Source organism: Streptomyces sp. NPDC032091 (assembly GCF_055580265.1).
On the sequence record NZ_JBVILR010000001.1, the window covers coordinates 57158 to 113581 of the forward strand.

The window sequence follows — 56424 nt, forward strand, 5'->3', positions numbered from 1 at the left end:
AACAGCGACTCGCTGTACGCCATGGACTGCACGATCCCCACCGGCAGCGCCGCCCACAGCGCCACCGCCAGCACCCCGGCCCGCCGCCCGCGGAGCAGATCGGTGACGGCGAAGATCCCCCAGGCCGCGGCGAGCCCCCCCACAGCCGACAGCACCAGGCCCGCCGAGCCGTACGAGAGCCCGGTCGGCGCCGCCACCAGCCGCTCCAGCCAGGGCAGCAGCGGAAAGAACGCCAGGTTGGAATGGACGGCCCCGTTCGGCAGGACCACCTCGTACCCGTACCCCTCGGCGGCGATCCGGGCGTACCAGAGGGAGTCCCAGCGCGCCGACAACAGGGTGTGCGGGCTGCTCCCGGCCGCCGCGGACCACACCGCGAGCACGGCCAGCCCGAGCAGCCGCACGCCGGCGAAGGCGGCGAGCGCGGGCGCGGCCCGGCGCAGGCCGGGGCCGGGGTCCTTGGGGGGAGCGTCGAAGACGGGCACAGTGGTCACGGCAACGAGTATCGACGGCGCCGCCACCGGGCACGGAACCAGAACCACGGGCCGTCACCGGGCGTGTACGCGGGGGGAGGGAGGAACGGGGGCGAGTGGCGCACACCACAGCGGGGCCGCCGCCGGGATGAGAGCTTGACCACGTGGCGGTCACACGAACTCGCGTACGCTGACCCTTCACTCGCGTGTCGATGCCGGACCCCGTAGGACGCCGCACAGGGCACCACCCCGCGGCGCCACACGACGCTGGTCCGCCGAGTGCGAGGGATCACCTGGGAGGTACATGGATGTCGGGGACGAACACGGCCGGCGACAGGAAGCCCTCCCTGCGGCAGCGGATCACCGAGGCCTCCGGCGGCGCCAACCGCTGGGTCGTCCTCGCGGTCCTCTGCGTCAGCCTGGTGCTCGTCGCGCTGGACGCGACGATCCTGCACGTCGCCGTCCCCTCCGTCACCGAGGACCTGCGGCCCGGCTCGCAGGAACTGCTGTGGATCGTCGACGCCTACCCGCTGGTGTGCGCCGCGCTGCTGATCCTCTTCGGCACCCTCGGCGACCGGGTCGGCCGCCGCCGGATCCTGCTCCTCGGCTACACCCTCTTCGGCGTGGCGTCGGCGATCGCCGCCCTGGCCGGTGACGCCCAGGTACTGATCGCCGCCCGCGCCCTGCTCGGCGTCGGCGGGGCCATGATCATGCCCGCCACGCTGTCGATCCTGCGCCAGGTCTTCCCCGACCGGCGCGAGCGGGCCCTGGCCATCGGCATCTGGACCGCCGTCGCCGCGATCGGCGCCGCCGGCGGACCGGTCCTGGGCGGGTTCCTCGTCCAGCACTTCTGGTGGGGGTCCGTCTTCCTCATCAACATCCCGCTCATGGCGCTGATCCTGCCGCTGGGCCGCTGGCTGCTGCCCGAGTCGCGGGGGGCCGCTGACGGGCCCTGGGACGTGCTGGGCGCGCTGACGGCCGCCGGCGGTGTGCTCGGCGTGGTCCTCGGGGTCAAGCGGATCGGCGCCGAGCGCCACCTCGCCGACCCGAAGGCGCTGGTCCCGCTGCTCCTCGGCGCGGCGCTGCTCGTCCTGTTCGTCCGCCGCCAGAAGCGCCGCGAGCACCCGCTGATCGACATGCGGATGTTCTCCCGGGCCGCCTTCTCCACCTCCGTCGGCTGCATCGTGCTCGCCATGCTGGCCCTGGTCGGCCTGGAGCTGATCGCCGTCCAGTACCTCCAGCTGGTGCTGCGCCTGAGCCCGCTGGAGACCGGCCTGCGGCTGCTGCCGCTGACCTTCGCCGCGATGGCCGCCGGCGCCACCGGCTCCTACACCCTCCAGCGGGTCGGACCGCGCACGATGGTCTCGCTCGGGTTCGTGCTGACCGCCGGCGCGGTGCTCCTGCTGACCCTGATGGGGCAGCACGACCGTCCCGCCCTGCTCACCGCCGGGTTCGTGCTGCTGGGCTTCGGCCTCCAGACCACCCTCTTCGCGGCGTACGAGTCCATGCTGAGCGAGGCCCCGGTGGACGCCGCCGGCGGCGCCGCCTCCATAGGCGAGACCTCGTACCAGCTCGGCGCGGGCATGGGCATCGCCCTGCTCGGCAGCGTGATGAACGCCGCCTACCGGCCCGGCCTGCTCGGTGTCCCCGGAGTGCCGGCCGAGGACTCGGCCGGGGCCGCGAACTCCCTCGGCGAGGCCTACCAGATCGCCGCCCACCTCGGCGGTGCGGCGGGGCAGTCCCTGGCCGCGGCCGCCCGGCACTCCTTCGTGCACGGGCTGCACGTGACCCTGGTCGTCAGCGCGGGCCTGCTGCTGGCCGGCGCGGCGATGGCCCTCAGGCTGCCGCGCACCATGGAGAACGCCGAACCGGCCGCCTGCGGTGTCCCCGCCGGGAGCGAGGCGGGCACCGGCGGGTCCGAAGCCGAGGGGCGTACCCCGGGCCGGCTGCCCGCGCAGCCCACGGCCCAGGCCGCCGCGGCCCCCCGGGCCCGGATCCCCGGCCCGGCCAAGCCCGAGCGGGACCCGGCGGTCGGCGGCCGCCCGGCCTGACCCGGCCGGGGGTGGACCCGGAGCGGGGCGGGCGACAAACTTGCACCGCTAGGTTTCGCTCCACGCGCCTGCCGGGAGGCCCCTCTTGTCCGCGTCGTCCGCGCCGAAGAACCCGTTCGTCCCCACCGATCCGCTCGGGCTCGACGAACTCCTCAGCCCCGAGGACCTCGCCGTCCGCGACACCGTCCGCACCTGGGCCGCCGACCGGGTCCTGCCGCACATCGCCCAGTGGTACGAGGACGGCGAGCTCCCCGGCATCCGCGAGCTGGCCCGCGAGCTCGGATCCATCGGCGCCCTCGGGATGTCCCTGACCGGCTACGGCTGCGCGGGCGCGAGCGCCGTCCAGTACGGCCTGGCCTGCCTGGAGCTGGAGGCCGCCGACTCCGGGATCCGCTCGCTGGTCTCCGTCCAGGGCTCCCTCGCCATGTACGCGATCTGGAAGTACGGCTCCGAGGAGCAGAAGCAGCGCTGGCTGCCGGGCATGGCGGCCGGCGAGCTGATCGGCTGCTTCGGGCTGACCGAGCCCGACGTCGGCTCCGACCCGGCCGCGATGCGCACCCACGCGAAGCGGGAGGGCTCCGACTGGATCCTCAACGGGCGCAAGATGTGGATCACCAACGGCTCCGTCGCCGCCGTCGCCGTCGTCTGGGCGCAGACGGACGAGGGGATCCGCGGCTTCGCCGTCCCCACCGACGCGCCGGGCTTCTCCGCCCCGGAGATCAAGCACAAGTGGTCGCTGCGCGCGTCGGTGACGAGCGAGCTGGTGATGGACGACGTACGGCTGCCCGCGGACGCGGTGCTGCCCGGCGTGACCGGGCTCAAGGGTCCGCTGGGCTGCCTCAGTCACGCGCGGTACGGAATCGTCTGGGGGTCCATGGGCGCGGCGCGCGCCAGTTTCGAGGCCGCGCTCGACTACGCGCGGACGCGGGAGCAGTTCGGCCGGCCGATCGGCGGCTTCCAGCTCACCCAGGCCAAGCTGGCCGACATGGCGCTGGAGCTCCACAAGGGCATCCTGCTCGCCCACCACCTGGGCCGCCGCATGGACGCGGGGACCCTGCGGCCGGAGCAGATCAGCTTCGGCAAGCTCAACAACGTCCGCGAGGCCATCGACATCTGCCGCACCGCGCGGACCGTCCTCGGGGCCAACGGGATCTCCCTGGAGTACCCCGTCATGCGGCACGCCACCAACCTGGAATCGGTGCTCACCTACGAGGGCACCGTGGAGATGCACCAGTTGGTGCTGGGCAAGGCGCTCACCGGGCTCGACGCCTTCCGGTAGGCCGGTGCCGGTGGCGGCCCCGCTCAGCTCTGGTTGAAGAAGTCGCGGGAGCGGCCGCCCGCCTCACCGCTGACGATCTGGGTGTCGGCCGGGGTCAGGAGAAAGACCCTGGTCGCCACCCGCTCGATCGAGCCGCGCAGCCCGAAGGTCAGGCCCGCCGCGAAGTCGACCACGCGCTTGGCGTCGGTCGGGTCCATGGAGGACAGGTTCACGATCACCGGCACGCCCTCGCGGAAGAGCTCGCCGATGCCGCGCGCGTCGCGGAACCCGTCCGGGGTGACCGTCGCGATCCGCCGGCCCTGCTCGACCGCCGACTCGGACGCCACCCGCACGCGGGGGTCGGTGACCCACTGGTCCCCGGGCCCCGCGACCGAGCCCTGGCGGCGATCCACCGCCTCCGCGTAGTCGTCGTCGTAGTACCGCTCGTCGTCGCTGTCCTCCACGAGACCCAACCAGGCGCTCGCCTTGCGTACCGAACCCATGGACGCCTCCTTTCACCGTGGCCAGTCCGTCTTCTGCTCCGTTGCCCCTATCGTCGTCCATGATGCTGACAACGCGCCAAGTGGATAGCCGCCGCGCAGGGGTTTCGTGACGGGACTGGTGCAGAACATCCGTTGCACCGGCGAGGATCCCGGCCGCTGCCGCTGCTGACTGAGTGAAAATACGACCGCCGCCGCCGTCCGGGTGAGGCACTGGGGCGTACGGGTGAACGAGCCGGCTGGATACGATGCCCCGGAAACACGCGGATGACACACGGGGGAAGCGGTTTGTTCGGCATCGTCAGACCTTGCACGCACCGGCTCGGCGACCGGTTCAAGACGGAGTGGATGGCCCATCTCTGCGGTCTGTGTCTGGCACTTCGCGGTGACCACGGCCAGTTCGCGAGGATCGTCACGAACTACGACGGGCTTCTCGTCTCCGTTCTGACGGAGGCTCAGTCGGGTCCGCTGCCCGGCGCGCGGCGCACCGCCGGACCCTGCCCGCTGCGCGGCATGCGCACCGCCCCGGTCGCCAACGGCGAGGGCGCCCGGCTCGCGGCCGCGGTCTCGCTGGTGCTGGCCTCGGCGAAGGTGCGGGACCACGTGGCCGACCGGGACGGCCTGTTGGCCCGCGCCCCGATCGCCGCCGCCGCCCGCCGGGTGGCCCGGGGCTGGGACCGGGCCGGCGCCCGCACCGGCGCCGCGCTCGGCTTCGACACGGCGGTGCTCGTCGACGCCGTGGACCGCCAGGGCGGCATCGAGACCCTGGCCGGCCCCGGCACCCCCGTCCTGGTGGTCACCGAGCCGACCGAGACGGCCACCGCGGCCGCCTTCGCGCATACCGCGGTCCTGGCGGGACGGCCAGGCAACGCCGCGCCGCTGGCCGAGGCCGGCCGCTACTTCGGGCGGCTCGCGCACCTGCTGGACGCCGTCGAGGACCAGTCCGCCGACGCCGCCGCGGGCGCCTGGAACCCCCTCACCGCCACCGGGACCTCCCGCGCCGAGGCCCGCCGGCTGTGCGACGACGCGCTGCACGGGATCAAGCTGGCGATGCGCGAGGTGGAGTTCGCCGACGCGGGACTCGCGCACCGGCTGCTGGTGCACGAGCTGCGCACCTCGGTGGACCGGGCCTTCGGCACCACCTCCTGCGGCCACGGCCACGCCGCCGCGAACTCCGCCGGGCCGGGCTACGGGCAGCCCCCGCAGGGCTACCCGCCCCAGGGCTACGACCCGCACGCCCAGGGCGCGTACGGGCAGCAGGGCGGGTACGGGCAGCAGGGCGGGTACGGGCAGCAGGGCGGGTACGGGCAGCAGGGCGGCCCGTACGGCCAGAACCCCTACGGCGGCGGCGTGCCGCAGTACGCGCCCGGCGGCCCCGGCATGCCGCCCCCGATGGGCCCGGGCGGCCCCGGCGGCGGTGGCGGCCACGGGGGCGGCGGGCAGCCGCCGCAGAAGCCGCGCCGGGGGCTGCTGCACGGCTGCGCGGTGGCCATCGGACTGTTCTGCACCTGCCAGATCTGCTGCACCGACTACGAGGGCCCCTGGTCCCGCAAGAAGCGCGACGCCTGGTGCGACGACTGCGACTGCGACTGCTGCAACTGCGACGGCTGCGAGTGCTGCAACTGTGACGGCTGCTGCTGCGACTGCGATTGCGGCTGCGGCTGAGGCCCCCCAGGGCCCGGGGAACCGACTGAGGTCGCGTCAGTTCCCGGGGCCCACAGGCCCGTACGGCGTACGGGGGGATTCCCGCCCCGGCCCACTGGGAAGGGCTGAGCGGCATGAGCGACGACGAAGCGGCCACGGCCTGGCGGCGGTGGCACGAGCAGCGCGTGGCCACCGTCTCCGTCCCGTACGGCCCCCTCGCGCCGACCGGCACCCTCCCCCCGGACTCCGTCCGGGGGGACCCCCAGGATCTCCGAACCGGTGCCGGAGGACCTGGAAGGTCGAATTCCGGCCGTTCCGGGGCGCCGGCGCGCCACCGCCGACGGCGTGCCGGTGAGCGCCCGCGTCCGCGCCTTCGCCGACCACTTCGTCTGCCCGTTCCCGCTCCCCGGGAACGCCCTGCCCTTCGCGGCCGCCGCCGGAGAGCGACGGCTGAAAGGCGCCCTTGCCGCCGGTAACCGACGCCAGGACACTCCCGTTCAGCGTCATCCGGCGGACTTGTCAGGGGCACGGCGAAACGTTCGGCCGACGGCCGCGCGTCCGCCGCGCCCCCACCCCGCCGCTCAAGGGCTCCGGCACCCCCACGAACGCCGGGCCCCAGACCCCCCTCCGGGAGGACGTGAAGTGAGGATCAAGAGCACCACCCGTCTCCGGCTGCTCGCCGTGGCCACCGGTCTCGCCGCCGCCGCCGCGATCGCCGCCCCCACCACCGCCAGCGCCGACCCCGCCGACACCGGCTTCAGCGCCGCCCGGCTCGCCGCCGCCGGGGCCTCCGTCCTGCGCGCCGACGTCGCCGGCACCGCCTGGCACACCGATCCCGCCACCGGGACCCTCGTGGTCACCGCCGACTCCACCGTCACCCAGGCCGACCTGGCCAGAATCCGCCGCGAAGCCGGCCCCGACGCGGCCGCGCTGCGCATCGAACGCACCCCCGGCAAGATCAGGAAGCTGCTCTCCGGCGGCGACGCCATCTACGCCACCAGCTGGCGCTGCTCGCTCGGCTTCAACGTCCGCAGCGGCAGCACCTACTACGTCCTGACCGCCGGCCACTGCACCGACGGCGCCGGCACCTGGTGGACCAGCACCTCCCACACCACCACCATCGGCACCACCGTCGGCTCCAGCTTCCCCACCAACGACTACGGCCTCATCAAGTACGCCAGCAACAGCCCCGTCCCGCCCGGCACCGTCGGCAGCCAGGACATCACCAGTGCCGTCGACGCCACCAACGGCATGTCCGTCACCCGGCGCGGCTCCACCACCGGCATCCACAGCGGCTCCGTCACCGGCCTCAACGCCACCGTGAACTACGGCAACGGCGACATCGTCTACGGCATGATCAAGACCAACGTCTGCGCCGAACCCGGCGACAGCGGCGGCCCCCTCTACTCCGGCAGCCGGGCCGTCGGCCTCACCTCCGGCGGCAGCGGCAACTGCAGCTCCGGCGGCACCACCTTCTTCCAGCCCGTCACCGAGGCCCTGAGCGCCTACGGCGTCAGCGTCTACTGACGGACCGCCCCGGCGCAGGCCCCCTGGACGTCCTCCCGCCTTCTGGGAGGATGTCCAGGGCGTCCACGGGGGGGGAGAGCGCGTATGAAACGGATCGGCGTGACCGGGCACCGGTCGATTCCCGACGAGTGCCTCGCCCATGTCGAGGAGGGCCTGCGGGCCGTGCTCGGCGGACACCCGGGCCCGCTGGAGGCCCTCTCCAGCCTCGCGGACGGAGCCGACCAGCTCTTCGCCGCCCTCGCCCTGGAGTACGGAGCCGAGCTCACCGTCGTCATCCCCAGCGGGGACTACGAGGAGACCTTCCGGGACGCCCGCGGCCTCGCCGCGTACCGCCGGCTCAAGGACCGGGCCACCCAGGAGGTCGCGCTGGCCTTCCCCCGCTCCACCGACGAGGCCTACTACGCCGCCGGCACCTACATCGCCGACACCTGCGACCGCCTCGTCGCCGTCTGGGACGGCCTCCCGGCCCGCGGACACGGCGGCACCGCCGAGATCGTCGCCTACGCCCGGGCCCTGGGCAAACCCGTCACCGTCATCTGGCGCGAGGGCGTGGCCCGCGACTGAACCACGCCCCGCCCACGGTCAACTGCTGTGCCGGGCCAGCCAGTCGGTGTGCTGCGGCGACACGTACCGCTCCGTCTCGTACACCGCCGACGGCCACTGCGACTCCGTGATCGTCGTCTGCATCACCACCATCATCGCCGACAGGTCCTGCTCGATCAGCGTGTGCGCCTCGATCAGCGGATGGTGGCGGCGCACCTCGTTCCAGGCGATCGCCGCCGCCGCGGCCGCGCTCGTCAGCCCCGCCGCGGCCGACGCCCCCGGACCCGCGCCGAACGCCCCGGACAGCGCGCACACCAGCCCCAGACAGGTCAGCAGCACGATCGTCCACGACCACAGCGCCGTCGCCCGCCGCGAGCCCTCCGCCCTGCGCCGGTACCAGGTGCGCTGCTCGATCAGCCGGTCCCGGACGTACGTCTCCCTGCGCACGTGGTAGTCCAGCCCGCGCAGCCGCTGCATCGCCCCGGTGATCTCCGCGCCCTCCGGCACCAGGCCCTCCGCCCGCGGATCCCGCCAGCCCATCTTGCGCAGCTCGTCCAGCCCCTTCTCCAGCCGCGCCCGGTACACCCCCTCCACGCCGGCGACCTCACTGCCGAAGGGCGCCCCGTGCACGGCGTACCGCCACGCCAGCGACTTGATGAACTCGGCCGCGCTCCGGTTGAGCTGCCACTGCGGACGGGCCCGGCGCCGCGTCGCCCGCACGCCCACGGCCAGCACCCCCGCGTACGCCAGCGCGCTCAGCGCCGCGAACAGGTGCAGCCCGCCCGCCGCCGGCCCCGGCGGGAGGGCGGCCGCCCCCGCCGCCACGACCAGCAGCACCAGCTGCGTCCGCGTGGCCTGGACGGACTCCCGCTGCCGGGACACCGCCGCCTGGTCGGTGTGGTGGAAGAGGACCGGCAGGTCCTCGTTGCGAAAGGTCATGCTGTCGGTCACGGCGCCCCCTGCGCTCGCTCCCGGGCGGCGCGGCCGCCAAGCCCCGCCGCCCTCGTCGGATCACACCGCGAGCGGCTCCAGGTCCCGGTGGACCCGCCGCTCGTCACGGGCGTACCGGGTCAGACCGTGGTCCTCCCCGAGCAGCCGCGTCAGCTCGGACACCGCCTCCGCCCGCACCCGCGCCGCCTCCTCCTTGCGGCCCGTCATGTCCAGGCTCACCGCCATGTTCGACGAGCTCGCCAGGGTCTCCGGGTGGTGCGCCCCGAGCGCCTCGCGCAGCCGCACCACCGCCTCCCGCTCCAGCTCCAGGGCGCCCTCCGGATCGCCCAGGTCCGCCCGGGCGTTGGCCAGGTTCAGGTGCGCGAAGATGGTGTGCGGGTGGTTGTCGCCCAGCACCTCGCGCATGCTGCGGATCGTCTGCCGCAGCAGCGGCTCCGCCGTCTCCGCCGCGCCCGTCCCCCAGTGGAACACCGCCAGGTTGTTCAGCGCGGCCAGGGTGTACGGGTGCTTCTCGCCCGGCACCTTCATGTACTCGTCCACCACCTCCTGCGCCAGGTCCCGCGCCGCGCCCGGATCACCGGTCGCGAACAGGTCCGAGGCCAGGTTCAGCTCACAGGCCAGCAGGTCGGGATTGACCGAGGTGTACTTGGCCCGGTACCGGTTGCGGGTCGCCGTCGTCAGCCGCAGCGCGTCCTCCAGCTCCCCGGCCCGCCGCAGCGACACCGCCAGGTTCTTCGCCGCCGACAGGGTGCCCGGGAAGGCCCGGCCCAGCGTCCGCTTGTAGATCTCGTACGTCCGGCCCAGCAGCTGCACCGAATCGTCGTACCGCCCCACCTCGCGCAGGTCCCGGGCCAGGTTCTGCGCCGAGGACAGCGTGTACGGGTGGTCCGGGCCCAGCACCTCCGTGCGCCGGTCGAAGACCTCCTGGTCGATCTCCCTGGCCCGGGAGTACTGCCCCACCATCCGCAGGTTCAGCGCCAGGTTGTTCGCCGCCGCCAGGGTGCGCGGGTGCGCCTCGTGGAAGATCTGCCCGAAGCCCTCGTGCGCCGCCGTCGCCAGCTCCATCGCCTCGCCGTACCGGCCGAGCGCGCCCAGGTCCATCGCCAGACCGCTGGTGGTCATGTACGTGTGCGGGTGCGAGGGGCCCAGCGCCGCCCGCTGCCGCTCCAGCGTCACCTCGTCCAGCTCCTTGGCCTCCACGAACCGGCCCTGCGAGCGCAGGATGTTCGACAGGTGGAAGCGCAGGTACAGGTACTGGAGGTCATCGCTGCCGAGCATCTCCCGCCACGCCTCGCGCAGTTCCTCGCCCAGGGTGTACGCCGCCTTGAAGTCGCCGCGCTTCCACAGGTAGCGGACCCGGTCGATCAGCAGCCGGCGGGTCTCCGGCTCCTTGCAGAACCGGGCCTCGGACGGGCTCAGGTGCGGCCAGATCGTGTTGAACTTCGGCCAGGTCTCCGGGTTGTCTATCGGCTCGTCGTCGTCCGGGCGGGCCCCCGCCAGGATCCGGTGCACCGCGTGCCGGGCCTCACGCTGCTCCTCCTCCGACAGCTGCGCCCGGATCACGGCCTGCACCAGCCGGTGCACCTGGATGCTGTTGCCGACCTGGTCCACCTTGGCCATCGCGAACCGGCCGATCTCCCGGATCACCCGGCCCAGCACCAGCTTCTCCTGGAGCGAGGCGTCGTACGGCTTCAGCGCGTCGATCATCTCCTTGCTGTAGAGCAGGTTCGCGGAGATCGGCTCGGGCGCGAAGAAGGCGCACAGCTGGAGCAGGCGCACGGCGGCGGGGGAGCGCGACTGGAGCCGCTCGATCGACACGTTCCAGGTCGCCGCCACCGGCTGCGGGTACCCGGCCGGCTGGTTCAGGCCCAGCACCCGGGCGGTCTGCTCGGCGAGCTGCTCCAGGTACGCCGACACGGGCGTCGCCGTCTCCGCGATCCAGGCGCCGGCCTGTTCCACGGCCAGCGGCAGGTCGCCCACCGCGACGGCCACCTGCTCGGCGTCGTCCTTGGTGAGCCCCGGCGCCCGGCGCTGGAGGTGCTCGACGGACTCCTCGCGCAGGAACACGTCCACCGGCAGCGCGTCCCCGTACTGGGACCACGACTGGTTGCGGGAGGTCACCAGCACGTGCCCCGGGCCGCCCGGCGGGAAGAACCGCTTCAGCGTCTCGGGATCGTCGGCGTTGTCGAAGACCAGCAGCCAGCGCGAGGTCGGCACGCCCCGCCGCAGCAGGTCGATGGCCTCCTGGGAGGCGGCCGCCATGTCCTCGCCGGTCTGCGCGCCCAGCCGTACGGCGAGTTCGGCGAGGGCCGCGACCACGTCGTCGGTCTGCTCCGAGGAGATCCACCAGACCAGGTCGTAGTCGGCCATGAACCGGTGCACGTACTCCAGCGCCACCTGCGTCTTGCCGACGCCGCCGAGCCCGTACAGGGTCTGCGGCTGCGGCAGCACCACGGCCATGCCGCCGCCGAGCTGGTCGCGCATCCGCTCCAGCACGATGCCGCGGCCGGTGAACCCGGGATTGCGGGGCGGCGCGTTCCAGATCTTGGGGACCGTCCCCGGGAAGCGCGGCCCGGGCTGGGAGGCGCCGGCGACGGTGTCGGCGAGGGCCATCGGCCGTTCCACCGCGCGCAGCAGGGCGGCGGTGGCGTGCACCTCGTCGAGCCGGAACAGGTCCACCGGGTTGCGGTCGATGTAGGGCGTGGCCAGGCGTACGTCGCCCACCCGCAGCGGCACCAGGTGGCGCCGGCCCCCGGTGGGGTCCTCGGCGGCGGCCCGGTTCCACACGTTCACGGCCCGGGGCGACTTCAGGTAGGCGCTGGAGAGCAGCACCACCGTGCGGCCGGCGGTGTCGAGGCTGATGCCCGTCCCGCCGCCCAGGGTGTCGCCGGCGCCCCCCTCGGGGGCGGGCGGGCGTTCGGCGGAGACGTCCTTGGGCACGACCCGGAAGCCGGCCCGGGTGAGCACCGACTCGATCCAGTCGGCCCACATCCGGTTCTCGGCGACGTAGGAGAGGAACAGGTCGGCGGGCAGCGCCGGCCGGCGCCGGGTGAAGGCGTCCCGGATCCGCAGCCGGACCTCCTCGGCGATCACCGGCATGGAGGTGACCTCGCCCTCGGTCACCACCGCCGTCAGCCGCTCGAAGGCGGAGAGCAGCGAGTTGGTCAGGCCCGCCTCGTCGCCGAAGGTGGCCAGGGTCTCCTCGTAGGCGTAGTACGGCCGGTACGGGATCTCCACCGCGCCCCAGTAGGCGGTCAGCTCGTCGCCGACGAGCCCGCCGGGGAACCGGTCGAACTTGATCCGGGCCAGCGCCCGGCCCGCGTCGGCCTTCTCCTTCTCGCCCTCGTCGATGCGCATCGGCACCGGGAAGATCCGGATGCCGCGGTCGTTGAACCGCTCGTCGATCTGCCGGGCGACGGAGGCGGCGCCGTCGATGGACTGGTCGGACAGGGTGAAGCAGTCGACCAGGACGTCGGGGAGGTGGACGGTGCAGATGTCGGCGATGTCGGACAGACCGGTGCGGCTGTCGATCAGGACGTAGTCGTAGTTGCGCTTCATGTCGGCCCGCAGGGCGTCGAAGAAGAGGCCGCCGCCGAGCCGGTCGTAGAAGTTGTCCCAGTCGAAGGTGGACACGGTCGCCGAGTACTCGCGGTTCTGCCGGCCCGCCGACACGAAGTCGAGGGTGCCCCCGTCGGGGAAGTCCCAGCCCAGGTTCTCCGGGCTGAGGGACACGGCGTGCGGCTGTATCCGCGCGTAGTCCTTGTGCCAGTCGGCGGCCCGCTGCACCGGGCTGGTGGCGGCCCAGGCGTACTCGCTGATCAGGTCGATGACCCCGGTGGTGGCCCCGAGGGTGGAGGGGTCCAGGAAGGGGTGGAAGAAGCGGTGCAGGCCCGGGGCCTCCAGGTCCCAGTCCACGGCGAGCACCCGCTTGCCGTTGGAGGCGAGGATCCAGGCGGTGTTGGCCAGCGCCATCGTGCGGCCGGTCCCGCCCTTGTACGAGTAGAAGGTGACGATGCGTCCGTCTCGGCTGTCACGACTGGCTGTCATCCGCGTCCCCCCGGTCGGTGTCGGTGCTGTCGTCGGCTGCGTCGCTGCGGCCCGGTCCGTGCTGGTGCGCGGCGGGCGGGAAAGGGGCCGGAGGCGGGTCGCTCATCCCCATCGGCCCGACCAGGCGCCGGCGCTCGGTGGGGGTGTGCCCGGCCGGCGGGTACGCCTGGGCGTGTCTGAGGAACTGCTGGGCGGCCGCCTCGACCACCTGCGGGAGGATCTGCCCGAGCGTCTCCATGCTGGCCACGCCGTTGGCGGCGGCCCGGCAGGCGGCCCGGCCCTGGCCCATCTTGACCGGCAGGGTCTCCTCCAGCCGGCGCGCCAGCTCGTCCTCCCTGGCCCGGCCCTGGTGGTCGTACCGGTTCCAGGGCACCACCACGTTGATCCACGGCCGGTGCTCCTGGTCGAAGGCGGCCAGCCGCTGGCGGCGGTGCTCGTCCTCCACCGCCCAGCGGTCGACGATCAGGATCTCCGGGCGGGTCGGGGGCTGTTTGCTGTCGAAGTGCCCGGCCTCGTCGTCGAAGGAGGACATCGTGGTCTGGTAGTTGAGGTTCTTGACCAGTTCCTCGGCGACGTACGCGACGGGCCGCTGGGCGGCGGGGTGGTACGGGTTCCACTCCAGCGCGCTCTCCCCGTAGTACTCGGGGCTGCGGCCCTCCGGCAGGTCGTGCCGGGAGGCGGCGGCGACGGTCACGTGCAGGGTGCGGGCGGAGGGGCCGCCGTGCAGGCCGCCGGCCGGGCCGAAGGCGCTGGGCACCAGCCGGTAGTCCAGCGGGCGGACCGGCTTCAGCCGCACGGTCTCGGCCACCCCGACGATGCGTCGGGCCAGTTCGTACACGGCGTGCTCGTACTGCTCGGCGTAGCCGCGGAGTTTGATCAGTCCGTACAGCCCGTCGGTGACGTACCGCTCTCCGAAGGTGTTGTGGTTGAACTGCAACCGCTCGGCCGGAACGGGGAGTTGCGAGGGCGGGACCGGCACCCACAGGGCGGGGACGATGGCCTCGGTCTTCTCGTTGCTGGCGGCGCCCACCTGGATGGCGCGCTGCGCGAAGGCGAACCACTCCTTCCCGCACATCTCGCTGGCGAAGTAGCGCGGCGAGAACAGGGGGACGAAGACCCGGCAGGTCGCGAGCGCCGACCCGAGCCGTTCCGACCAGCCCTCGCCGCTGCGTATCTCGCGGTCCATGAAGCCGACCTCGGAACCGGCGGGCAGGCTGGTGAGCGCCATGATGTGGTTGCAGAGGTCACGGTAGAGCCGCTCCACCCACATGTCCGGGTCGGGTCCTCCGGGCCCGAACCTCGGCGTATGCGCGTAACTGAGAAAGAAATACGGCTGCACTGATGCGGGCACACGACCCCCGTCCCGAAGATGCGAGCGAAGGAACATCATTCCGGAGCTCCTCCGCCACATCCCCTCCTCGTTCAGTCAATCAGCGTCTGTTTTCGGTCATCCAGGTCTGGGCGTGATCGACGGCTTCGGTGATCGAGAAGAGAACGGCGGGTGCCCCGCCCACCTTCCCCCTTCGTACGAGTGAATCCGGGAGCGCCCGACCGATCTCCGCGAAATCGCTGTCGTCGAGGGCGACGTCCTCGTACCTGGTCCACTCCCCCTCGTGCCCGTCCCCCCGCCGCCCGCCCGGAAGGTTCACCTTCACCACACAGTCGTACATGCGCAAGGGGGGCTTCGGAATTCGGTACTCCGCGAGGTGGAAAGCGGTACAGGAGCCGAATCCCACATTGATCATGAGTACCTGTCCTCCCTCCCGGCACAGTTTTCCCAGGGGCGAATCCTCACCCAGATGGCATTCCAGCCGGTGTTCCGCGCAGATCCGGTGCGCGTCCGCGCCCACCGCGGCGAAAGAGGTCTGCGGATGGCCGCTGCGGGCGGCGCCCGGGGCGGTACGGACCGCCTCGGCGAGGGAGCCCATGCCCTGGCTCGGGGTGCGCTCCGGGTCGAAGGCGGGCATCCCGGCCCGGAAGGCCGCCACCGCCTCCGCGTCCAGACCGGCGATCCGGGCCAGGTGGGCGGAGGAGGTGAGGGAGTTCTCCGCGGTGAAGGCCGGGACCACCAGGGTGCCGTGGGGGCCCAGCACCCCGGTCAGGGCCGCGCGCAGCGTCCCGGGGTGCAGACCGGTGCCGCCGAGGGCGGCGTGCACCAGCAGCCGCTGCCGCGGGCGCACCCCGAGCAGCCGCAGCTGGACGGCCAGGGCGAGGGCGCCCGGGGGCCCGCCCGGCGGGCGGGTCACGCGTCCACCGCCTTCAGTTCCCAGCGCAGCTCCTCCACCAGCCGCTTGCCGGTCACCGTCAGCTCGGGCGCCTCCGCCAGCCGGTCCAGGGCCCGGTGGATCCGGTCCGCCCCGCCCGGCTCCTGGGTGGTCGTCGCCCGCCGGTACGCCTCCACCGCGACCCGCTCGTGCACGTCGGCCAGCAGCCGCGAGACCGGCACCGGGCGGGTCCGCCAGGGCGAGGGGTGCTGCCAGGCCCCGTCCAGCGCGTACAGGTCCGCCACCTCGGTCAGCGCCCGCAGCCGGGCCCGCCGCCGCCCGGTCAGCAGGGCCAGCGCGGTCTCCCGCACCCCGGCGGCGTACGGCACTCCGAGCGCGCCCGGCCCGTGCCGCCCCGCCTCGCCCCAGCCCTGGGCCCGCGGGCCGCCCGCGAGGGGGGTGACGGTGCTCAGCCCGTCGGCGGCCGCCCGGGCGAACTCGGGGACGGTGCGGTGCAGCAGGGCCCAGGCCGCGTCGAGGCGGCGCCGCCACGCGTCGGCCTCGCCGGCGCCGAGCCGCAGCCGGGGCGGGCGGGCGAAGCAGTTGCGGTACGGGTCCAGGTCCTCCAGTGCCACCGGGGGATGCTGCGGTCCGGGCCGCCAGGTCCGTACGGGCAGCCAGCGCGCGTCGCCCGCGGCCGGGCCGAAGCGGTGCTCGGTGCGGCCCGCCCGGACGACCGCGTAGCCCTCGCCGGTGGCGTGCAGCGCGGCCCGGCCCTCCGTGCCGGGCTCCCCGAGCCGCAGCAGGCCCAGCGTCGGCAGGTACACCTCCCCGTCCCGGTAGGCGACTTCGGCCGCCGGCTCCAGCCCGCCGCGCAGGACGGCGGCCGCCGCCAGCGCGGCCAGCCTGCGGGCGCAGCCCGGGGCGTCCGGCCGGCCCTCGCGGGCGGCGTCCAGGGCCTCCAGCACCCAGGTCCGGGTGAAGGGGTGGCCCAGTACGGCGTCCAGGGCGTCCGGGTCCGCCGCCTCGACCCCGGTCAGCAGCTCCCAGGCCCCCGCCCACCCGGGGTCGGCGGCCAGCTCGCCGTGCAGCCGGGCCAGCAGGGCGCGGGTCAGCCCCTCCTGCGAACGGGCGAGTTCCGCCGGGTCGGCGAGCTCCGGGGCGGTCTCCCGGGCGGCCGTGCGGCCCTCCACCCCGTCCACCAGTTCCCGCAGGTCGGAGCAGTAGACGGAGGGGTTGTCGAAGCCCGCTCCGGCAGGGCCGACCTCCCGGTAGCGGTGGGTGTACAGACCGCCGCCGCACGAACGTACGACAGGGCACCGGCGGCACGTACCGCTGACGCCGTCCAGCCCCAGCTGCCGGGCCCGTACCCCCGGATGGGCCGCCACCAGGTCGAAGGAGTGGTCGAAGACGTTGAACCCGGTGGCGGCGGCCCCCTCGAAGGCGCTCTTGAGGGAATCGACCTGCTCCAGCGTCCCGTCGGTCTCGACGACGACCAGGTCGGTCGGGGCCAGCCCCAGGGACTCCGTCAGACTGGGACCGCCGCGCAGGGTCGACAGCAGGGACTCGAAGAGCCGGACGGGCACCGGCCGCCCCAGCTGCTCCCAGCGGTCGAAGACCCGCAGCAGCCAGCGGGCGTACGCGTCGGGCGCGCCGCCGGGCCGGGGCGGCGGGGCGTGCCAGGTGCCGTGGGGGAGCAGGAAGTCCACCCGGGGCGGCTCCAGTTCGACCAGGGCGTCCAGGACGGCGACCGGGTCGTTGGCCACGTCCACGGTGCACAGCAGGCCCTGGTACAGGTGGCGGTAGGGCTCCGAGCGGAGGAGGGCCACGGCCTCCAGGACCAGCGGGTGGCTGGAGCGGCCGTCCGCGAAGCGCCGGTGGCGGTCGTTCGCCGCGCGGTCCCCGTCGAGGGAGATGCCGACCCGGACGCCGTACTCGGCGAAGAGGTCCAGATGGCGGCGGCCCAGCTGCAGTCCGTTGGTGTGGATCCGCAGGTCCAGGGCGGCCGTCCCGGCGAGGGCGCGGGTGAGCTCCTCGCACACCAGGCGGAGCCGGTCCGGTCCCGCCAGCAGGGGTTCCCCTCCGTGGAGGATCACCGTGACGGAGGGGAGTGCATGGTCACGGGCATGTTCGGCGAGCCGCGACGCGGTCCGGGAAACGACCTCGGGGGAGATCACTTTCGGCTGGGCCCGCCAGCTCTGATCGGCGTGTTCGTAGACATAGCAATGATCACAAGCGAGATCGCATCTGCTGTGAACCTTCAGGACGATCTCGCGAAATGCGATCAGGCCGGTCATTCCGCCAGTCTAGAGCGCTTACTCCATTGTCAGAGCGCAGAGTTGAAGATCGGTGCCTGCGCGTGACGGCCGGTTTCCGACGGAAGGACCCGGCCGAGGGCCGCCGCAATGGGCGCACTCCGGACGTCGATCTTGTCGAGCGGGACCCGGCGGTCCTTGACCGCGCTGGTCGGCGGGGTTGCGGAAGTGTTCATGGCACCGTCCTCGGGGAGGCCAGATGGAATGGGAGGGAATGACTCCGGCGAGCCGCCGGCGTCTGGCTCGGACTTTACTCGCCAGCATCCCATTGGCAACCGAGACATGACGCCTGGTCAAGCGTTCTATAGAAAGAGTGGGGGAATAATCGAGAGGGCGTATGCGGCCGTTCGCCGCACGGCAAGATCCAGTTCTCCCGGGGCGGCCGACGGGGGCCCAGGGCCGGCCGGTAGCGTGGACGGGTGCCCACGTCACCCGCACTTCCCGTCATCCTCCTCCTCTCCGGGAGCCTGCGCGCCGGCTCCGTCAACGAGACCGTGCTGCGCACCGCCGAGTCCGTGGCGGCCGAGTCCGTGGCGGCCGGTGCGGCCGCGCCGGTGACCGCCGTCCGCTACGAAGGCCTCGCCGGGCTCCCGCACTTCAACCCCGACGACGACACCGACCCGCTGCCCGCCCCGGTGGCCGAGCTGCGCCGGGCCATCGCCGGCGCGGCCGCGCTGCTGGTCTGCGCCCCGGAGTACGCGGGCACCCTGCCGGGGTCGTTCAAGAACCTCCTCGACTGGACGGTCGGCGGCACCGAGATCTCCGACAAGCCCGTGGCCTGGGTGAACGCGGCCGCCCCGGGCCGCGGCGGCGGCGCCGAGGCCACGCTGCGGACGGTGCTCGGCTACACGGGCGCCGCCGTCGTCGACGCCGCCTGCGTCCGGATCCCGGTGGACCGCGCGACGGTGGGCGCCGACGGCACCGTCACCGACCCCGCCGTCCGCGCGCGCCTCGCCGACGTACTGACCCTGCTGGCCGACGCGGCGCGAGGGGCGGCCTAGGGCCTGTCGTCAAACTCCCCCGCGACGCCTGGCACGCGCTCTCGCCGAACCGGGCGAAAGCCAAGTACGTCCAGTACGCGGGCTTCCGCCCGGCGCACCGAGAGCACGCACCAGACGCCGCGGGGCCGCCCTCCGGGCGACGACGGGAGTGTGACGACAGGCCCTGGGATTCACGCCGGCTGCTGTTCGCCCACCGAGGGGGCGGGCAGTTCGCGCAGCAGCCAGGTGAGGACGTCGGGGAGCGCGCGCAGGGCCGCGAAGTGCGCGGCGTCCGGGTCGATGGTGGTCGTGGCGCCGGGGATGCGCCGGCCCAGCCAGCGCGCGTGGCCCACGGGGGAGAAGACGTCGAGCTCCCCGTGCCAGATCAGCACGGGGCAGCGGATGTCCGCGGGTTCGAAGCCCCAGGGGCTGCTGGCGGCGAGCATGTCGTCGATCCACCCGTACGCCGAAGTCCGCACCGCCTCGCGGTAGTTGCGCAGCAGCATCGACCGCAGGCCGGCGTCCGCGACGATCATCCGGTCGCTGGCGGTCAGCTCCCGGCGCAGCTCGTCCAGCAGCCGCCCGGGGTCGCGGGCGATCCCACTGGCGCGCGGGATCAGCCGGGCCGTGAGCTCCTCGGGGTCGGCGGCGGCGGTGGTGTACTCCCGCACGTTCGAGGCGGCCATCCCCGCGAACCAGTCCAGGTCCTCCGCGTCCCGGGGCGCGAGGGGGACCATGGCCGCCGTCCGCGTCACCCGCTCCGGCAGCAGCGCGGCGCAGGCCAGGGCCCCCGGGGCGCCGCCGGAGCGGCCGGCCACGGCGAAGGTGGCGATGCCGAGGGAGTCGGCGATGGCGGCCACGTCCTGGGCCACGTCGCCCACGGTGCGCCCGGGGTGGCGGTCGGAGCCGCCGTAGCCGGGCCGGTCGTAGGTGATGAGCCGGACCCGCCGCTGGTAGAGGACCATGCCCCGGGGGGCCGGCCCGAGCCTGCTGCCGGGCATGCCGTGGAGCAGGAAGACGGGCTTGCCGTCCGGGTCGCCCCAGTGTTCCGCCGTCAGGACGCGTCCGTCAGCGGTGCGCACCTCTTCGCGCACGCGCTCCCTCCCTCACGTCCGGCGCGAGCAGTCAGGGTGATTGTGCTCCCGGCGAGGGCGATGCGATAGGGCGCGACGGCCGGTCCTCACGGTCCGGGCGGGGCGGCCGGGCGGGCCGCGTCGTCGGGCAGGCCGCTGCCCACCGCGGCCCCGGGCCTGCCGCGGCGGGCGATCGCGCAGGCCAGCGTGACGGCGGACCCGGCCACCGCCCAGGCGGACAGGACCAGCATCGGGCCGGCCGCGCCGTTGCCCCGGAAGTAGGCGATGGAGCGGGCGGCGTAGGTACCGGCGCCCGGCGGCATGGCCGGGCCGATCGCCCGCCAGAACGGCGGCAGCAGCGGGTACGGGTAGGCGCCGCCCGCGCTGGGGTTGCCGAGCACCACGACCAGCAGGATGGCCAGGCCGATGCCGACCACGCCCGCCAGCCCCTGGAGGGCCAGGGTGAGCGCGCCGACCGCGAAGACCACCAGGGTGCCCAGCCCCCACAGGGCCGGGATCGAGCCGGGCAGGGCGCCCAGGACCGGGCCCGCGATGACCGCGCCGAGCAGCCCGGCGGCGACGGCGTACAGGAGCAGCGCGCCGAGCCGGATGACGGCGCGGGCGGAGTTCGCCGGGCGGGCGCCGGCGCTGATGGCGAGGATCGCGGCGCAGAGGTAGCCGCCCACGCACCAGCCGACGACCAGGTAGAAGGAGCTCAGGCCGCGGCTGTCGCCCCGGTCGGCGGGGGCCACGTCGACGACGGTCAGGCCCCGGCCCTGGGACTTCTCGGCCAGGCCGACGACCTGCTCCAGGGCCTGGGAGAGGGAGGCCCCGGAGCCGCTCGCGACCAGCAGCCGGTCGTTCGGGCGGGCCGGATCGACGATCAGCGCGCCCTCCACCTCCCGGTTCCCGATCTGCGCGAGCGCGGCCGCCTCGTCGGCGACGGCCCGCGGGTCGAGGGGCTTGCCGGGCAGGGCGCCGAGCCGCTCCGCGGTCCGTACGGCGAGCGGCTGCGCGGGGGCGGCCACCGCGAGCGGGATCTCGCTGGGTTTCGGGTGGTGGAAGGCGCCGATGTAGGAGGTGACGAAGGCCAGCTGGAGGGCCAGCACCCCCAGGACCAGCACGGCGGCCCGGGTGGTCACGGCGTCCTTGATCTCGGCGAGGAATCCGCCGGCCGGGCCCGCGTGGTCGGTCCGCCCGGTGGGCGGCGGGGTGGGCTGGGTCATGTCCCCACGCTCGGCGGGCCGGGGGACGGGCGCAGCAGGGACGGGCCGAATGGATGATCGAACAAGTGTTTCGCACGGATATTCGAATTGCTCTATGGTGGAGAAGGGGGAGGCAAGAAGGTCGAGGGAAGCAGGAGGGCCGCGGGTGCCCGGGTTCACGCATCTGCACACCGTTTCGGGGTTCTCCGTGCGCTACGGCGCCTCGCACCCGCAGCGGCTGGCGGAACGCGCCGCCGAGCGGGGCATGGACGCCCTCGCCCTGACCGACCGCGACACCCTCGCGGGCGCGGTCCGCTTCGCGAAGGCGGCCGCGGCGGCCGGGATCCGGCCGCTGTTCGGAGTGGACCTGGCCGTCGCCCCCGCGGGGCCGCCCGACGGGTCGGGTCCGCCCGGCGGTGCCGGTACGGGCGAGGCCTCGTACCGGCGGCGGGTGCCCGTGAGGGGCGGTGCCTTCGTGGACGAGTCCGCCCCGCGCGCCCTCTTCCTGGCCCGCGACGGCGCCGCCGGCTGGGCGGAGCTCTGCCGTCTGGTCACCGCCGCCCACGCCCCCGCCGGGCCGGACGGCCCGTGGCCGGGCTCCGGCTCCGTGCCGGGCGGGGACGGCTCCGGCCGGCCCGGGGGCCTCTCCGGCGCGCCCGGCTCCGGCGGGTTCGCCGGGGCGCGGGCGGGGAGCTCCGCCTCCGGCGGGGCTGCCGGGCCGGGGGCCGGCGCGGCCGGGTTCCCGTACCCCGCCGGAGGCCAGGGGCGGCCCCTGGTGCCCTTCGGGACGCTCGGCGGCGGTGGGGTGTTCGTGCTGCTCGGGCCCGGGTCCGAGGTGGGCCGGGCGCTGGCCGCCGGGCGCCCCGACCGGGCCGCGCGGCTGCTCGCGCCCTGGCGGGAGCGCTACGGCGACGCCCTGCGCCTGGAGGCCGTCCACCACGGCCGCCCCGGCACCGGCCCCGGCTCGCTGCGCCTGGCCGCCCGTACCGTCGGCTTCGCCGCCGAGCAGGGCGTCCCGGCCGTGCTGACCAACGCCGTCCGCTACGCCGACCCCGGCCAGGGACCCGTCGCCGACGTCCTCGACGCCGCCCGCCGCCTCGTCCCCGTCGACCCCCGCGGCCCCCTCGACAGCGGCGAGCGGTGGCTCAAGGACCCCGCCGCCATGGCCGACACCGCCGACCGGATCGCGCGGGCGGCCGGGCTGCGGCCCGCCGACGCCCGCCGGCTCCTCGCCCGCACCCGCGAGACCGCCGAGGCCTGCGCCGTGGACCCCGAGGACGACCTCGGCCTCGGCTCCGTGCACTTCCCCGAGCCCCGCCTCGTCGGCGCCGCCCACCGCACCGCCCAGCGGGTGCTCGCCTCCCGGGCCGGCGCCGGCATGGTGCTGCGCGGCTACGCCGGCGAGCGCGCGTACTGGGACCGGATGCACGAGGAACTCGACGTCATCGCCTTCCACGGCTACGCCTCGTACTTCCTGACGGTCGCCCAGGTCGTGGACGACGTCCGGGAGATGGGCATCCGCGTGGCCGCCCGAGGCTCCGGCGCCGGCTCCCTCGTCAACCACCTCCTCGGCATCGCGCACGCCGACCCCGTCGCCAACGGCCTGCTCATGGAGCGCTTCCTGTCCCGGCGCCGGCGCGTCCTGCCCGACATCGACATCGACGTGGAATCCGCCCGCCGCCTGGAGGTCTACCGCCGGATCATCGGCCGCTTCGGCACCGAACGCGTCGCCACCGTCGCCATGCCCGAGACCTACCGGGTCCGTCACGCCATCCGCGACGTCGGCGCCGCCCTGTCCATGGACCCGGCCGCCGTCGACCGGCTCGCCAAGGCCTTCCCGCACATCCGTGCCCGCGACGCCCGCGCCGCCCTGGACGAACTGCCCGAGCTGCGCGGCCTGCGCGACGAGGCGCGGGGGGAGGAGCACGCCCGGATGTGGGACCTCGTCGAGGCCCTGGACGCCCTGCCGCGCGGCACCGCCATGCACCCGTGCGGGGTCCTGCTCTCCGACGCCACCCTCCTGGAACGCACCCCCGTGGTCCCCACCAGCGGCGAGGGCTTCCCCATGTCCCAGTTCGACAAGGAGGACGTGGAGGACCTCGGCCTGCTCAAACTCGACGTGCTGGGCGTACGGATGCAGTCCGCGATGGCGCACGCCGTCGCGGAACTGCGCCGCGCCACCGGGGAGGAGCTCGACCTCGACGACCCCGCGCAGGTGCCGCCGGGCGACCCGGCGACGTACGGGCTGATCCGCTCGGCCGAGACGCTGGGCTGCTTCCAGATCGAGTCCCCCGGCCAGCGCGACCTGGTCGGACGGCTCCAGCCGGACTCCTTCCACGACCTGGTCGTCGACATCTCCCTCTTCCGGCCCGGTCCGGTCGCCGCCGACATGGTCCGGCCCTTCATCGAGGCCCGGCACGGACGCGCCCCCGTCCGCTTCCCGCACCCGGACCTCGCCGACGCGCTGCGCGAGACCTACGGGGTGGTGGTCTTCCACGAGCAGATCATCGAGATCGTGCACGTCATGACCGGCTGCGGCCGCGACGAGGCCGACCGGGTGCGGCGCGGTCTCTCCGACCCGCAGTCGCAGGGCCGGATCAAGGCCTGGTTCGCGGCGGCGGCGGCCGGGCGCGGCTACTCGGCGGAGGTGGTCGCGCGGACCTGGGAGATCGTCGAGGCCTTCGGCAGCTACGGGTTCTGCAAGGCGCACGCGGTGGCGTTCGCCGTGCCCACGTACCAGTCGGCCTGGCTCAAGGCCCACCACCCGGCCGCCTTCTACGCCGGGCTGCTCACCCACGACCCCGGCATGTACCCCAAGCGGCTGCTGCTGGCGGACGCCCGGCGGCGGGGCGTGCCGGTGCTGCCGCTGGACGTGAACCGCTCGGCGGCCGCCCACCGCATCGAACTGGTGTCCGACAGCCCGGAGCGGTGGGGGCTGCGGCTCGCCCTCTCCGACGTCCACGGCATCAGCGGGGCCGAGGTCCTGCGCATCGAGGCCGGACAGCCGTACGCCTCCCTGCGCGACTTCTGGGACCGCGCCCACCCCGGCCGCCCGGTGGCCGAACGCCTCGCACAGGTCGGCGCGTTGGACTCCTTCGCCGCCAACCGCCGCGACCTGCTGCTGCACTTGACGGAACTCCATGGCGCCCAGCGCGCCGCCGGAGTCCGGGGCGCCGCCCAACTCCCGCTGGGCGGCGGCCGTTCCACCGCCCCCGTCGGACTGCCCGACCTGACCGACGCCGAACGGCTCAGCGCCGAACTCGGCGTCCTCGGCATGGACGCCTCCCGCCACCTGATGGACGACCACCACGCCTTCCTCGCCGAGCTGGGCGTGGTCCCGGCCCGCCGGCTGCGCGAGACCGCGCACGGGCGGACCGTGCTCGTCGCCGGCGCCAAGGCGGCCACCCAGACCCCGCCGATCCGCTCCGGCAGGCGGGTCGTCTTCACCACCCTGGACGACGGCACCGGCCTGGTCGACCTGGCCTTCTTCGACGACAGCCAGGAGGCCTGCGCGCACACCGTCTTCCACTCCTTCCTGCTGCTGGTACGGGGAGTCGTGCAGCGGCGCGGCCCGCAGAGCCTGAGCGTGGTCGGGGCGGCCGCCTGGGACCTCGCCGAACTGGTGCGGCTGCGCGAGGACGAGGGCCTGGAGGCGGTCACGGCCCGGCTGGCCCGGCCCCTGCCCGAGGGTCCCGGCGACAGCGGCAGGCGCATCCACCTGCCGACCGGCTACGAGCTGAACCCGTGGGCCGACCTCCAGCCGCCGGGCGACCGCGCGGCGACGGGCCGCAAGCTGTGGCACTCCAGCCCGGGGAGCGCGGGATGACGACGGCACCGTCCCTCCAGCACCCGACCGCGCCGAAAGCGGACCCCTGGCCGGGTGCCGATTCCTGGCCGGGTACCGGCCCTCGGCCTGGCTCGGACCCGGGAACCGGCGCCGCTTTCGGGGGTGCCGCCGACCCCGCCGGGGCCGGGGTGCTGCACGTCCGCTGCGGTCCCGCCGTGGCCGGGGAGGGGTACCGGGAGGTGCTGGAGCTGCTGCGGGAGTTCTCCCCTCTGGTCCAGGCCCTGCCGCCGCGGGCCGCGCTGGTCCAGGTGCGCGGCGCCCGGCGGTACTTCGGGGCCGACGCCGCCCGGATCGCCGAGGTGGTCCGGCTGCGCGCGGTGGCCCGGCTGGGTACGGACGTACGGATCGGGGTCGCGGGCACCTGGGCCGTGGCGGCCATGGCCTCCGCCCGGATCCCGGGACCCGGCGGGGTGCTGGCCGTGCCCCGGGAGCGGGTGGCCGACTTCCTCGCCCCCCTGCCCGTGGAGGCCCTGCACGGGCTCGGCCCCCGCCAGGCCGACGCGCTGCGCGGGTACGGGCTGCACACCGTCGGGGCGCTCACACAGGTCCCGCCCGGCGTCCTGGAACGGATCCTCGGCAAGCGGGCCGGCCGGCTCGTCGCGGAGCGCGCCCGCGGGATCGACCCGCGCCCGGTCACCCCGCGCGACCTGCCCGGCTCCGCCGCCGTCCGGACCGGCTTCGACCGCCAGGAACTGGACGGCCCGCACGCCCGGGCCGCCCTGCTCGGCCTGGTGGTCCGGCTCGGCGCGCAGCTGCGCGGCCGCCGCCAGGCCGCCCGGTCCCTGTGCCTGACCCTGCAGTTCGCCGGCGGCACCCGCTGGGAGCGCTCCCGACGGCTGGTGGAACCCTCCGCCCACGACGAGGACCTCCGCACCCTCGCGTACCGCCTGATGGACGCGGCGGGCCTGCAACGGGCCCGGCTCACCGGCATGGTGCTGCGCGCCGAGGACCTCGCGGCCGCGCAGGCCGTGACCCGTCAGCTCTCCCTGGACCCCGTCCGCGAGGCCCGCCTCACGGTGGAGGCCGCCATCGACCGCGCCAACGCCCGCTTCGGCCCGGGCACGGTCCGCCCGGCCGCGCTCTTCTAGGCCGTCCCTTCCGGATCCCGCCGGTCAAGCCCGCGGCGTTCCCCGGCCACCGCTGGGAGGCGCCCCGGGTGCCGTGCAGGGGTGCGGCGAGGTGCGGTGGTACCCGGCCCGGGGTCAGAGGTCGCCCAGGATCAGCCGGGCCGTCTCCGTGCGCAGGGGGGTGGTCTGGGCCTGGATCAGGTGGAACTGGGCCTCCCGGGAGAGCCGCCCGGCGGTGTGCCCGTACTGGATCGCCCGGCCCCCGGCCACCGCCACGCAGGCCGCCGCCGACCGTACGGCCAGGTCCAGGGCCGCGGCCCGCAGGCCCAGCCGGGCCCCGACGCCCTCGCCGGCCGGCAGTCCGTCGCGCAGGGCGTAGGCCTCGGCGCGCAGCCGGGCGGCCTTCTCGGCCAGCCGCAGGCCGAGTTCCCCGTACGGCTCCGAGCGGAGGAGGAAGTCGGCGGTCGCGCGCAGCTGCCCGAAGACGGCCGGCTGGGCGTCGGCGTTCTCCAGGTCGTAGGCCCGGATCCACTCCGCCCGGGGCACCACCCCGAGCACCCGGGCGTCGGGCACGAGCACCCCGCGCAGCTCGACGGAGGCCGTGTGCGTCCCGCCCATCGCCCACAGCGGGGCCTCCTCGACGGCGCTCAGCCCCTCCGCCCCGGCCCCGGCCCCGGAGCCGCAGTCGATCAGGGCGAGGACCGCCTCGTCGGAGCCGGTGACGGCACCCGCGTACAGGGAGTCGGCCACCCCCCAGCCCGTCACCCACGGCATCCGCCCGGTCAGCCGCCATCCGCCCGGCACCCGCTCCGCCGTGACGGGCGGGCTCGGACGCCGCAGGAAGGCGTAACCCGCCGTCGGCCGCCGCTCCCCGCGCAGCAGGGCCGGCAGCCGGCTCTCGCGCAGGGCGGTGCCCGCCGGGCCGGTGGCCTGGGCGAGGGCCCGGGCGAGCGGGACGTGCTGGGTCCACACGAACCACGTCGACGGGTCCACCGCCGCCAGGACCTCGTGGACCTCCCGGACCACCTGACGGGCCGTGAGGCCGGAATCAGGCCCCGGTTCGTATCCGATCACCCCGTACGCGCCGCAGGCGGCGAGCGCGTCCAGGTGGGTACGCGGCACCCCCTCGGCCGCCGTCCGCTCCGCCCCGGGCCGCAGGACCCGTACGGCGGCGTCGGTGACGGCGGCGACCAGCGGGTCGGCCGCCAGCGCGGGCGGGGTGGCCAGGGCGGTGCCGGCTCCAGGGGCCTCGTGCATGGCGGCGCTCACCTCGGGTTGCGGGGGGTCCAGGGGCGTCCATCCTTCCCGAGCGGTACTGGAGGCGCGCTGGACACGCGAGTTTTTACCGCCGCGTAACTTCCAAGTCTTGCTACTCGCCCGTAATTTGGCGGCAGCAGCTCCCCTTGTGATCCGGATCACGGGACGGAACCCCCACACCATTCCCCTTGAACCGCGAGGAGATCACACGATGCTGCCCTGGAGACGCCTGCTCCGCCCGCTGGCCGTCCTCACCCTGGCCGCCGCCGCGCTCGTCGCCCCCACCGGCGCAGCGCAGGCGGCGTCCGCTCCCAGCAGCGGCTGGAACAACTGGTCCTGCAAGCCCTCGGCCGAACATCCCCGCCCGGTCGTCCTCGTCCACGGAACCTTCGGCAACTCCGTCGACAACTGGCTCGGGTTCGCCCCCTACCTGGTCCACCGCGGCTACTGCGTCTACTCCCTCGACTACGGCCAGCTGCCCGGCGTGCCCCTCTTCAACGGGCTCGGCCCCATCGACAGGTCGGCCGGCCAGCTCGACGCCTTCGTCGACAAGGTGCTGGCCTCCACCGGCGCCGCCAAGGCCGACCTCGTCGGCCACTCCCAGGGCGGCATGATGCCCCGCTACTACCTGAAGTTCCTCGGCGGCGCCGCCAAGGTCAACGCCCTCGTGGGCCTCGCCCCCGACAACCACGGCACCACCCTGTCCGGACTCGCCCAGCTGCTCCCGTACTTCCCCGGCGCCGCGGACCTGATCAGCACGGCGACCCCGGGGCTGGCCGACCAGATCGCCGGATCCGCCTTCCAGCAGAAGCTGAACGCCGGCGGCGACACCGTCCCCGGCGTCTCCTACACCGTCATCGCGACCAAGTACGACGAGGTGGTCACCCCCTACCGGAGCGCCTTCCTCGACGGACCGGCCGTCCGCAACGTCGTCCTCCAGGACCTGTGCGCCCTGGACCTCTCGGAGCACGTGGCCATCGGCCTGACCGACCGGATCGCCTGGCACGAGGCGGTCAACGCCCTCGACCCGGCGCACGCGGAACGGACCACGTGCGCCTCGGTCTTCGACTGACCCGCCCCGCCCGGCCCCGCCGCGGCTAGCGGACGCTCCGGCGCACCCCGGTGGCCCGGCGGCGGGCCACGGCGAACAGCACGGCCGCACCCACGGCCACCACCCCGGCGCCCGCGATCGCGAGCGCCGGGGTGGCGCCGTTCCCGCCGGTCTCCGCGAGGTCGCCGCCCTCCCTGCCGCCGGCGGGGGAGGGGGAGGCGGCGGGGGCCGGCGCGGCGGCGACCGGGGAGGCCGCGGCCCGGCCGTTCGTCCTCGGGTCGTTGTCGCCGTGGCCGCCGTGCTCCACGGTGGACCGGCCGGCGCCGTCGGAGATCTGCCGCTCCGTCGGCGCCGCGGGCGTCTGGACCGGCGCGGGCTCGCCCGGCTGCGCGGAGGCGCCCGTCCCCGGGGCCCCCGCTCCCGGGGCGGCCCCCGTACCGCCGCCCCCGGCGCCGGTGCTCCCGCCGTCCTTGCCGAAGACCACGTCCGAGCAGGTGTAGAAGGCCTCGGGGCTGTCCGAGCGCTGCCAGACGCTGTAGACGAGGTGCCGCCCGCTCTTCTTCGGCACCACTCCGTCGAAGACGTAGTCCCCGTTCCGCATCCCCGGGTCGGTGACCTTCACGAACGGCGCCGGCTCCAGGTCGGACCACTTCAGCGGCTTCGACGGGTCGTAGCCGTCCTTCGTCACGTACAGCTCGAAGGAGCCCTTGTGCGGGGCGGTGCCCTTGTAGCGGAAGGTGTGCGCCCCCGCCGTCATCGGGGTCGCCGGCCAGTCGGTGCGGGGCAGGTCCAGCCCCTTGTACGTGGCGTTGCCCGCCGAGCACAGCTGCCCGTCGGGGATCAGGGACCGGCTCCTGCCGGCCGCGTTCGCGATGTTCACCGCGTTCCAGTCGTAGAAGGCCTGCGGGCCGCTCGCGGCGACGGCCGCCTTGCACGCCGCCGACTTCGGCGCCTCCGGCCCCTCCGCGTAGCACGCCGCGACCCGGCTGACCGGGTCCGTCATCGACCCGTGGGCCGCCGCCGGGACGGCCGTGTACGCGGCCACCGCGAGCGGGGCGAGGCCGACGGCGGCGATACGGGCGGCGGCGGCGGTGCGGCGGCGTGCGGGCATGGGCGGATCTCCTTCGAGCGCGGGGCAGGGTGCACCAGCGGAACCGGCCGCCGCGGCGCCGCCCCGCAAGGGCCCCGACACCGCACCACGACCTCCCTGGCCCGGCCAAGCTAGCCCGCCCAAAAGCCCGTTCGGCGGCCTTCGCGCCCGGCAAGAGGATCCTTAGGCTCCTCTTAAGGAACCCCTAAGCACCCCTACAGGAAGCCTCCGCGGTCACCGCAGCAGTGCGGCCAGTCCCTCCTCGGACAGGGCCGCCTCCTCCAGCGCGTCGAGCGCCCGTACGGCCTGGGCCGCCGCCTCGGGGTCGCTCGCGGTCAGGCCGCTCTCCGCGAACTCGTCCTCGTCCAGCCGCAGGACGGTCTTCCCGTCCGCCGACACCCACAGGTCGAGGTCCAGGTCCTCCACGAGGATCCCGCCCTCGCGGACCACGGCCGGGCGCGTGACGTCGCAGTACCAGCCCTTCAGGACCCCGTCGCCGGTCCGGACCTCCTTGACCGCGTACCAGCGGGTCCTCCAGAAGTGCTCGACGAACACGTCCCCCGGCTCGAACCGGACGAACCCGAAGTCCCGTACGCCCTCGGCCGCCCAGGGGGCCCGCACCGAGATCCGGTCACCGTCGTCGGCCAGCTGCGCCGCCGGATAGCCGATCTTGGTCCGGCCGCCCTTGGTGAGGGTGATGGTCCAGGTGGTGGTCACTGTGATGCTCCTCCAAGCCTCTTCGTGAAGCGCGTCTCGCTCGCGCAGATCTCGTATCCGAACCACGCGTTGATCGCGAGCATCGGTCCGTTCCCGGCGTCGTTGCCGGTGAAGGCGTCGGTGTACCCGGCCGCGCGGGCCCGGTGCAGCGAGTCGGTCTTGGCCAGCTTGGCCAGGCCGCGGCCGCGGAAGGCGCGCCGGGTGCCGGTCATCGCCGAGGAATAGCGGGTGCGGCCGTCGGTCCGGGCGGCCGAGAACGCGGCCACGGCCCCGTCGACGAGGACGACCGAGGTCAGCTCGCGGTCGAGGGTCGGGTCGTGCCAGACACCGTCCAGCCAGGCCTCGTAGTCGTCGAGCGCCAACGGGACGTCGCCCGGTTCGTCGGCCGAGGCCTCGGCGTCGGCCTCGTAGAGCGGACGGGGGTCCCCGGCGAAGGCCGAGGCCGGGCGCAGCTCCACCCCGGCGGGCAGGGCGCGGGGGAGCGGCGGGAGGGTGCCCGCCGCCAGGTCCAGGTGCAGGAAGTGCGCCGACCGGCTGGCCCGGTAGCCGCGCCGCTCGGCGAAGCCGCGGTGCGCGGGCTCGTCGAGCACCCAGGCGTACGCGTCCACGGCCCCGGACGCGGCGAGGTGCTCCTCCGCGGTGCGCAGCAGGGCGGTTCCGACGCCGAGGGCGCGGTGGGCGGGGTCGACGTAGGCGTTGACGTACGACTGGCCGGGCTCCGGGCTGTCGTGGGCGAGGCCGACCTGGGCGGTGCCGACGGCCCCGCCGCCGGCGGTCTCGGCGATCAGGAGGCGGAAGCGGGCACGGGGGTGCGCGGAGCCGAGCTCGAACGCCACACCGGCGGGGGTGGTCACCAGGAAGGGCAGGGCCGCGCGGCGCACCCGGACCACGGCCTCGGCGTCGGCGGGGTCGTCGGGGCGCAGGTCGCGCACGCGAACGGCGGGGAGGGTCATGCGGGGGACGTTACGGGCGGATCCGCCTACCGCGCATGCGAATTACAATCGGCGCGTGACCTCGACCAACCCCCTCAGGATCAGGATCGACGGCGCGGCCGGATCGGCGGCCCCGTACGAACAGCTGCGCGCGCAGATCGCGGACCAGGCCCGTTCGGGCCGGCTTCCGGCGGGCTTCAAACTGCCGACCGTGCGGGGGCTGGCGGAGGAGCTGGGGCTCGCGGCGAACACCGTGGCGAAGGCGTACCGGGCGCTGGAGGCCGACGGGGTGATCGAGACGCGGGGGCGGAACGGGACGTTCGTCGCGGCGGGGGAGGGTTCGTCGCGGGAGGCGGCGGTGGCCGCGCAGGCGTATGCGGAACGTGTCCGTCGGCTGGGTCTCACGGAGTCGGAGGCCCTGGCCGCGGCCACCGCGGCCCTCCGGGCCCAGTACGCGGCCCAGTAGCCCCGCCGGCTCAGAGGTACAGGCCCGCCTCCGACTGCGGCTGCGCCGGGACGACCGCCGCCGGTCCCGTGCCCCGCCGGAGGGCGAAGAGTTCCGCCAGGGTCGCGCCCTCCCGGGAGACCCCCTCGTCGGTGCCGAGCCAGTCCACCGCCTCGCCGTGCGTCAGCCGGCCGACCTCGATGCGGGCCAGGCACCGCCCGGGGCGGACCACCGCCGGGTGCAGCCGCTCCAGGTCCTCGTTGGTCGTGACCCCGACCAGGACGTTGCGGCCCTGCCCCAGCAGACCGTCCGTCAGGTTGAGCAGCCGTGACAGCGCCTGCCCCGCCGTGTGCCGCGCCTCGCCGCGGATCAGCTCGTCGCAGTCCTCCAGCAGCAGCAGCCGCCAGCGTCCCTTCGCGGTGCCCTCGTCCTCGCCGATCGCGATGTCCATCAGGTAGCCGACGTCGTTGAACAGCCGTTCCGGGTCCAGGACGCAGTCCACCTGGCACCAGTCCCGCCACGACCGCGCCAGCGTCCGCAGGGCCGACGTCTTCCCCGTCCCGGGCGGCCCGTGCAACAGCAGCAGCCGCCCCGCGATGTCGTCCGGGGTGACCTTCATCAGCCGGTCCATCGCCGCCGCCACCGGCGCCGTGTAGTTCGGCCGGACCTCCGCCCACGTACCGGCCGAGATCTGCCGCGTCGTGCGGTACGGGCCGCGGCGCGGGGAGACGTACCAGAAGCCCATCGTCACGTTCTCCGGCTGGGGTTCGGGCTCGTCCTGGGCGCCGTCCGTGGCCTCGCCGAGCACCCGCTGCGCGAGCTCGTCGCTGACCGCCGTGACCGTGACGTCCGCGCCCCGGCTCCAGCGGGAGACCAGGACCGTCCAGCCCTCGCCCTCGGCGAGAGTGGCGCTGCGGTCGGTGTCGCGCGCCGCGCGGAGCACGGTGGCCCGCGGGGGCAGCAGCGTCGCCTCCGCCTTCACCCGCTCGATGGTGACGCTCTGCGCGTACGGCTGCTCGCCGGTCGCGAACCGGCCGAGGAAGAGCGCGTCGACGACGTCCGACGGTGAGTCACTGTCGTCCACGTGGAGCCGGATCGGCAGCGCGTCATGCGGGTCTGCTGGCATGGCGCCCATGATCCGGCACGAACTGCCCTGCCGCACCCGTGTTTCGCCGGATCGGGTGGACGCGTTCCCCCTTCAAACGCGCCGGGCGTGAAGATTCCGACGCCAACCCCGCCCCGAAAATTCTTGGCATGAACACTTCCGGCCATCCCCGGCTGCTTGTACCACGGACTGAGGAGTAACCCCCACAAGGAGCCGCCCACATGAGCATGAGACTGTCGCGCTTCGCCGCCCTCACCTCCTCCCTGCTGCTCGCCGCCGGAGCAGCCCTCTTCGGCGCCGGCCAGGCCTCCGCCCAGGCCGACTTCGGCTACGTCGCACTCGGCGACTCGTACTCGTCCGGCGTCGGCGCCGGCAACTACGACTCCGCCAGCGGCAACTGCAAGCGCACCACCCGTGCCTACCCGGCCCTGTGGGCCGCCGCCCACGCCCCGCAGACCTTCTCCTTCACCGCCTGCTCGGGCGCCCGTACGGGTGACGTCCTCTCCGGGCAGCTCGGCCCGCTCAACTCCGGTACCGACCTGGTCAGCATCACCATCGGCGGCAACGACGCCGGGTTCTCCGACGTGATGACGACCTGTGTCCTGCAGTCCGAGTCCACCTGTGTGAGCCGCGTCAACCAGGCCAAGGCGTACGTCGACACCACCCTCCCCGGCCAGCTCGACCAGGTCTACGACGCCATCCGCGGCCGCGCCCCCTCCGCCAAGGTGGTCGTGCTCGGCTATCCCCGCTTCTACCAGCTCAACGGCAGCTGCATCGCCGGGCTCACCGAGGGCGAGCGCACCGCCATCAACGGCGCCGCCGACTACCTCAACGCCGCCATCGCCAAGCGCGCCGCCGACCACGGGTTCACCTTCGCCTCGGTCGCCGGGGCCTTCACCGGCCACGAGATCTGCTCCGGGGACGCGTGGCTGCACAGCGTCAACTGGACCAACATCGGCGAGTCGTACCACCCCACCGCCACCGGACAGTCCTCCGGCTACCTGCCGGTGTTCAGCGGCAAGGCCTGAGGGCCGGCCGCCGGGCTCCCCGTCGGAGCCGGTCCCGTGGCCGGCGCCGACGTCCCGGCGGGCGGGCCCGAGGGGCTCGCCGGAGCAGGGGAGGAGGCCCCGCCCGTCGGGGTCTCCTCCGCGCACGCCACCGAGAACTCCAGCCAGGGCGAGGTCTTCAGCTGCGGCGCGCGCACCTCCAGCCGTACCGCGTCCTGGACGTTCCCGCCCGTCTTCCCCTCCGGCTCGTCGTGGTTCAGCTGACGGGTCCGCGCCCCGCCCGCCTCGTACGTGATGCTCTGCCACGGCTCCGCGGACGTCGAGCCGTCGAGCCTGGCCCAGCGGTACTCCACCACGGCCGGGGTCACGGCCACCTCGATGGTGCCGGTGAACGAGGGCGTACCCGTCGCCGGCGGCGGGCAGCTCCCGGCGTAGGCGGCGCGCAGGGTGTGCACGTACAGGGTGACGTTCTGCGCGGGCCCGCTGGTCGCGGCCTGCGACGGGGAAGCCGAAGCCGGCGCGGACGGCGAGGGCCGCTCCGTCACGCCCGGGCTCCCGGACGGCCCGGCCGCCCCGGCCCCGCCCCCGGTGTCGCGCAGCAGCAGCCACACCAGCAGGGCCAGCACCGCCAGCAGCACCACGACGCCCACGGTCAGCACCACGCCCGCCCCGCTCCCGCCCCGCTCCGGCGGCCGCGCGGGCGGGGGCGCCGACGGGAGGGGCGCCGTCCCGCGGTCCCCCTCGTACGGCCCCGCCAGCACCGCCGTCGGCGCCGCGGGGTCCCACACCGGCCCGCCCGGATCCCGTACGGCGCCACCCGCGCCGATGATCCGCAGCATCCGGGCGGCCTCCGCCGCGGGCAGCCGCGCGGCCGGGTCCTTGCGCAGCAGCCCCTCCAGCACGGGTTCCAGCGGGCCGGCCCGGCGCGGCGGGGGCAACTCCCCCTCCACCACGGCCTCCAGGGTCGCCACCGGACTGTCCCGCCGGAAGGGCGAGACCCCCTCCACGGCCGTGTAGAGCATCACCCCGAGCGACCACAGGTCCGACTCGGGGCCGGGGTCGCGCCCCACCGCCCGTTCGGGGGCGAGGTATTCGGGGGAGCCCATCACCTCGCCCGTCATCGTCAGCGGGGAGGAGCCCGCCAGGCTCGCGATCCCGAAGTCGCCCAGCACCACCCGCCCGTCGTTGGCGACCAGCACGTTGGCGGGCTTCACGTCCCGGTGCAGCACCCCGGCCCCGTGCGCCGAGCGCAGTGCCGCCAGCACCTGCTCGCCCAGGTGCGCGGTCCGCTGCGGGGTCATCGGGCCCTCGCCCTCCAGCACCTCCGCCAGGGAGAGCCCGCGCACCAGCTCCATCACGATCCAGGGCCGGCCCTCCTCGGTGGCCACGTCGTAGACCGTGACCACCCCCCGGTGCGTGACCCGCGCCGCGGCCCACGCCTCGCGCTCCAGCCGCCGGTACAGCCGCGCGACCTCGGCGGCGTCCAGCCCCTCGGGCGCCCGGACCTCCTTGACCGCGACCTCCCGGGCCAGGACCTCGTCCCGCGCCCGCCACACCACGCCCATGCCGCCGCGGCCCAGCGGGCCGAGCAGCCGGTAGCGCCCGGCGATGACACGCCCGGACTCCCCGCTTTCGTCGGCACTCACGCGATTCCCCCCTGTGTCACCGGGTGATCACTCCAAGTTAGCGCAGCGGAGCTCTGGCGGCCCCCGTCGTGACGACACCTCTCCGCGGCCCTCACGGAGCGTGTTCTCAAGTGCCGCCTCTCGCACGGAGAGTGACGGTCGACTCCGCTGAGTAATCGTCAACTACCCGTACTCACAGGGGTAATTCACACCACCGGGATACCCGAGGACATTGTGCAGGCGATAGGGTTACCCTGCCCGGGCCGGGTGCCCTCGTACGGGTGGGGAGAGACATGGAACAGATAGCAATGCGCAGCAGGCCGCCCCGCGTGCCTGCCATCACCTGCGGGAGCAGCGCGGTCAGCTCGCGCCTCGACCGCCACCTCGCCGTGCTGGGCGGACCCGCCGCCCCGCGCCACGAAGTGGCCGAGGCGACCCTGCTGATGCGCGAACTCACCGCGCGGGACCACACCCACGTCCAGCGGAGCCGCAGCGCGCGCGTCGCGCTGTTCGCACCGCTGCGCAGGCTGCGGCGCACCCTCTTCGGCAGCCGTCGCTCGTAACCGTCCCCCGACGACCGTCCCCGTAGCGCAGCCGGCCCCGTCCGGCTGCACCCGGCCCCGCCCCTTCCCCGGCGTTCTCCGGCGTACGCCGCGCCGGTTCCCCCGGCGCCCCGGCCTCAGGCGATCACACCGTCCCCGCGCAGTTCCGCGATCCGCGCGTCCGGCGTCCCCAGGGCGCGCAGCAGGGCGTCGGTGTGCTCGCCGAGCGCGGGCACCGCTCCCATCCGCGCCTCCGCTCCGCCCGGCAGCCCGATCGGCGGCAGCAGCGCCCGCAGCGGGCCCGCCGGTGTGTCCACCTCCCGCCAGCGGTCCCGTGCCGCCAGCTGCGGGTGTCCGGCCAGCTGTGCCACCGAGTTGAGCCGCGCACAGGCGATCCCGGCCGCCTCCAGCCGCTCCACCGCCTCCTCGGCCCCGAGCTTGCCGAGCACCCCGGCCACCACCGCGTCGGTGTCCTCCCGCCCCCTCGTACGGGCGGCGTTGGTCGCGTACCTCGGGTCCTCGGCCAGCTCCGGCCGCTCCAGCACCTCACGCGCCAGCCGCCGCCACTCGCGGTCGTTCTGCACCGACAGCAGGACGCGGTCCCCGTCGGCCGTCGCGTACGCGTCGTACGGGGCGATCACCGCGTGCGCCAGGCCCGTCCGTACGGGCTGCTCCCCGCCGTGCATCGTGTGGTGCAGCGGATGCCCCATCCACTCGGCGAGCGACTCCAGCATCGAGATCTCCACCGGGCCGCCGCGCCCCGTGGTCCCGCGCCGCAGCAGCGCCGCGAGCACCCCGGAGAAGGCGTACATGGCGGCCGCGATGTCGGCCGCCGGGATCCCCGCCTTCACGGGCCGCTCCGGGGTCCCGGTCACCGACACCAGCCCCGCCTCGCACTGCACGAGCATGTCGTAGGCCCGCTTGTGGGCGTACGGGCCGCCCTCGCCGTAGCCGGAGATGTCCACGGCGACCAGTCGCGGGTAGCGGGCGCACAGCGCGGCCGCGTCGATCCCCAGCCGTGCGGCGGCCCCCTGCGCGAGGTTCTGCACGAACACGTCGGCGCCGTCGAGCAGGGCGTGCAGCACCTCCAGCCCGCGCGGGTCCTTCAGGTCCAGCGCGAGGGACTCCTTGCCCCGGTTCGCCCAGACGAAGTGCGAGGCCAGACCCCGGGCGGCGGTGTCGTAGCCGCGCGCGAAGTCACCGCCGTCGGGCCGTTCCACCTTGATCACCCTGGCTCCGAGATTGGCGAGCTGACGGGTGGCGAAGGGCGCGGAGACGGCCTGTTCGACGGCGACGACGGTGAGTCCGGCCAGGGGCAGGGGTTCGTTGCTCATGGGCCCTGCCTACCGGGTGGGGGCCGGATCTGTCACCTCCCACCGCGGCCGGCCGGCGCCGGGACGGGGGTCAGAGCAGGGCGAACTGACCACCCGGGCCCTCCTCCTGGTGGTCCAGGACCGACGCGGGGCGGCGGGACCAGCGCGGCGGCGGCAGCACTCCGGCGGCCGCCAGCTCGGCGGCCGGCAGCAGCGGGCCGGGCGTGAAATCCGCCCGCTCCGGGGCCAGATCGGCCAGCAGTGACAGGGTCGTCACCAGGGCGAGCAGTTCCGAGGTCCAGGCCTGCGGCCACTCGGCCGGCCCGAAGCCCTCCAGCCCCCGCGCCTCCGGCTCCCGGTGCGCGCTGCGGGCGGCGAACCAGGACTCCAGCACCGGCACGCCCTGCGCCTCGTACGCCCAGGCCCCCGCCGGGACGGGGGCGACGGCGCCGTCGCCGATCGTCAGCGTCTCGGTCTCCGGGTCGTAGCCGAGCTCCCGCGGCCAGGCCGTGACCGCCGACCGGACGTACGGCCGCCGCCCGCCCGGGAGCCGGGGCGGCTCACCGCCGCGCGCCCCGCGCAGCTGGACGCCGAGCAGCCGGTGGCCCAGCTCCACCCCGGCCCGCCAGCGCCCGGGGTCGGCGGCGAGCGGGACCTCGTACCCCCGCGGCCCGGGGCGGCCGGCGGCGAGGATCCAGCACAGCACGTCCTCCGGGGTGACCCAGCCGCCGTGGCGGCCGCCCAGCAGGGCGGCGAGGCCCGGCGCGAGGTTCGGTTCGGCGCCGCCAGGGCGCCGGTGCAGCGGACGGATCCGGCCCAGCCGGCCGGCCGGGAGGTGCGGGGTGACCAGCAGGCCGGGGGCCTCCAGCAGGAACAGCTGCTGCCCGTCCAGGACCCGCCACAGCTCGGGCCTGGCCGCGTCGATCAGCCGCTGGTCGGGCAGCAGCCACTGCTCGTCGAAGGGCGCGCGGAGCACCCGTACGGGATCCGGGAAGGGGCCGGGGTCGTCGGCGAAGCGGGCGGTGGCCGAACGCTGCCCCGGCAGGGCGGCCGCGCCGGCGGAGGGCGTACGCGTCCGGCTCGGCCGGAACAGCCTTTCGCGCTCCGTCCCTTCGGCCTCCGTCAGGGCCGACCAGCGGGCGCGCAGCGTGGCCGGATCGGGTGCCGCGACCCAGGCGCGGCCCAGGCGCAGGCCGCTCACGGCCCAGGGCATCAGATCGTCCAGCAGCGGTACGTCGTCGCTCACCCGGCAGATGGTAGCGACGGGCGGCCGGGGCCGGGCCGTGTCCCGGCCGAAGCGTTACGCTCCTTGTGTACGCGTCCGTCACCTCCCTGGACGTCCGCGTACGCAGTGCATCCGTACCGACCGAGGAGTCGGCCATGAGTCAGTACGACGAGTATTCGACCCCCTCGCAGGCCGAGGGCGAGCGGCTCGACGAGGACATGGACGAGCGGCAGAAGGAGCAGCGCCACCACCCCCAGACGATGCGCACCACGCCCTCGCAGGCGGAGGGCGAGCGCCTCACGGAGGAGAACGAACAGCAGAAGTAGGGCGTTCCCGTTCCCGCGGTCGCGCTCAGGGCGCGTCGACGGTGACCGTGAAGGAGAACCGGTCGCCCCGGTACCGGATGCGGGCCACGTCGACCACCCGCCCGTCCTCCCCGTACGTCACGCCCGTGTAGTGCAGGATCGGGCTCAGCAGCGGCACCCGGAGCAGCTCGGCCGTCTCCGGGTCGGCGAGGCGCGCCTCGACGGTGTCCGTGATCCGGCTGATGCGCACGCCGACCACGTCGCGCAGCACCTTGGTCATCGGCCACCGCTCCAGGTCGGCGAGGTCCACCGCGTCGGCCAGCTCGGGGCGGACCGCGTTCTCGGCCCAGTTCGTCGGCTCCCCGCTGCCGCCGTCGCACCGCAGGCGGCGGAACGTGACCACCTCCGGCAGGTCCGGGAAGTGCTCCAGCAGCTCCCCGGACACCGGCGTCCGCTCGTGGCCGAGGACCGTCGTGGCCTCGCCCGACTGCTGCGCCACGATCGCGTCGACCGAGCCGAGCAGCCGCACCGGGGCGCTGCGGCGGGCGCCCGGCTCGATGAAGGTGCCCCGCCGCCGGTGCCGGCTGATGAGGCCCTCGCCCTCCAGCTCCTTGAGCGCCTGGCGCATCGTCAGCACGCTCACGCCGTAGTGCTCGGCGAGCTGTTCCTCGGTCGGCAGGCGCAGCGAGGCGTCCGGGGTACGGCCGAGTATCGAGGCGCGCAGCGACTGTGACACCTGGTACCAGAGCGGCAGCTTCCGGTTCAGTACCAGGGAGTCGGGTGCGAAGGCGGTCACGGGTGGTTCTCCGTAGGGGGCTGGCGCCCGGGGGGCGGGGCGGCAGGCTGGGCAGTGCGGGGCAGGGGGAATACTAGGCGCGGAAGTGCCGCTCCAGGCCCTCCCAGACGTCGTCGTACCGGCGCTGGAGGTGGTCCGCGCCGGCCGCCTGGGCGGTGGCGGTGATCGGCCAGCGGGTCTCGAACATGAAGGCCAGGCCGTCGTCGATCTTCTGGGGCTTGAGCTCGGCGGCGCTGGCCCGGTCGAAGGTCTCCCGGTCCGGTCCGTGCGCGGACATCATGTTGTGCAGCGAGCCGCCGCCGGGGACGAAGCCCTCGGCCTTGGCGTCGTAGGCGCCCTCGATCAGGCCCATGTACTCGCTCATCACGTTCCGGTGGAAGTACGGCGGGCGGAAGGTGTCCTCGCCGACCAGCCAGCGCGGGGCGAAGACCACGAAGTCCACGCCCGCCAGCCCGGGGGTGTCGGAGGGCGAGGTCAGGACCGTGAAGATGGACGGGTCCGGGTGGTCGTAGCTGATGGACCCGATCACGTTGAACCTGCGCAGGTCGTAGACGTACGGGACGTGCGTGCCGTGCCAGGCGACCACGTCGAGCGGGGAGTGGTCGTAGGTCGCGGCCCAGAGGTTGCCGCAGAACTTGTTGACCACCTCGGTCGGGCGCTCGGCGTCCTCGTACGCGGCGACCGGCGCCCGGAAGTCGCGGGCGGCGGCCAGGCCGTTGGCGCCGATCGGGCCCAGGTCGGGCAGCTCGAAGGGCTGGCCGTAGTTCTCGCAGACGTAGCCGCGGGCGTCGCCGTCCAGGAGCTCGACGCGGAAGCGGACGCCGCGCGGGATCAGGGCCACCTCGCCGGGGCCGGCGCTGAGCAGGCCGAGCTCGGTGCGCAGCAGCAGGCCGCCGCGCTCGGGGACGATCAGCAGCTCGCCGTCGGAGTCGCTGAACACCCGGTCGGTCATGTCGGCGTTGGCGGAGTAGAGGTGGACGGCCATGCCGGTGCGCTGGGTGGCGTCGCCGTTGCCGCCGAGGGTCCACAGGCCGGCGAGGAAGTCGGTGCCGGGGGCCGGGTCGGGCAGCGGGTTCCAGCGCAGCCGGTTGGGGTCCGGGACGGTCTCGGTGAAGGGGCCGGTGCGCAGGGCGCCGTTGTCGACGCGGGTGAAGGCCGGGTGTGCGGCGGAAGGGCGGATCCGGTAGAGCCAGGAGCGGCGGTTGTGGCGGCGCGGCTCGGTGAAGGCGCTGCCGCTGAGCTGCTCGGCGTAGAGGCCGAGGGCGGCGCGCTGGGGGGAGTTGCGGCCGAGCGGCAGGGCGCCGGGCACGGCCTCCGAGCTGTGCTCGTTGCCGAAGCCGGTGAGGTACTCCAGCGTCTGCGCCGTCTTCCTGGCCTGCTCGCTCATGGGCTGCTCCCGCTCCGTCGAAGGAATCCTATGGTCGACAGTAGGATTCCGCGACCCGCACGTCAACGCCCTCTTTCCGGCCAGGCGTGCACGGGGGGATCCAAAAAGGTGAACATTGCTCTACTCTCACGCGCATGTCGTGGACCCGCAGGTTCCCTGCCGTGCCGGCGGCGCTCCTCGCCGCCCTCCTCGCACTCCTGTCCCTCCTCGCCGCCGCGCCCGCCGCACGCGCGCACGAGGAGCGCCCCGTCGCCCTCCCCGACGGCCGCGGATCCGTCCCGCGCCACCGCGCCGCCGAACCCGACCTGCTGGTCTGCAAGACCGACCGGGCCGACTTCGAACGCCGGACCGCGGGCTTCCCCGAACAGCTCAGACAGCGCAACCTCACCCTGTACGAGCGCTGCCAGGCGGGCGGCTACCGCCACCTCCAGGAGGCCGTGGACGCCGTCGACCGGCCGGGCATGAACATCGCGATCCTCCCCGGCCTCTACGAGGAGGAGCCCTCGCTCCCCCCGCCCGCGGGGGAGTGCGCGCACCTCGAGGCCCCCGACTCGGCGCTCGGCTACCAGATCCTGTCCTACGAGCAGCAGGTGCGCTGCCGCCACAACCAGAACCTCGTCGCGATCCTCGGCAAGAAGGACCTCCAGATCGAGGGCACCGGCGCCGCCCGCACGGACGTGGTCATCGACGCGCAGTACCGGAAGCTGAACGCCATCCGCGCCGACGGCTCCGACGGCGTCTACTTCCGCAACTTCACCGCGCAGCGCACCACCTTCAACTCCCTGTACGTGCTCGCGGCCGACGGCTTCGTCATCGACGACGTCCTGACCCGCTGGAACGACGAGTACGGCTTCCTGACCTTCGCCAGCGACCACGGCCTCTACAAGAACTGCGAGTCCTACGGCAACGGGGACTCGGGCATCTACCCCGGCAGCGCCTCGAACATCAACGACGGCCGCGGCTACGACGTGCCCCGCTACTCCATCGAGATCACCGGCTGCCGCAGCCACCACAACATGGTCGGCTACTCCGGCACCGCCGGGGACTCCGTGTACGTACACGACAACGAGTTCGACCAGAACATGGGCGGCGCCTCGATGGACAGCGCCTTCCCCGGCCACCCCGGCCTGCCGCAGAACCACGCCCGCTTCGAGCGGAACCTGATCCACGACAACAACGCCGACTACTACCACTACGTCGCGGACGGCACCTGCGCCAGGCCGCCCGCCGCCCGCGGCTACGAGCAGGGCGTGGTCTGCCCGCAGATCTCCATGCCGCCGGGCACCGGCATCATCACCGCCGGCGGCAACTGGAACGTCTACGAGGACAACTGGGTCTACGGGCACCGGCGCGCCGGGTTCTTCCTCAGCGCGGTGCCGGCGTTCATCCGCGGCGAGGAGAAGTGGTCCAAGCAGACCGACACCTCCCACCACAACCGTTACGCGGGCAACGTCCTCGGCAGGGACCGGTCCGGCGCCTCCCGCCCCAACGGCAGCGACGTCTGGTGGGACGGCCAGGGCCGCGGCAACTGCTGGCAGGACGGCCCCGACGGCTCCACCCCGGGCACCCTCCCGCAGTGCGGCAGCGTGCGCGGCCGGGTCAGCGGAGCCTCGGCCCGGCTCGTGGGCGAACCGGTCAAGCTGACGCAGCTGCTGGTCTGCGCCGACTACAACGTGCAGGCCCGCAGGCTCCCGGCCGGCTGCGACTGGTACGGGGCGCGGGGCCTGGAACGGGCGGAGACCCAGATCGCCCTGGCGGTGGCCGCGGTCCTGCTGACGGTCGGCGGAGTCCTGTGGGGGCGCCGCCTGCGCCGCTCCCGGCTCGGCACGGCGTCCGCCCTGCTGGGCCTGGCCGGCCTGGCCCTGGACGTCGCCGGCTCCACGATGTCCCTGACCCACACCCCCGTTCCCGCCCTCGCCCTGCTCCTGCTCGGCCTGTGGTGGACCGGCACCGGCCTGGCCCTGCGTCCCGAACGCCCCTGGCTGGCCCGCCTCACCCTCCTCCTCGGCGCCCTGACCCTGCTCGACGCCTTCGACAAGGCCGTCCTGATGATTCCGTGGATCCCGCTCAGCCCTGCCTGGATCCGCGCCCTGGTCGCGGTGGTGTGGGTCCTGTGGGCGGTCGTCGCCTCCGCCCGCCCCACTCCCCCCACCCCCACCCCCGCCGCCCCGACCCCCGCCGCCCCGACCCCCGGCGACGGCACCCCGCCCGGCGACGGCACCCCACCCGCCGACGGCACCCCGCCCGGCGACGGCGCCCCGCCCGGTGACGGCACCCCGCCCGGCCACGGCACCCCGTCCGGTGACGGCACCCCGGTCCAGGCGGGCCCCGTCCCGGCGCCGGCCCCGGGCCGCCCGACCACCGGAGACCCGCAGTGACCGACCCCGCCGAGCCCCACGTCCCCTGCGACGCCTGCCGGGCCGACGCCCGGCAGGCCCGCCGGACCCGCCCGCGCCGCCGCGCCCGGACGGCCGCGCTGGTGGCGCTCCTCCTCCTGCTCACCAGCGGCGCGGCCACCGGCTGCGGCGGCCGCGCCACCACCCACCACAAACCCGGCACCACCCACGAACAGGCCTCCGGCGATGCCGGCACCCTGCTCGACACCACGGACGGCAGCGGACACCGCCTGCGCGAGGTCCCCGCCCAGGGCGCGCCGCAGGTACGGCTCACCGTCCGCCCCGACACCGAGGATGGCTGGAACCTCCAGCTGGACGTGACCGGCTTCCGGTTCACCCCCGACAGCACCGGCGGCGCCGCCCTCCCCGGCGCCGGCCACGCCCACCTGGAACTCGACGGCCGCAAGCTGGCCCGCGTGTACGGCCCCTGGTTCCACCTGCCCGCGACGCAGCTGCCCGAGGGCGCACACACCCTGACCGTCCGCCTCTACGCCGACGACCACACCGCCTGGGCCGTCGCCGGCAAGCCCGTCGAGGCGACGGTGCGGCTGACCCCGGGCCCCCCGGGCCAGGAGTCCCACAGCCACACCGCACCCGCCCCCACCGGCTCGCCGGAGCCCCCGCGGACGCCCGCCGCCGACCGGACCGTCACCCTCACCGTCCGGGACGGCACGGTGTCCCCGCCCCCCGCCCGCACCGAGCTCAAGCGCGGTGAGCGGATCGCCCTGCGCGTCACCAGCGACCGCGCCGACACCCTGCACGTCCACGGCTACGACAAGGAACTCGCCCTGCCCGCGGGCCAGGAGGCCACCCTGGTCCTGACGGCCGACCGCACGGGCCTCTTCGAGGTCGAGACCCACGCGTCCGGGCTCGTCCTGACCCAGCTCCTCGTCCGATGACCCCCCTCCCCTCCGAGCCCCCGGCCCTCCTCGCGCACGGGATCGGCTCCCGGCACGACCTGCCGATCTCGCCCTTCTACGCCTTCGCCGGCGCCTTCGCCGCGCTCTTCGTCTCCTTCCTCGTGCTCGGCCTCCTCTGGTCCGCGTCCCGCTTCCGCGGCGACCGCTCCGGCCTCGCCCTGCCCGCCGGGCTCCAGCGGGTGGCCGACGCGCCGGCCACCCGCACCACCCTGCGCGGACTGGGTCTCGCCGCAGCCCTCGCCGTACTCCTCCACCTCCTCCTCGGTCCCGACGACCCCGCCCGCAACCCCGCTCCGGGCGCCGTCTACGTCCTGCTGTGGGTCGGACTCGTGCCCGCCTCCCTCCTCCTCGGCCCCGTCTGGCGCCTGCTCAACCCGCTCCGCACCCTGCACCGCCTCCTCAGCCGGGCCCGCCGCCGCCCGCCGGGAGCCGGCCGCCCCCTGCCGGCCGGCCTCGGCCAATGGCCCGCCGCCGCCGGCCTGTTCGGCTTCACCTGGCTCGAACTCGTCTCACCCGACCCCGCCTCCACCACCTCCCTCCTGGTCGCCCTCGCCTGCTACTGCGCCGTGCACCTGCTGCTCGCCGCCCGCTTCGGCGCGTGCTGGTTCACCGCCGCCGACGCCTTCGAGGCCTACTCCGACCTCCTCGCCCGGCTCTCCCCCCTCGGCCGCCGCGCCGACGGCCGCCTCGTCCTGCGCAACCCCTTCCACGGACTCGACGCGACGCCCGAGCGGCCCGGACTCGTCGCCACCGTCTGCGTCCTCCTCGGCTCCACCGCCTACGACGGCTACTCCGACAACCCCTCCTGGATCAACGCCACTCAGACCTCCCCCCTCGGCCGCACCCCCACGGCCACGCTCGGACTGCTCGCTTCCATCGCCCTCGTCGCCACCCTGTACTGCCTGTGCGCGGGAGCCACCCGCCTCGTCAGCGGACCGCACCCCCGCCCGCTGACCGCCTTCGCGCACTCACTCGTACCGATCGCCCTCGGCTATCTCATCGCCCATTACTTCTCCCTCCTCGTCACCGAAGGACCACGCACAGTAAGCATCGCACTGGGCACTGACAACGCCCCCGAGCCCAGTCCCCCCTTGGGTCCCGGCGCCCTCGCCGCCCTCCAGGTGATCGCCGTCGTCGCCGGGCACGTACTCGGTGTGATCGCCGCGCACGACCGCTCCGTACGCCTCTTCCCCCCGGCGAGGGCCGTCGCCGGACAACTGCCGCTCCTCGCGCTGATGATCACGTACACCATCGGCGGGCTCACCCTCCTCCTGAACTGAGCTCCGCCGGAAAGGGCATGATGGATCCCGTGCCTCCCGCCCAGCCCCTGCGCCGGACCCCCGTCCAGCAGCGCAGCGCCGACCGCCTCGCCCGGATCCTCGACGCCTGCGCCGAACTCCTCGACGAGACCGGCTACGAGAACCTCAGCACCCGCGCCGTCGCCGTCCGTGCGGGCGTCCCCATCGGCTCGGTCTACCGCTTCTTCGGCAACAAGCGGGCCATGGCCGCCGCCCTGGCCCAGCGCAACCTCGACCGGTACGCGGAGGGCATCACCGCCCGGCTCGCCCCCCTGCCCGCCACCCACTGGCGGCCCGTCGTCGACGCCGTGCTCGACGAGTACCTGGCCATGAAGCGGACCGTCCCCGGCTTCGCCCTCGTCGACTTCGGGGTCCCCGCACCCCCCGCCGAAGGGCCCGACGCCGACCCCAACCACCAGGTCGCGGACCGTCTCACCGAGCTGCTGCGCGCCCACCTCGGGCTCACCCCCGGCCCGGTCCTGGCGCGGGCGGTCCTGGTGGCCGTCGAAGCGACCGACGCCCTCGTGCACCTGGCCTTCCGGGCCGATCCGGACGGGGACCCGGGGATCATCGACGAGACCCGGGCGATGATGCACGCCTACCTGGCTCGCGTCCTGGACTGACCTGACGGCCCCGACCCCCTCCCCACCCTCCCTACCGGTCGGTATGCTCAGGGCGCCCGCGGGGCCCGCTCCGCGTGACGGGACCCGCAGGCCCGCGCCCGTGCCGCCGCCTGCCGCCCCCGGGAGGGCCCATGCCCCGCACCGCCCCGCGTATCTGCCCCCTCTGCGAAGCCACCTGCGGCCTCACCCTCACCATCGAGGGCACCACCGTCACCGGCGCCCGCGGCGACCGCGACGACGTCTTCAGCCGCGGCTTCATCTGCCCCAAGGGGGCCGCCTTCGGCGCCCTCGACGCCGACCCCGACCGCCTGCGCACCCCCCTCGTCCGCCGTGACGGACGGCTGCGCGAAGCCACCTGGGACGAGGCGTACGAGGCCATCGCCGCCGCCGTCCCCGCCCTCGTCCGGGAGCACGGGGCCCAGTCCGTGGCCGTCGTGCTCGGCAACCCCAACACCCACACCATGGCCGGCGCCCTCTACCCGCCCCTCCTCCTCGGGGCCCTCGGCACCCGCAACCTCTTCACCGCCAGCACCCTCGACCAGATGCCCAAGCACGTCTCCAGCGGACTCCTGTTCGGCGACCCCTTCGCCATCCCGGTGCCCGACCTCGACCGTACGGACTTCCTGCTGCTCATCGGCGCCAACCCCGTCGAGTCCAACGGCTCCCTGTGCACCGCCCCCGACTTCCCCGGCCGGCTCAAGGCCCTGCGGGCCCGGGGCGGCACGCTCGTCGTCGTCGACCCGCGCCGCACCCGCACCGCCCGGCTCGCCGACCGGCACCTCGCGCCGCGCCCCGGCAGCGACGCCCTCCTCCTGGCGGCGCTCGCCCACACCCTCCTGGAGGAGAAGCTCGCCGACCCCGGCGCCCTCGCGGCGCACACCGAAGGGCTCGGGGAACTCTCCGCCGCGCTCGGTAGTTTCACTCCCGAGGCCGTCGCCCCCGCCTGCGACCTGCCGGCCGAGGAGATCCGCACCCTCGCCCGGGAGCTCGCGGCCTCGCCGACCGCCGCCGTCTACGGGCGGATCGGCAGCTGCACCGTCGAGTACGGGACGCTCGCCAGCTGGCTGGTCGACGTCCTGAACGTCCTGACCGGGAACCTCGACCGCCCCGGCGGGGCCCTCTTCCCGCTCTCCGCCACCGGCCCGCGGCCCCGCCCCGCCGGGCCCGGCCGGGGGTTCGCGCTGGGCCGCTGGCACAGCAGGGTCAGCGGACACCCCGAGGTCAAGAGCGAACTCCCCACGGCCGCCCTGGCCGAGGAGATCGAGACGCCGGGGGAGGGGCGCGTCCGCACCCTGATCTGCGTCGCGGCCAACCCCGTGCTGTCCGCCCCCGACGGCCGGCGGCTCGACGCGGCCCTGGCCGGGCTCGACTTCATGGTCAGCGTCGACCCCTACCTGAACGAGACCTCCCGCCACGCCCACGTCGTCCTGCCCCCGCCGCCGCCTTCCCAGAGCGCCCACCACGACTTCGCCTTCAACGGGTTCGCCATCCGCAACCAGGTCCGCTACACCCGAGCCGCCGTCCCCCTGGAGGCGGGCCGGCTCGACGAGTGCGAGATCCTCGCCCGCCTCGTCCTGGCCGTCTCCGGCATGCACGGCGCCGCCGAGCCCACGGCCGTCGACGAGACGGCGATCACGGCCGCCCTCGCCAAGGAGACCGCCGACCGGCACTCCCCCCTGCACGGCGCCGACCCGGCCCGCCTCGCGGGGCTGCTGACCGGCGAGAGCGGCCCCGAGCGCAGGCTCGACCTCATGCTCCGACTCGGGCCGTACGGAGACCTGTTCGGCGCCGCCGGGACGGGCGCGACGGGCGCGGCGCAGGACGGACTCAGCCTGGAGCGGCTCCTCGCGCACCCGCACGGCATCGACCTGGGCCCGCTGCGGCCCCGGCTCCCCGGACTGCTGAGAACCCGCAGCGGCAGGATCGAGCTGCTGCCGGAACCGATCGCGGCCGAGCTGCCCCGGCTGCGCGAGGCGCTCGCCGACCGCCCTGCCGCCCTGGTGCTCGTGGGCCGCCGCCATCTGCGGTCCAACAACAGCTGGCTGCACAACGTCCCGGCCCTGGTCGGAGGTTCCAACCGCTGCACCCTCCAGGTCCACCCCCAGGACGCCGACCGCCTCGGCCTCGCCGACGGCGGCCGGGCCCGCGTCACCGGCGACGGCGGCAGCCTGGACGTCCCCGTCGAGGTCACCGACACCATCCGCACCGGAGTGGTCAGCCTCCCGCACGGCTGGGGCCACGACCGCGACGGCACCCGGCTCGCGGTGGCCGGCGCCGTGCCGGGCGCCAACGTGAACCAGCTCCTCGACGGCAGCCGCCTCGACCCGCTGTCGGGCACCGCGGTGCTCAACGGTTTCCCGGTCACCCTGACACCCCTGCCCTGAGCTGGGGTTTTGCTCGTATTGCTCACGCCCGGACGTCTTGTTGGCCCCAGGAGGCGGCACCTACCTTCCCTGCATGCTGACCTTCCTCGGCTTCGCCATGATCGCGACCTTCCTGGTCCTGATCATGCTGAAGAAAATGTCGCCCATCGCGGCGCTCGTCCTCATCCCCGCGCTGTTCTGCGTGTTCGCCGGCAAGGGCGCGCACCTGGGGAACTACGTCATCGACGGCGTCGGCAAGCTCGCGCCGACCGCCGCGATGCTGATGTTCGCCATCGTCTACTTCGGCGTGATGATCGACGTCGGCCTCTTCGACCCGGTCGTCCGCGGCATCCTGCGGTTCTGCAAGGCCGACCCCATGCGGGTGGTGGTCGGCACCGCGGTCCTCGCGGCGATCGTCTCCCTCGACGGGGACGGATCGACCACCTTCATGATCACGGTCTCGGCCATGTACCCGCTCTACAAGCGGCTCGGCCTGAGCCTGGTGGTCATGACCGGGGTCGCCGCGACCGCCAACGGCGTCATGAACACCCTGCCCTGGGGCGGCCCCACCGCCCGCGCCGCCACGGCGCTCAAGCTGGACGCCGCCGACATCTTCGTTCCGATGATCCCGGCCCTGGCCGCCGGCCTGGTCTTCGTGTTCGTCCTGGCCTACGTCCTGGGCGTCCGCGAGCGCCGCCGGGTCGGATCCCTGGTGATGCCCGGCGAGGAGGCGGAGCGGCAGGAGCCGGAGACCCTCGTCGCCGCCGGATCCGGTGCGCAGCGGGCCGCCGGGGGCTCGCGTACGGCCGGCGCGGGCAGCGGGACCGGCCCGGACGCGGAGGCCGCCGCCGGCTCCGGGATCCCCGCGACCGCCGCCGGCTCCGAGGCCCCCGCGACCGCCGCCGGCTCCGAGGGTCCCGAGCCCGCCGCCGGTGAGATCCAGGGCCTGGACCCCCACCGGGTGACCCTGCGCCCCCGCCTCTACTGGTTCAACGCCGCCCTCACCGTCGCCCTGCTCACCGCGATGATCACGGAGCTGCTGCCGATCCCGGTGCTGTTCCTGCTCGGGGCCGCCCTCGCCCTGACGGTGAACTTCCCGCACATGCCCGACCAGAAGGCCCGCATCGCCGCCCACGCCGACAACGTGCTCAACGTCGCCGGCATGGTCTTCGCCGCCGCCGTCTTCACCGGCGTCCTCTCCGGCACCGGCATGGTCAAGCACATGGCCGACTGGCTCGTCGGCGCCATCCCCGACGGCATGGGTCCGCACATGGCCCTGGTCACCGGCCTGCTGAGCCTGCCGCTCACCTACTTCATGTCGAACGACGGCTTCTACTTCGGTGTCCTGCCGGTCCTGGCCGAGGCGGGCGCCGCCCACGGCGTCGCCCCGCTCGAAATCGCCCGCGCCTCCCTGGTCGGGCAGGCCCTGCACATGTCCAGCCCGCTGGTTCCGGCCGTCTACGTCCTCGTGGGCATGGCCCGGGTCGAGTTCGGCGACCACACCCGGTTCACCGTGAAGTGGGCGGCCCTCACCTCCCTCGTGGTCCTCGGGGCAGGGATGCTTTTCGGCATCATCTGACCGGCGCACCCCCTGGCCACCCGAAAACTACCGACGCTAGTTTGTAGGGTGTCGGCGACGTCAGTCAGCGCGTCCACGCGCTGGTGCCTGCCCGGGAGGAATGCGATGAAGGCCCACGACGGGATGTACATCGGCGGGGAATGGCGGCCCGCCGCCGGATCCGGACGCATCGAGGTCGTCAACCCGGCCGACGAGCGGGTCATCGCCGGCGTCCCGGCCGGCACGGCCGAGGACGTCGACGCGGCCGTACGCGCCGCCCGCGCCGCCTTCCCGGGATGGGCGGCCACCCCGCCGGCCGAGCGCGCCGCGCTGATCGGCGCCCTGCGGGACGTGCTCGTCGCCCGCAAGGGCGAGATCGCCGAGACCGTCACCGCAGAACTCGGCTCCCCGCTCGGCTTCGCCGAGGCCGTGCACGTCGGCGCGCCGATCGCGGTGGCCTCCTCCTACGCCGAGCTCGCCGCCTCGTACGCCTTCGAGGAGCGGCTCGGGAACTCCACGGTGTTCCTGGAGCCCGTCGGCGTGGTCGGGGCCATCACGCCGTGGAACTATCCGCTGCACCAGGTCGTTGCCAAGGTGGCACCCGCTCTCGCCGCCGGCTGCACCGTCGTCCTCAAGCCGGCCGAGGACACCCCGCTGACCGCACAGCTCTTCGCCGAAGCCGTGCACGAGGCGGGCATCCCGGCCGGGGTCTTCAACCTGGTGACCGGTACCGGCCCGGTCGCCGGCCAGGCGCTGGCCGAGCACGAAGGGGTCGACCTCGTCTCCTTCACCGGCTCGACCGCCGTCGGCCGGAAGATCGGTGCCATCGCCGGCGCCGCCGTCAAGCGCGTCGCCCTCGAACTCGGCGGCAAGTCGGCGAACGTCATCCTGCCCGGGGCCGACCTGGCCAAGGCCGTCGCGGCGGGCGTCGGACACGTCATGAACAACACCGGCCAGAGCTGCAACGCGCTCACGCGCATGCTCGTCCACCGGGACCAGTACGAGGAGGCCGTCGCCCTCGCGGCCGCCGCCGTCGCCAAGTACCCCTCGGGCGACCCCCGCGACCCGGGCACCCGCCTCGGGCCGGTCGTCAACGCCACCCAGCGCGACCGGGTGCGGGGATACATCGCCAAGGGCGTCGAGGAAGGCGCGCGCCTCGTCGCGGGCGGCCCCGACGCACCCCACGAGCGCGGGTACTTCGTCGCGCCGACCGTCTTCGCCGACGTCACGCCCGACATGGCCATCGCCCAGGAGGAGATCTTCGGCCCCGTGCTGGCGATCCTCTCCTACGAGGACGAGGACGACGCCCTGCGCATCGCCAACGGCACCGTCTACGGCCTGGGCGGCGCGGTGTGGGCGGCGGACACGGAGACCGCCGTGGCGTTCGCGCGCCGCATGGACACCGGACAGGTGGACATCAACGGCGGACGCTTCAACGTGCTCGCGCCCTTCGGCGGCTACAAGCAGTCGGGCGTGGGCCGCGAGCTGGGCCCGCACGGCCTGGGGGAGTACCTCCAGACCAAGTCCCTGCAGTTCTGACCGCTTCGCCTTCGCCTCGCCGGCGCCCGAGCCCGTCCACGACACGAACACGACACGGAGACGACGACCATGGTCCGCGCCGCCATCCTGCCCGCCGTCGGAGCACCGCTGGAGATACGGGAGATCGTGCTGCCCGATCCCGGCCCCGGACAGGTCCGGGTGCGGCTCGCCGCCGCCGGGGTCTGCCACTCCGACCTGTCCCTCACCGACGGCACCATGCGGGTGCCCGTGCCCGCCGTCCTCGGCCACGAGGGCGCCGGCACGGTCCTCGCCGTCGGGGAGGGCGTGACCCACGTCGCCCCCGGCGACGGGGTGGTGCTCAACTGGGCGCCGTCCTGCGGGGAGTGCCACCACTGCGGGATCGGCGAGGTGTGGCTGTGCGAGAAGGCCCTGTCCGGGGTCGGCGCGGTCCACGCCCACGACGCCGCGGGCATGGAGCTGCACCCCGGGCTGAACGTCGCCGCGTTCGCCGAGGAGACCGTCGTCGCGGCGGACTGCGTGCTGCCCGCGCCCGCCGGGATCCCGCTCCAGGAGGCGGCGCTGCTCGGCTGCGCGGTGCTGACCGGCTACGGGGCCGTGCACCACAGCGCGCAGGTCCGTCCCGGGGAGTCGGTGGTGGTGTTCGGCGTCGGCGGGGTCGGCCTCGCCGCGCTCCAGGCCGCGCGGATCGCGGGGGCGGGGCCGATCGTGGCCGTCGACGTCTCCCCGGCCAAGGAGGAGCTGGCGCGGGCCGCCGGGGCCACCGGGTTCGTCCTGGCCTCCGGCACCACCGCCAAGGAGGTCCGCGCGCTGACCGGCGGGCGGGGGGCGGACGTCGCCGTCGAGTGCGTGGGGCGGGCCGAGACCATCCGGGCGGCCTGGGAGTCGACGCGGCGCGGCGGGCGGACGACGGTCGTCGGGATCGGGGGGAAGGAACAGCGGGTGGAGTTCCACGCGCTGGAGATCTTCCACTTCGCGCGGACGCTCAGCGGCTGCGTGTACGGGAACAGCGACCCCGCCCGGGATCTTCCGGTGATCGCCGAGCACGTGCGGGCGGGGCGGCTGGATCTGGGGGCGATGGTGACCGAGCGGATCGGGCTGGAGGGGATCGCGGGGGCGTTCGAGGCGTTGGTCGCCGGTAAGGGCGGGCGGTCGCTGGTCGTGTTCTAGGGCGGCGGGGGTGCCGGTGCGGATGCCGGTGGGGCTGGGGGGCTCAGACGCCGGCGGGGCGCGACGGGGCCTCGGGCGGGGGTTCGGGGTGGAGGGATTCGTACTGGAGGGTCAGGCCGTCCAGGAGGGCCTTCAGGCCCGTTTCGAAGGCGCCTTCGTCGATTTCGCGCCGGCGGTCCGCCAGGAGGTGGGCCTGGCCCAGGTGGGGGTAGTCCGACGGGTCGTACGCCGTCTCGTCGTCGACGAAACCCCGGGCGAAGGAGGCCACCGCCGAGCCCAGGATGAAGTACCGCATCAGGGCGCCGATCCGGGTCGCGTGGGCTGGGGGCCAGCCCGCCGCCGTCATCGCGCCGAACACCGCGTCCGCCAGGCGGAGTCCGGCCGGACGGCGGCCCGGGCCGCGGGCCAGCACCGGCACGATGTTCGGGTGGTCCGCCAGGGCGGCGCGGTAGGAGTGGGCCCAGGCGTGGAGGGCGGCCCGCCAGTCGGAAGGCCCGTCGACGCCGCCGAACATCGACAGGTCGACCCGCGCACTCACCGCGTCCGCGACCGCCTCCAGGATCGCGTCCTTCGTCCGGAAGTGGTTGTAGAGGGACGGACCGCTCACCCCGAGCGCGGCCGCCAGCCGCCGCGTCGAGACGGCCTCCAGCCCCTCCGCGTCCACCAGCTCGCCCGCCGCCTCGACGATGCGGTCTCTGCTGAGGAGGGGCTTGCGCGGTCTGGCCATGCGCCACATAGTAGGCCCTGCCCCACCATAAACTAGCGCTGCTAGTTACAGCCCGCCCCCGCCCGCCCCCCGCCCCGGAGGAATCCCGTGAACCTGGAGCTCAGCGAGGAGCAGGAGGCCGTACGCCGGCTCGCCCGCGCGTTCGCCGACCGCGAGGTCGCCCCGTACGCCGCCGAGTGGGACCGGGCCGAGAGCGTGGACCGGTCGATCGTCAAGAAGCTCGGGGACCTCGGCTTCCTCGGCCTCACCGTCCCCGAGGAGTACGGCGGCTCCGGCGGCGACCACGTCTCCTACGCGCTGGTCACCGAGGAGCTCGGCCGCGGCGACTCCGCCGTGCGCGGCATCGTCTCGGTCTCCCTCGGGCTGGTCGCCAAGACCCTCGCCGCCTGGGGGACCGAGGAGCAGAAGCGCGACTGGCTGCCCCGCCTCTGCTCCGGCGCGGCCCTCGGCTGCTTCGGCCTGACCGAGCCGGGCACCGGTTCCGACGCGGCCGCCCTCACCACCCGCGCCGTGCGCGACGGGGACGCGTACGTGATCACCGGCAGCAAGATGTTCATCACCAACGGGACCTGGGCGGACGTGGTCCTGCTGTTCGCCCGGACCGACCCCGCCGACCCCGGCCACCGCGGGATCTCCGCCTTCCTCGTCCCCGCCGACAGCCCCGGCCTGACCCGCCGCGAGGTCCGCGGCAAGCTCGGTCTGCGCGGCCAGGCCACCGCCGAACTCACCCTCGACGGCGTCCGCGTCCCCGCCTCCGCGATGCTCGGCCCGGAGGGCAAGGGGTTCTCCGTCGCCATGTCCGCCCTGGCCAAGGGCCGGATGTCGGTGGCCGCCGGCTGCGTCGGCATCGCCCAGGCCGCCCTGGACGCGGCCGTCTCCTACGCCGGGCAGCGCGAGCAGTTCGGCAAGCCGATCGCCCACCACCAGCTGGTCCAGGAGCTGATCGCCGACATCTCGGTCGACGTGGACGCCGCCCGGCTGCTCACCTGGCGGGTCGCCGACCTCATCGACCGCGGGCGGCCCTTCGCCACCGAGGCCTCCACCGCCAAGCTGTTCGCCTCCGAGGCCGCCGTGCGCGCCGCTTCCAACGCCCTCCAGGTGCACGGCGGCTACGGCTACGTCGACGAGTACCCGGCCGGGAAGCTGCTGCGCGACGCCCGCGTCATGACCCTCTACGAGGGCACGAGCCAGATCCAGAAGCTGCTCATCGGCCGTGCCCGCACCGGGATCTCGGCCTTCTGAGCCCGCGCCCGCGGCGGGGTTCCTAAGCGCTTGCTCACCCTCCGGTAAGCTGTTCCCTTCCTACAGGGCGGAGAGGTGAGCGATGGACAGCGCGGCGGAGACGGCCGACGGCTACCAGGCGTGGTCGGAGGTCACCCCGGACGCCGCGCGGCGCCTGCTCGTGGCCGCCGTCGAGGCCTTCGCCGAGCGCGGCTACCACGCGACCACCACCCGCGACATCGCCGGCCGCGCCGGCATGAGCCCGGCCGCCCTCTACATCCACTACAAGACCAAGGAAGAGCTGCTCCAGCGGATCAGCCGCATCGGCCACGACAAGGCCCTGGAGATCCTGGACAGCGCCGCCTCCGGCCCGGGGACGGCCGCCGAGCGGCTCGACGCCGCCGTACGGTCCTTCGTCCGCTGGCACGCAGCGCACCACACCACCGCGCGCGTGGTCCAGTACGAGCTCGACGCGCTCGCCCCCGAGCACCGCTCCGAGATCGTCGCCCTGCGCCGCCTCAGCGACGCGGCCGTGCGGCGGATCCTCTCCGAGGGCGTGCGGGCGGGGGAGTTCGACGTCCCCGACGTCCCCGGCACCACCCTCGCCGTGCTGTCGCTGTGCATCGACGTGGCCCGCTGGTTCAACGCGGACGGGCGGCGCACGCCCGACGAGGTCGGCGCCCTCTACTCCGACCTCGTCCTGCGCATGGTGGGCGCGCGTCCCGCCGCCGGGGCCGCTCAGAAGTAGTAGCGGGACAGGGACTCCGCCACGCACACCGGCTTCTCGCCGCCCTCGCGCTCCACCGTCACCGTCGCGGCGACCTGCACACCGCCGCCCGCCTCGGTGACCTCCGTGATCACGGCGGTGGCGCGCAGCCGCGAGCCGACCGGCACGGTGGCCGGGAAACGCACCTTGCCCAGGCCGTAGTTGATGCCCATCCGCATGCCCTCGACCCGCATGATCTGCGGCACCAGGCTCGGCAGCAGGGACAGCGTCAGATAGCCGTGCGCGATGGTGGTGCCGAAGGGCCCGGCGGCGGCCCGCTCGGGGTCCACGTGGATCCACTGGTGGTCGCCGGTCGCGTCCGCGAAGAGGTCGATCCGCTTCTGGTCCACCTCCAGCCACCCGCTCGGCCCGAGCGGCTCGCCGATCGCGGCGCGCAGCTCCTCGGCGGACGTGAAGATCCTCGGTTCGGCCATGCCCCTGCCCCTGTCTCCCACTGCATCCGGCCATCCGACCCCTGCAGACGAATAAGCGCTTGCTCAGCATGGTGGGGGGCGGGCACGCCTGTCAACGGACCTCCGACTACCCTCGGACGCGTGCCGCAGATTCACGAGAACGTCCACGAGCTCACCGTCGGACAGCTGTCCGCGCGCAGCGGAGCGGCCGTCTCCGCCTTGCACTTCTACGAGACCAAGGGCCTGATCAGCAGCCGCCGCACCGCGGGCAACCAGCGGCGCTACACCCGCGAGACGCTGCGCCGGGTCGCGTTCGTACGCGCGGCCCAGCGCGTGGGCATCCCGCTGGCCAGCATCCGCGAGGCGCTCGCGCAGCTGCCCGAGGAACGCACCCCCACCCCGCAGGACTGGGCGCGGCTCTCCGAGAACTGGCGTGCGGAACTCGACCAGCGGATCCGGCAACTGAGCCGCCTGCGCGACCACTTGTCCGACTGCATCGGCTGCGGCTGCCTCTCGCTGAAGAACTGCGCGCTGTCCAACCCGGACGACGCCTTCGGCGAGAACCTCACCGGCTCCCGGCTGTCGTCCTAGCGCTCCACAACTCCAGCGCCGCCGCCACCAGTTCGGCGTTCGAGCGGGCGGGTCGGCCGTCGGGCAGGGACAGCACCTCGCCCACGCCGGTCCGCGCGCCCGCACCGCACCGCGCGGCCAGCCGCAGCACGGGCCAGGCCGCGCCGTCCCGCCCGAACAGCACGACCGGGACCGGCGGCAGCCAGCGCATCCCGGCCACCAGCGCCGGATCGGCCTCCGCCAGCTCCGCCACCAGCCGGACCCGCCCCCACACCGGCGGGCTCCACGCCAGGAACCGGGCCAGCGGCTCCGGACCGGCCCCGCCGCCCAGCGGGACCACGGCGTCCACCGCGACCCCCCGCTCCAGCAGGGCCCGCCCCAGCTCCCGCGCCCCCGGGTCGG

At 74.6% G+C, this 56424-nt stretch carries 47 protein-coding genes (2 of these 47 only partly in view); 24 read left to right on the forward strand and 23 right to left on the reverse strand.

The features are described from left to right. A protein-coding gene (locus ACZ5NJ_RS00255; protein WP_468761966.1) for a hypothetical protein crosses the window boundary here: on the reverse strand, window positions 1-482 show its 5' portion. 655 nt of this gene lie to the left of the window's left edge; only the first 482 of its 1137 coding nucleotides appear in the window; the start codon lies at window positions 480-482; the stop codon falls past the left edge of the window. A gap of 296 nt (window positions 483-778) precedes the next feature. On the opposite strand from ACZ5NJ_RS00255, the gene ACZ5NJ_RS00260 reads away from it, so the two are divergent. Both ACZ5NJ_RS00260 and ACZ5NJ_RS00265 read left to right on the forward strand, forming a co-directional pair. Further along, window positions 779-2521: an MFS transporter gene (locus ACZ5NJ_RS00260; RefSeq protein ID WP_468761036.1), complete on the forward strand. Its 1743-nt coding sequence runs from the start codon at window positions 779-781 to the stop codon at window positions 2519-2521. Between the two features lie 85 nt (window positions 2522-2606). After that, window positions 2607-3800, forward strand: coding sequence for an acyl-CoA dehydrogenase family protein (locus ACZ5NJ_RS00265; protein WP_468761038.1), 1194 nt, complete (start codon window positions 2607-2609; stop codon window positions 3798-3800). 23 nt (window positions 3801-3823) lie between these two features. Here the strand turns inward: ACZ5NJ_RS00265 and ACZ5NJ_RS00270 are convergent, their stop codons facing one another. Beyond that, window positions 3824-4282, reverse strand: a complete 459-nt coding sequence (locus ACZ5NJ_RS00270) for a cell division protein SepF (RefSeq protein WP_468761040.1) — start codon at window positions 4280-4282, stop codon at window positions 3824-3826. 285 nt (window positions 4283-4567) lie between these two features. Between ACZ5NJ_RS00270 and ACZ5NJ_RS00275 the strand changes: the two genes are divergently transcribed. The 3 genes from ACZ5NJ_RS00275 to ACZ5NJ_RS00285 all read left to right on the forward strand — a co-directional run bounded on the left by ACZ5NJ_RS00275 (window position 4568) and on the right by ACZ5NJ_RS00285 (window position 8014). Then, complete coding sequence (locus tag ACZ5NJ_RS00275; RefSeq protein WP_468761042.1) at window positions 4568-5944, forward strand: DUF5685 family protein; 1377 nt, start codon at window positions 4568-4570, stop codon at window positions 5942-5944. 621 nt (window positions 5945-6565) lie between these two features. Further along, window positions 6566-7450 (forward strand): S1 family peptidase, encoded by an 885-nt coding sequence (locus tag ACZ5NJ_RS00280; protein WP_468761044.1) that lies wholly within the window; start codon window positions 6566-6568, stop codon window positions 7448-7450. A gap of 84 nt (window positions 7451-7534) precedes the next feature. Continuing rightward, window positions 7535-8014 carry a hypothetical protein gene (locus ACZ5NJ_RS00285; RefSeq protein WP_468761046.1) on the forward strand — a complete coding sequence of 160 codons (480 nt, stop codon included), beginning with the start codon at window positions 7535-7537 and terminating at the stop codon, window positions 8012-8014. A gap of 18 nt (window positions 8015-8032) precedes the next feature. Here ACZ5NJ_RS00285 and ACZ5NJ_RS00290 read toward each other — a convergent pair whose 3' ends face one another. The 6 genes from ACZ5NJ_RS00290 to fxsA all read right to left on the reverse strand — a co-directional run bounded on the left by ACZ5NJ_RS00290 (window position 8033) and on the right by fxsA (window position 17686). After that, window positions 8033-8932, reverse strand: a complete 900-nt coding sequence (locus ACZ5NJ_RS00290; protein WP_468761968.1) for a DUF4231 domain-containing protein — start codon at window positions 8930-8932, stop codon at window positions 8033-8035. Window positions 8933-9004: 72 nt separating this feature from the next. Beyond that, window positions 9005-12991, reverse strand: a complete 3987-nt coding sequence (gene fxsT, locus ACZ5NJ_RS00295) for an FxSxx-COOH system tetratricopeptide repeat protein (RefSeq protein WP_468761048.1) — start codon at window positions 12989-12991, stop codon at window positions 9005-9007. Next, window positions 12975-14378, reverse strand: coding sequence for a TIR-like protein FxsC (locus ACZ5NJ_RS00300; RefSeq protein WP_468761970.1), 1404 nt, complete (start codon window positions 14376-14378; stop codon window positions 12975-12977). The genes fxsT and ACZ5NJ_RS00300 overlap by 17 nt, the downstream gene beginning before the upstream one ends. A gap of 43 nt (window positions 14379-14421) precedes the next feature. After that, window positions 14422-15237, reverse strand: a complete 816-nt coding sequence (locus ACZ5NJ_RS00305; protein ID WP_468761050.1) for an AAC(3) family N-acetyltransferase — start codon at window positions 15235-15237, stop codon at window positions 14422-14424. Next, window positions 15234-17492: a radical SAM/SPASM protein FxsBH, inactivated beta-hydroxylase extension form gene (gene fxsBH / locus ACZ5NJ_RS00310; protein ID WP_468761053.1), complete on the reverse strand. Its 2259-nt coding sequence runs from the start codon at window positions 17490-17492 to the stop codon at window positions 15234-15236. Before fxsBH ends, ACZ5NJ_RS00305 begins: the two co-directional genes overlap by 4 nt. A gap of 29 nt (window positions 17493-17521) precedes the next feature. Continuing rightward, on the reverse strand, window positions 17522-17686 hold the full coding sequence (gene fxsA, locus ACZ5NJ_RS00315; RefSeq protein WP_468761055.1) for an FxSxx-COOH cyclophane-containing RiPP peptide: 165 nt from the start codon (window positions 17684-17686) through the stop codon (window positions 17522-17524). 243 nt (window positions 17687-17929) lie between these two features. On the opposite strand from fxsA, the gene ACZ5NJ_RS00320 reads away from it, so the two are divergent. Continuing rightward, complete coding sequence (locus tag ACZ5NJ_RS00320) at window positions 17930-18511, forward strand: NADPH-dependent FMN reductase (protein ID WP_468761057.1); 582 nt, start codon at window positions 17930-17932, stop codon at window positions 18509-18511. A gap of 170 nt (window positions 18512-18681) precedes the next feature. Here ACZ5NJ_RS00320 and ACZ5NJ_RS00325 read toward each other — a convergent pair whose 3' ends face one another. Together ACZ5NJ_RS00325 and ACZ5NJ_RS00330 are read right to left on the reverse strand one after the other, a co-directional pair. Further along, window positions 18682-19584, reverse strand: coding sequence for an alpha/beta fold hydrolase (locus tag ACZ5NJ_RS00325; RefSeq protein WP_468761059.1), 903 nt, complete (start codon window positions 19582-19584; stop codon window positions 18682-18684). An 86-nt stretch (window positions 19585-19670) separates the two neighbouring features. Next, window positions 19671-20789, reverse strand: a complete 1119-nt coding sequence (locus tag ACZ5NJ_RS00330) for a DUF3533 domain-containing protein (RefSeq protein ID WP_468761061.1) — start codon at window positions 20787-20789, stop codon at window positions 19671-19673. A gap of 94 nt (window positions 20790-20883) precedes the next feature. On the opposite strand from ACZ5NJ_RS00330, the gene ACZ5NJ_RS00335 reads away from it, so the two are divergent. Together ACZ5NJ_RS00335 and ACZ5NJ_RS00340 are read left to right on the forward strand one after the other, a co-directional pair. Beyond that, on the forward strand, window positions 20884-24594 hold the full coding sequence (locus ACZ5NJ_RS00335; protein ID WP_468761063.1) for a DNA polymerase III subunit alpha: 3711 nt from the start codon (window positions 20884-20886) through the stop codon (window positions 24592-24594). After that, window positions 24591-25703 (forward strand): DNA polymerase Y family protein, encoded by a 1113-nt coding sequence (locus tag ACZ5NJ_RS00340; protein WP_468761065.1) that lies wholly within the window; start codon window positions 24591-24593, stop codon window positions 25701-25703. The genes ACZ5NJ_RS00335 and ACZ5NJ_RS00340 overlap by 4 nt, the downstream gene beginning before the upstream one ends. 114 nt (window positions 25704-25817) lie before the next feature. Here the strand turns inward: ACZ5NJ_RS00340 and ACZ5NJ_RS00345 are convergent, their stop codons facing one another. Continuing rightward, entirely contained in the window at window positions 25818-26939 is a 1122-nt protein-coding gene (locus tag ACZ5NJ_RS00345; protein ID WP_468761067.1) for a hypothetical protein, read from the reverse strand. Window positions 26940-27150: 211 nt separating this feature from the next. Here ACZ5NJ_RS00345 and ACZ5NJ_RS00350 point away from each other — a divergent pair, with 211 nt between their 5' ends. Next, window positions 27151-28011 carry an esterase/lipase family protein gene (locus ACZ5NJ_RS00350; protein ID WP_468761069.1) on the forward strand — a complete coding sequence of 287 codons (861 nt, stop codon included), beginning with the start codon at window positions 27151-27153 and terminating at the stop codon, window positions 28009-28011. A gap of 25 nt (window positions 28012-28036) precedes the next feature. Here ACZ5NJ_RS00350 and ACZ5NJ_RS00355 read toward each other — a convergent pair whose 3' ends face one another. From ACZ5NJ_RS00355 to ACZ5NJ_RS00365, 3 genes are all read right to left on the reverse strand, one after another. Further along, the gene (locus tag ACZ5NJ_RS00355; protein ID WP_468761071.1) at window positions 28037-29101 is read right to left on the reverse strand and encodes a lytic polysaccharide monooxygenase auxiliary activity family 9 protein; all 1065 of its coding nucleotides are present in this window, start codon (window positions 29099-29101) and stop codon (window positions 28037-28039) included. Between the two features lie 213 nt (window positions 29102-29314). Then, window positions 29315-29797, reverse strand: a complete 483-nt coding sequence (locus ACZ5NJ_RS00360) for a ribonuclease FAU-1 family protein (protein ID WP_468761074.1) — start codon at window positions 29795-29797, stop codon at window positions 29315-29317. Further along, window positions 29794-30750: a GNAT family N-acetyltransferase gene (locus tag ACZ5NJ_RS00365; RefSeq protein ID WP_468761076.1), complete on the reverse strand. Its 957-nt coding sequence runs from the start codon at window positions 30748-30750 to the stop codon at window positions 29794-29796. Before ACZ5NJ_RS00365 ends, ACZ5NJ_RS00360 begins: the two co-directional genes overlap by 4 nt. Window positions 30751-30805: 55 nt before the next feature. Here ACZ5NJ_RS00365 and ACZ5NJ_RS00370 point away from each other — a divergent pair, with 55 nt between their 5' ends. Beyond that, a complete protein-coding gene (locus ACZ5NJ_RS00370) occupies window positions 30806-31195 on the forward strand; it encodes a GntR family transcriptional regulator (RefSeq protein ID WP_468761078.1) in 390 nt (129 codons plus the stop codon). Window positions 31196-31205: 10 nt separating this feature from the next. Here the strand turns inward: ACZ5NJ_RS00370 and ACZ5NJ_RS00375 are convergent, their stop codons facing one another. Continuing rightward, window positions 31206-32300, reverse strand: a complete 1095-nt coding sequence (locus ACZ5NJ_RS00375) for a DUF5925 domain-containing protein (RefSeq protein WP_468761080.1) — start codon at window positions 32298-32300, stop codon at window positions 31206-31208. Between the two features lie 206 nt (window positions 32301-32506). Here ACZ5NJ_RS00375 and ACZ5NJ_RS00380 point away from each other — a divergent pair, with 206 nt between their 5' ends. Next, window positions 32507-33307 (forward strand): SGNH/GDSL hydrolase family protein, encoded by an 801-nt coding sequence (locus ACZ5NJ_RS00380; RefSeq protein WP_468761972.1) that lies wholly within the window; start codon window positions 32507-32509, stop codon window positions 33305-33307. Here the strand turns inward: ACZ5NJ_RS00380 and ACZ5NJ_RS00385 are convergent. Further along, entirely contained in the window at window positions 33277-34932 is a 1656-nt protein-coding gene (locus tag ACZ5NJ_RS00385) for a serine/threonine-protein kinase (protein WP_468761082.1), read from the reverse strand. The genes ACZ5NJ_RS00380 and ACZ5NJ_RS00385 overlap by 31 nt on opposite strands. 272 nt (window positions 34933-35204) lie before the next feature. Between ACZ5NJ_RS00385 and ACZ5NJ_RS00390 the strand changes: the two genes are divergently transcribed. Then, a complete protein-coding gene (locus ACZ5NJ_RS00390) occupies window positions 35205-35474 on the forward strand; it encodes a hypothetical protein (RefSeq protein WP_468761084.1) in 270 nt (89 codons plus the stop codon). 116 nt (window positions 35475-35590) lie between these two features. Here the strand turns inward: ACZ5NJ_RS00390 and ACZ5NJ_RS00395 are convergent, their stop codons facing one another. Both ACZ5NJ_RS00395 and ACZ5NJ_RS00400 read right to left on the reverse strand, forming a co-directional pair. After that, window positions 35591-36787 (reverse strand): CaiB/BaiF CoA transferase family protein, encoded by a 1197-nt coding sequence (locus ACZ5NJ_RS00395; RefSeq protein ID WP_468761087.1) that lies wholly within the window; start codon window positions 36785-36787, stop codon window positions 35591-35593. A gap of 70 nt (window positions 36788-36857) precedes the next feature. Then, the gene (locus tag ACZ5NJ_RS00400; protein WP_468761974.1) at window positions 36858-37979 is read right to left on the reverse strand and encodes a type ISP restriction/modification enzyme; all 1122 of its coding nucleotides are present in this window, start codon (window positions 37977-37979) and stop codon (window positions 36858-36860) included. Between the two features lie 167 nt (window positions 37980-38146). Between ACZ5NJ_RS00400 and ACZ5NJ_RS00405 the strand changes: the two genes are divergently transcribed. Then, window positions 38147-38317, forward strand: coding sequence for a hypothetical protein (locus tag ACZ5NJ_RS00405; RefSeq protein WP_344169037.1), 171 nt, complete (start codon window positions 38147-38149; stop codon window positions 38315-38317). A gap of 25 nt (window positions 38318-38342) precedes the next feature. Here ACZ5NJ_RS00405 and ACZ5NJ_RS00410 read toward each other — a convergent pair whose 3' ends face one another. Together ACZ5NJ_RS00410 and hmgA are read right to left on the reverse strand one after the other, a co-directional pair. Further along, window positions 38343-39092, reverse strand: a complete 750-nt coding sequence (locus tag ACZ5NJ_RS00410) for a GntR family transcriptional regulator (protein WP_468761089.1) — start codon at window positions 39090-39092, stop codon at window positions 38343-38345. A gap of 73 nt (window positions 39093-39165) precedes the next feature. Beyond that, complete coding sequence (hmgA, locus tag ACZ5NJ_RS00415; RefSeq protein ID WP_468761091.1) at window positions 39166-40479, reverse strand: homogentisate 1,2-dioxygenase; 1314 nt, start codon at window positions 40477-40479, stop codon at window positions 39166-39168. Window positions 40480-40613: 134 nt separating this feature from the next. Here hmgA and ACZ5NJ_RS00420 point away from each other — a divergent pair, with 134 nt between their 5' ends. The 8 genes from ACZ5NJ_RS00420 to ACZ5NJ_RS00455 all read left to right on the forward strand — a co-directional run bounded on the left by ACZ5NJ_RS00420 (window position 40614) and on the right by ACZ5NJ_RS00455 (window position 52325). Next, window positions 40614-42857 (forward strand): right-handed parallel beta-helix repeat-containing protein, encoded by a 2244-nt coding sequence (locus ACZ5NJ_RS00420; RefSeq protein WP_468761093.1) that lies wholly within the window; start codon window positions 40614-40616, stop codon window positions 42855-42857. A 98-nt stretch (window positions 42858-42955) separates the two neighbouring features. Further along, entirely contained in the window at window positions 42956-43774 is an 819-nt protein-coding gene (locus tag ACZ5NJ_RS00425; protein ID WP_468761976.1) for a cupredoxin domain-containing protein, read from the forward strand. After that, complete coding sequence (locus ACZ5NJ_RS00430; RefSeq protein ID WP_468761096.1) at window positions 43771-45075, forward strand: hypothetical protein; 1305 nt, start codon at window positions 43771-43773, stop codon at window positions 45073-45075. The genes ACZ5NJ_RS00425 and ACZ5NJ_RS00430 overlap by 4 nt, the downstream gene beginning before the upstream one ends. A 20-nt stretch (window positions 45076-45095) precedes the next feature. Beyond that, window positions 45096-45716, forward strand: coding sequence for a TetR/AcrR family transcriptional regulator (locus tag ACZ5NJ_RS00435; RefSeq protein ID WP_468761978.1), 621 nt, complete (start codon window positions 45096-45098; stop codon window positions 45714-45716). A 131-nt stretch (window positions 45717-45847) separates the two neighbouring features. Continuing rightward, on the forward strand, window positions 45848-48100 hold the full coding sequence (locus tag ACZ5NJ_RS00440) for a molybdopterin oxidoreductase family protein (RefSeq protein ID WP_468761097.1): 2253 nt from the start codon (window positions 45848-45850) through the stop codon (window positions 48098-48100). A 73-nt stretch (window positions 48101-48173) separates the two neighbouring features. Continuing rightward, the gene (locus ACZ5NJ_RS00445; RefSeq protein ID WP_468761099.1) at window positions 48174-49658 is read left to right on the forward strand and encodes a CitMHS family transporter; all 1485 of its coding nucleotides are present in this window, start codon (window positions 48174-48176) and stop codon (window positions 49656-49658) included. 105 nt (window positions 49659-49763) lie between these two features. Beyond that, window positions 49764-51176, forward strand: coding sequence for an aldehyde dehydrogenase family protein (locus tag ACZ5NJ_RS00450; protein ID WP_468761101.1), 1413 nt, complete (start codon window positions 49764-49766; stop codon window positions 51174-51176). A gap of 69 nt (window positions 51177-51245) precedes the next feature. Then, complete coding sequence (locus tag ACZ5NJ_RS00455) at window positions 51246-52325, forward strand: zinc-binding dehydrogenase (protein ID WP_468761103.1); 1080 nt, start codon at window positions 51246-51248, stop codon at window positions 52323-52325. Window positions 52326-52368: 43 nt separating this feature from the next. Here ACZ5NJ_RS00455 and ACZ5NJ_RS00460 read toward each other — a convergent pair whose 3' ends face one another. Beyond that, the gene (locus tag ACZ5NJ_RS00460; protein ID WP_468761105.1) at window positions 52369-53052 is read right to left on the reverse strand and encodes a TetR/AcrR family transcriptional regulator; all 684 of its coding nucleotides are present in this window, start codon (window positions 53050-53052) and stop codon (window positions 52369-52371) included. A gap of 87 nt (window positions 53053-53139) precedes the next feature. Between ACZ5NJ_RS00460 and ACZ5NJ_RS00465 the strand changes: the two genes are divergently transcribed. Continuing rightward, window positions 53140-54294 (forward strand): acyl-CoA dehydrogenase family protein, encoded by a 1155-nt coding sequence (locus ACZ5NJ_RS00465; protein ID WP_468761107.1) that lies wholly within the window; start codon window positions 53140-53142, stop codon window positions 54292-54294. An 82-nt stretch (window positions 54295-54376) separates the two neighbouring features. Continuing rightward, complete coding sequence (locus ACZ5NJ_RS00470) at window positions 54377-55021, forward strand: TetR/AcrR family transcriptional regulator (protein WP_468761109.1); 645 nt, start codon at window positions 54377-54379, stop codon at window positions 55019-55021. Here ACZ5NJ_RS00470 and ACZ5NJ_RS00475 read toward each other — a convergent pair. Next, window positions 55012-55473: a MaoC family dehydratase gene (locus ACZ5NJ_RS00475; RefSeq protein WP_468761112.1), complete on the reverse strand. Its 462-nt coding sequence runs from the start codon at window positions 55471-55473 to the stop codon at window positions 55012-55014. The genes ACZ5NJ_RS00470 and ACZ5NJ_RS00475 overlap by 10 nt on opposite strands. 120 nt (window positions 55474-55593) lie before the next feature. On the opposite strand from ACZ5NJ_RS00475, the gene soxR reads away from it, so the two are divergent. Beyond that, on the forward strand, window positions 55594-56043 hold the full coding sequence (soxR, locus tag ACZ5NJ_RS00480; protein ID WP_468761114.1) for a redox-sensitive transcriptional activator SoxR: 450 nt from the start codon (window positions 55594-55596) through the stop codon (window positions 56041-56043). Here the strand turns inward: soxR and ACZ5NJ_RS00485 are convergent. Then, a protein-coding gene (locus ACZ5NJ_RS00485) for a 3-keto-5-aminohexanoate cleavage protein (protein WP_468761117.1) crosses the window boundary here: on the reverse strand, window positions 56018-56424 show its 3' portion. Its footprint extends 322 nt past the window's final position; the window shows 407 of its 729 coding nt (coding positions 323-729); the start codon falls outside the window, past its right edge — the gene reads right to left on this strand; the stop codon is at window positions 56018-56020. The two genes, soxR and ACZ5NJ_RS00485, sit on opposite strands and share 26 nt — an antisense overlap.

What these genes read in the sequence shown, in the direction of transcription:
- ACZ5NJ_RS00450 (WP_468761101.1), top strand. Translation starts at nt 49,764, where the DNA reads ATGAAGGCCCACGACGGGATGTACATCGGCGGGGAATGGCGGCCCGCC.
- hmgA (WP_468761091.1), bottom strand. Translation starts at nt 40,479, where the DNA reads ATGAGCGAGCAGGCCAGGAAGACGGCGCAGACGCTGGAGTACCTCACC.
- ACZ5NJ_RS00290 (WP_468761968.1), bottom strand. Translation starts at nt 8,932, where the DNA reads ATGACCTTTCGCAACGAGGACCTGCCGGTCCTCTTCCACCACACCGAC.
- ACZ5NJ_RS00330 (WP_468761061.1), bottom strand. Translation starts at nt 20,789, where the DNA reads ATGACCCAGCCCACCCCGCCGCCCACCGGGCGGACCGACCACGCGGGC.
- fxsT (WP_468761048.1), bottom strand. Translation starts at nt 12,991, where the DNA reads ATGACAGCCAGTCGTGACAGCCGAGACGGACGCATCGTCACCTTCTAC.
- ACZ5NJ_RS00260 (WP_468761036.1), top strand. Translation starts at nt 779, where the DNA reads ATGTCGGGGACGAACACGGCCGGCGACAGGAAGCCCTCCCTGCGGCAG.
- ACZ5NJ_RS00335 (WP_468761063.1), top strand. Translation starts at nt 20,884, where the DNA reads ATGGTGGAGAAGGGGGAGGCAAGAAGGTCGAGGGAAGCAGGAGGGCCG.
- ACZ5NJ_RS00460 (WP_468761105.1), bottom strand. Translation starts at nt 53,052, where the DNA reads ATGGCCAGACCGCGCAAGCCCCTCCTCAGCAGAGACCGCATCGTCGAG.
- ACZ5NJ_RS00375 (WP_468761080.1), bottom strand. Translation starts at nt 32,300, where the DNA reads ATGCCAGCAGACCCGCATGACGCGCTGCCGATCCGGCTCCACGTGGAC.
- ACZ5NJ_RS00400 (WP_468761974.1), bottom strand. Translation starts at nt 37,979, where the DNA reads ATGCCCTGGGCCGTGAGCGGCCTGCGCCTGGGCCGCGCCTGGGTCGCG.
- ACZ5NJ_RS00300 (WP_468761970.1), bottom strand. Translation starts at nt 14,378, where the DNA reads ATGTTCCTTCGCTCGCATCTTCGGGACGGGGGTCGTGTGCCCGCATCA.
- ACZ5NJ_RS00435 (WP_468761978.1), top strand. Translation starts at nt 45,096, where the DNA reads ATGGATCCCGTGCCTCCCGCCCAGCCCCTGCGCCGGACCCCCGTCCAG.
- ACZ5NJ_RS00440 (WP_468761097.1), top strand. Translation starts at nt 45,848, where the DNA reads ATGCCCCGCACCGCCCCGCGTATCTGCCCCCTCTGCGAAGCCACCTGC.
- ACZ5NJ_RS00395 (WP_468761087.1), bottom strand. Translation starts at nt 36,787, where the DNA reads ATGAGCAACGAACCCCTGCCCCTGGCCGGACTCACCGTCGTCGCCGTC.
- ACZ5NJ_RS00420 (WP_468761093.1), top strand. Translation starts at nt 40,614, where the DNA reads ATGTCGTGGACCCGCAGGTTCCCTGCCGTGCCGGCGGCGCTCCTCGCC.
- ACZ5NJ_RS00390 (WP_468761084.1), top strand. Translation starts at nt 35,205, where the DNA reads ATGGAACAGATAGCAATGCGCAGCAGGCCGCCCCGCGTGCCTGCCATC.
- ACZ5NJ_RS00475 (WP_468761112.1), bottom strand. Translation starts at nt 55,473, where the DNA reads ATGGCCGAACCGAGGATCTTCACGTCCGCCGAGGAGCTGCGCGCCGCG.
- ACZ5NJ_RS00405 (WP_344169037.1), top strand. Translation starts at nt 38,147, where the DNA reads ATGAGTCAGTACGACGAGTATTCGACCCCCTCGCAGGCCGAGGGCGAG.
- ACZ5NJ_RS00455 (WP_468761103.1), top strand. Translation starts at nt 51,246, where the DNA reads ATGGTCCGCGCCGCCATCCTGCCCGCCGTCGGAGCACCGCTGGAGATA.
- ACZ5NJ_RS00355 (WP_468761071.1), bottom strand. Translation starts at nt 29,101, where the DNA reads ATGCCCGCACGCCGCCGCACCGCCGCCGCCGCCCGTATCGCCGCCGTC.
- ACZ5NJ_RS00430 (WP_468761096.1), top strand. Translation starts at nt 43,771, where the DNA reads ATGACCCCCCTCCCCTCCGAGCCCCCGGCCCTCCTCGCGCACGGGATC.
- fxsBH (WP_468761053.1), bottom strand. Translation starts at nt 17,492, where the DNA reads ATGACCGGCCTGATCGCATTTCGCGAGATCGTCCTGAAGGTTCACAGC.
- ACZ5NJ_RS00345 (WP_468761067.1), bottom strand. Translation starts at nt 26,939, where the DNA reads ATGCACGAGGCCCCTGGAGCCGGCACCGCCCTGGCCACCCCGCCCGCG.
- ACZ5NJ_RS00340 (WP_468761065.1), top strand. Translation starts at nt 24,591, where the DNA reads ATGACGACGGCACCGTCCCTCCAGCACCCGACCGCGCCGAAAGCGGAC.
- ACZ5NJ_RS00470 (WP_468761109.1), top strand. Translation starts at nt 54,377, where the DNA reads ATGGACAGCGCGGCGGAGACGGCCGACGGCTACCAGGCGTGGTCGGAG.
- ACZ5NJ_RS00350 (WP_468761069.1), top strand. Translation starts at nt 27,151, where the DNA reads ATGCTGCCCTGGAGACGCCTGCTCCGCCCGCTGGCCGTCCTCACCCTG.
- ACZ5NJ_RS00445 (WP_468761099.1), top strand. Translation starts at nt 48,174, where the DNA reads ATGCTGACCTTCCTCGGCTTCGCCATGATCGCGACCTTCCTGGTCCTG.
- ACZ5NJ_RS00365 (WP_468761076.1), bottom strand. Translation starts at nt 30,750, where the DNA reads ATGACCCTCCCCGCCGTTCGCGTGCGCGACCTGCGCCCCGACGACCCC.
- ACZ5NJ_RS00285 (WP_468761046.1), top strand. Translation starts at nt 7,535, where the DNA reads ATGAAACGGATCGGCGTGACCGGGCACCGGTCGATTCCCGACGAGTGC.
- ACZ5NJ_RS00270 (WP_468761040.1), bottom strand. Translation starts at nt 4,282, where the DNA reads ATGGGTTCGGTACGCAAGGCGAGCGCCTGGTTGGGTCTCGTGGAGGAC.
- ACZ5NJ_RS00380 (WP_468761972.1), top strand. Translation starts at nt 32,507, where the DNA reads ATGAGACTGTCGCGCTTCGCCGCCCTCACCTCCTCCCTGCTGCTCGCC.
- fxsA (WP_468761055.1), bottom strand. Translation starts at nt 17,686, where the DNA reads ATGAACACTTCCGCAACCCCGCCGACCAGCGCGGTCAAGGACCGCCGG.